The organism is Planifilum fulgidum (genome assembly GCF_900113175.1).
Classification (GTDB): domain Bacteria; phylum Bacillota; class Bacilli; order Thermoactinomycetales; family DSM-44946; genus Planifilum; species Planifilum fulgidum.
The window spans coordinates 1-51917 of sequence record NZ_FOOK01000002.1 but is presented as its reverse complement, the minus strand read 5'-3'; the positions used below and the strand labels follow the sequence as shown (position 1 = coordinate 51917).

At 57.8% G+C, this 51917-nt stretch carries 54 protein-coding genes, 4 tRNA genes, 2 pseudogenes and 1 CRISPR repeat array; of the genes and pseudogenes, 44 read left to right on the top strand and 16 right to left on the bottom strand.

Going from position 1 to position 51917, the window contains the following annotated elements:
- A CRISPR array of direct repeats spans positions 1–904; the repeat unit is 30 nt; unit sequence GTTTGTAGGTTACCTATAAGGGATTGAAAC.
- A 504-nt stretch (positions 905–1408) separates the two neighbouring features.
- Positions 1409–2181: pseudogene (locus tag BM063_RS17895) on the top strand (transposase); the annotation flags it as partial.
- Positions 2182–3370: 1189 nt separating this feature from the next.
- On the opposite strand, the gene thiM reads toward BM063_RS17895, so the two are convergent.
- Positions 3371–4180 carry a hydroxyethylthiazole kinase gene (thiM, locus tag BM063_RS01215; protein WP_245751958.1) on the bottom strand — a complete coding sequence of 270 codons (810 nt, stop codon included), beginning with the start codon at positions 4178–4180 and terminating at the stop codon, positions 3371–3373.
- Positions 4181–4458: 278 nt separating this feature from the next.
- Here thiM and BM063_RS01210 point away from each other — a divergent pair, with 278 nt between their 5' ends.
- From BM063_RS01210 to BM063_RS17495, 3 genes are read left to right on the top strand one after another with little or no spacing between them, the layout of a single operon-like run.
- Positions 4459–5007, top strand: a complete 549-nt coding sequence (locus BM063_RS01210) for a shikimate kinase (protein ID WP_092035499.1) — start codon at positions 4459–4461, stop codon at positions 5005–5007.
- Positions 5008–5026: 19 nt separating this feature from the next.
- Positions 5027–5218: a YqzE family protein gene (locus BM063_RS01205; RefSeq protein ID WP_177198915.1), complete on the top strand. Its 192-nt coding sequence runs from the start codon at positions 5027–5029 to the stop codon at positions 5216–5218.
- Positions 5219–5365, top strand: a complete 147-nt coding sequence (locus BM063_RS17495; RefSeq protein ID WP_177198914.1) for a hypothetical protein — start codon at positions 5219–5221, stop codon at positions 5363–5365. It abuts the gene before it with no gap.
- 484 nt (positions 5366–5849) lie between these two features.
- Here the strand turns inward: BM063_RS17495 and BM063_RS17150 are convergent, their stop codons facing one another.
- Positions 5850–6338, bottom strand: a complete 489-nt coding sequence (locus tag BM063_RS17150) for a hypothetical protein (protein ID WP_143085193.1) — start codon at positions 6336–6338, stop codon at positions 5850–5852.
- A 15-nt stretch (positions 6339–6353) separates the two neighbouring features.
- Between BM063_RS17150 and BM063_RS17145 the strand changes: the two genes are divergently transcribed.
- From BM063_RS17145 to BM063_RS01160, 10 genes are all read left to right on the top strand, one after another.
- Complete coding sequence (locus BM063_RS17145; RefSeq protein WP_143085192.1) at positions 6354–6689, top strand: hypothetical protein; 336 nt, start codon at positions 6354–6356, stop codon at positions 6687–6689.
- A gap of 252 nt (positions 6690–6941) precedes the next feature.
- Positions 6942–8036, top strand: a complete 1095-nt coding sequence (gene ispG / locus BM063_RS01195; RefSeq protein WP_092035496.1) for a flavodoxin-dependent (E)-4-hydroxy-3-methylbut-2-enyl-diphosphate synthase — start codon at positions 6942–6944, stop codon at positions 8034–8036.
- Positions 8037–8151: 115 nt separating this feature from the next.
- The gene (locus BM063_RS01190; protein WP_092035495.1) at positions 8152–8379 is read left to right on the top strand and encodes a DUF378 domain-containing protein; all 228 of its coding nucleotides are present in this window, start codon (positions 8152–8154) and stop codon (positions 8377–8379) included.
- A 173-nt stretch (positions 8380–8552) separates the two neighbouring features.
- The gene (locus BM063_RS01185) at positions 8553–9260 is read left to right on the top strand and encodes a gamma-glutamyl-gamma-aminobutyrate hydrolase family protein (RefSeq protein ID WP_092035494.1); all 708 of its coding nucleotides are present in this window, start codon (positions 8553–8555) and stop codon (positions 9258–9260) included.
- 92 nt (positions 9261–9352) lie between these two features.
- Positions 9353–10351, top strand: a complete 999-nt coding sequence (locus BM063_RS01180) for a VanW family protein (protein WP_245751957.1) — start codon at positions 9353–9355, stop codon at positions 10349–10351.
- Positions 10352–10566: 215 nt separating this feature from the next.
- Positions 10567–11568, top strand: coding sequence for a 3D domain-containing protein (locus tag BM063_RS01175; RefSeq protein WP_092035493.1), 1002 nt, complete (start codon positions 10567–10569; stop codon positions 11566–11568).
- A gap of 128 nt (positions 11569–11696) precedes the next feature.
- Positions 11697–13154 (top strand): SEC-C domain-containing protein, encoded by a 1458-nt coding sequence (locus tag BM063_RS17140; RefSeq protein WP_143085191.1) that lies wholly within the window; start codon positions 11697–11699, stop codon positions 13152–13154.
- Between the two features lie 119 nt (positions 13155–13273).
- On the top strand, positions 13274–13795 hold the full coding sequence (locus BM063_RS17490; protein ID WP_177198913.1) for an AAA family ATPase: 522 nt from the start codon (positions 13274–13276) through the stop codon (positions 13793–13795).
- A gap of 47 nt (positions 13796–13842) precedes the next feature.
- A complete protein-coding gene (locus BM063_RS17485; RefSeq protein WP_177198912.1) occupies positions 13843–13998 on the top strand; it encodes a hypothetical protein in 156 nt (51 codons plus the stop codon).
- A gap of 288 nt (positions 13999–14286) precedes the next feature.
- Entirely contained in the window at positions 14287–17307 is a 3021-nt protein-coding gene (locus BM063_RS01160; RefSeq protein WP_092035491.1) for a WIAG-tail domain, read from the top strand.
- Between the two features lie 68 nt (positions 17308–17375).
- On the opposite strand, the gene BM063_RS01155 is transcribed toward BM063_RS01160, so the two are convergent.
- A complete protein-coding gene (locus BM063_RS01155; protein WP_092035490.1) occupies positions 17376–17732 on the bottom strand; it encodes a hypothetical protein in 357 nt (118 codons plus the stop codon).
- A gap of 155 nt (positions 17733–17887) precedes the next feature.
- On the opposite strand from BM063_RS01155, the gene BM063_RS01150 reads away from it, so the two are divergent.
- Positions 17888–18730: a PHP domain-containing protein gene (locus BM063_RS01150; RefSeq protein WP_342713721.1), complete on the top strand. Its 843-nt coding sequence runs from the start codon at positions 17888–17890 to the stop codon at positions 18728–18730.
- On the opposite strand, the gene BM063_RS01145 is transcribed toward BM063_RS01150, so the two are convergent.
- A complete protein-coding gene (locus BM063_RS01145; protein ID WP_092035489.1) occupies positions 18704–19168 on the bottom strand; it encodes a GNAT family N-acetyltransferase in 465 nt (154 codons plus the stop codon). The two genes, BM063_RS01150 and BM063_RS01145, sit on opposite strands and share 27 nt — an antisense overlap.
- Before the next feature lie 52 nt (positions 19169–19220).
- Positions 19221–19724, bottom strand: a pseudogene (locus tag BM063_RS01140) (YjcG family protein); the annotation flags it as partial.
- A 218-nt stretch (positions 19725–19942) separates the two neighbouring features.
- Between BM063_RS01140 and BM063_RS01135 the strand changes: the two are divergent.
- The 7 genes from BM063_RS01135 (at position 19943) to BM063_RS01105 (ending at position 22535) form a co-directional block, all read left to right on the top strand.
- Positions 19943–20488, top strand: coding sequence for a phosphatidylglycerophosphatase A family protein (locus BM063_RS01135; protein WP_092035488.1), 546 nt, complete (start codon positions 19943–19945; stop codon positions 20486–20488).
- A gap of 146 nt (positions 20489–20634) precedes the next feature.
- Positions 20635–20832 (top strand): hypothetical protein, encoded by a 198-nt coding sequence (locus tag BM063_RS01130; protein ID WP_092035639.1) that lies wholly within the window; start codon positions 20635–20637, stop codon positions 20830–20832.
- A 67-nt stretch (positions 20833–20899) separates the two neighbouring features.
- Positions 20900–20975 (top strand) — tRNA-Met (locus BM063_RS01125).
- Between the two features lie 37 nt (positions 20976–21012).
- A tRNA-Asp gene (locus BM063_RS01120) sits at positions 21013–21089 on the top strand.
- A gap of 6 nt (positions 21090–21095) precedes the next feature.
- Positions 21096–21171: transfer RNA gene (locus BM063_RS01115), tRNA-Ile, on the top strand.
- Positions 21172–21185: 14 nt separating this feature from the next.
- Positions 21186–21260: transfer RNA gene (locus BM063_RS01110), tRNA-Val, on the top strand.
- 147 nt (positions 21261–21407) lie between these two features.
- On the top strand, positions 21408–22535 hold the full coding sequence (locus tag BM063_RS01105; RefSeq protein ID WP_092035487.1) for a peptidoglycan DD-metalloendopeptidase family protein: 1128 nt from the start codon (positions 21408–21410) through the stop codon (positions 22533–22535).
- A gap of 1 nt (position 22536) precedes the next feature.
- On the opposite strand, the gene dinB is transcribed toward BM063_RS01105, so the two are convergent.
- Both dinB and BM063_RS01095 read right to left on the bottom strand, forming a co-directional pair.
- Positions 22537–23754 carry a DNA polymerase IV gene (dinB, locus tag BM063_RS01100; protein WP_092035486.1) on the bottom strand — a complete coding sequence of 406 codons (1218 nt, stop codon included), beginning with the start codon at positions 23752–23754 and terminating at the stop codon, positions 22537–22539.
- 174 nt (positions 23755–23928) lie between these two features.
- A complete protein-coding gene (locus BM063_RS01095; RefSeq protein WP_092035638.1) occupies positions 23929–24351 on the bottom strand; it encodes a DUF1885 family protein in 423 nt (140 codons plus the stop codon).
- Positions 24352–24571: 220 nt separating this feature from the next.
- On the opposite strand from BM063_RS01095, the gene BM063_RS01090 reads away from it, so the two are divergent.
- From BM063_RS01090 to BM063_RS01080, 3 genes are all read left to right on the top strand, one after another.
- Positions 24572–25033: a hypothetical protein gene (locus tag BM063_RS01090; protein WP_092035485.1), complete on the top strand. Its 462-nt coding sequence runs from the start codon at positions 24572–24574 to the stop codon at positions 25031–25033.
- Between the two features lie 128 nt (positions 25034–25161).
- On the top strand, positions 25162–25464 hold the full coding sequence (locus BM063_RS01085) for a DUF3055 domain-containing protein (protein ID WP_092035484.1): 303 nt from the start codon (positions 25162–25164) through the stop codon (positions 25462–25464).
- Positions 25465–25688: 224 nt separating this feature from the next.
- Positions 25689–25811 carry a GapA-binding peptide SR1P gene (locus BM063_RS01080; RefSeq protein WP_092035483.1) on the top strand — a complete coding sequence of 41 codons (123 nt, stop codon included), beginning with the start codon at positions 25689–25691 and terminating at the stop codon, positions 25809–25811.
- A gap of 101 nt (positions 25812–25912) precedes the next feature.
- On the opposite strand, the gene BM063_RS01075 is transcribed toward BM063_RS01080, so the two are convergent.
- Positions 25913–27373, bottom strand: coding sequence for an aminotransferase class I/II-fold pyridoxal phosphate-dependent enzyme (locus BM063_RS01075; RefSeq protein ID WP_092035482.1), 1461 nt, complete (start codon positions 27371–27373; stop codon positions 25913–25915).
- Positions 27374–27749: 376 nt separating this feature from the next.
- On the opposite strand from BM063_RS01075, the gene BM063_RS01070 reads away from it, so the two are divergent.
- On the top strand, positions 27750–29513 hold the full coding sequence (locus BM063_RS01070; RefSeq protein ID WP_092035481.1) for a 2-oxoacid:acceptor oxidoreductase subunit alpha: 1764 nt from the start codon (positions 27750–27752) through the stop codon (positions 29511–29513).
- On the top strand, positions 29513–30376 hold the full coding sequence (locus BM063_RS01065) for a 2-oxoacid:ferredoxin oxidoreductase subunit beta (RefSeq protein WP_092035480.1): 864 nt from the start codon (positions 29513–29515) through the stop codon (positions 30374–30376). Before BM063_RS01070 ends, BM063_RS01065 begins: the two co-directional genes overlap by 1 nt.
- Before the next feature lie 514 nt (positions 30377–30890).
- On the opposite strand, the gene BM063_RS01060 is transcribed toward BM063_RS01065, so the two are convergent.
- The 4 genes from BM063_RS01060 to BM063_RS01040 all read right to left on the bottom strand — a co-directional run bounded on the left by BM063_RS01060 (position 30891) and on the right by BM063_RS01040 (position 35436).
- On the bottom strand, positions 30891–32177 hold the full coding sequence (locus BM063_RS01060; RefSeq protein ID WP_092035479.1) for a GntP family permease: 1287 nt from the start codon (positions 32175–32177) through the stop codon (positions 30891–30893).
- Between the two features lie 36 nt (positions 32178–32213).
- Positions 32214–32990 carry a 3-hydroxybutyrate dehydrogenase gene (locus BM063_RS01055; RefSeq protein WP_092035478.1) on the bottom strand — a complete coding sequence of 259 codons (777 nt, stop codon included), beginning with the start codon at positions 32988–32990 and terminating at the stop codon, positions 32214–32216.
- Between the two features lie 351 nt (positions 32991–33341).
- The gene (locus tag BM063_RS01045; RefSeq protein WP_092035476.1) at positions 33342–34709 is read right to left on the bottom strand and encodes a sigma-54 interaction domain-containing protein; all 1368 of its coding nucleotides are present in this window, start codon (positions 34707–34709) and stop codon (positions 33342–33344) included.
- Between the two features lie 31 nt (positions 34710–34740).
- Complete coding sequence (locus BM063_RS01040; RefSeq protein ID WP_092035475.1) at positions 34741–35436, bottom strand: MerR family transcriptional regulator; 696 nt, start codon at positions 35434–35436, stop codon at positions 34741–34743.
- Between the two features lie 174 nt (positions 35437–35610).
- Here BM063_RS01040 and uvrA point away from each other — a divergent pair, with 174 nt between their 5' ends.
- Entirely contained in the window at positions 35611–38073 is a 2463-nt protein-coding gene (gene uvrA, locus BM063_RS01035) for an excinuclease ABC subunit UvrA (protein ID WP_281246668.1), read from the top strand.
- Between the two features lie 28 nt (positions 38074–38101).
- Positions 38102–38932, top strand: a complete 831-nt coding sequence (locus BM063_RS01030; RefSeq protein ID WP_092035473.1) for a PhzF family phenazine biosynthesis protein — start codon at positions 38102–38104, stop codon at positions 38930–38932.
- Between the two features lie 249 nt (positions 38933–39181).
- Here the strand turns inward: BM063_RS01030 and BM063_RS01025 are convergent, their stop codons facing one another.
- A complete protein-coding gene (locus BM063_RS01025) occupies positions 39182–39826 on the bottom strand; it encodes a YktB family protein (RefSeq protein WP_092035472.1) in 645 nt (214 codons plus the stop codon).
- A gap of 348 nt (positions 39827–40174) precedes the next feature.
- Here BM063_RS01025 and BM063_RS01015 point away from each other — a divergent pair, with 348 nt between their 5' ends.
- From BM063_RS01015 to BM063_RS00985, 7 genes are all read left to right on the top strand, one after another.
- Positions 40175–40366 carry a hypothetical protein gene (locus tag BM063_RS01015; RefSeq protein ID WP_092035470.1) on the top strand — a complete coding sequence of 64 codons (192 nt, stop codon included), beginning with the start codon at positions 40175–40177 and terminating at the stop codon, positions 40364–40366.
- A 131-nt stretch (positions 40367–40497) separates the two neighbouring features.
- Entirely contained in the window at positions 40498–41997 is a 1500-nt protein-coding gene (locus BM063_RS01010) for a leucyl aminopeptidase (RefSeq protein WP_177198911.1), read from the top strand.
- 93 nt (positions 41998–42090) lie between these two features.
- On the top strand, positions 42091–42849 hold the full coding sequence (locus BM063_RS01005; RefSeq protein ID WP_092035468.1) for a fumarylacetoacetate hydrolase family protein: 759 nt from the start codon (positions 42091–42093) through the stop codon (positions 42847–42849).
- Positions 42846–43619, top strand: a complete 774-nt coding sequence (locus BM063_RS01000; protein WP_092035467.1) for an endonuclease III domain-containing protein — start codon at positions 42846–42848, stop codon at positions 43617–43619. Before BM063_RS01005 ends, BM063_RS01000 begins: the two co-directional genes overlap by 4 nt.
- Positions 43620–43750: 131 nt before the next feature.
- On the top strand, positions 43751–44593 hold the full coding sequence (locus tag BM063_RS00995; RefSeq protein ID WP_092035466.1) for a deoxyribonuclease IV: 843 nt from the start codon (positions 43751–43753) through the stop codon (positions 44591–44593).
- 15 nt (positions 44594–44608) lie between these two features.
- On the top strand, positions 44609–44905 hold the full coding sequence (locus BM063_RS00990) for a YlaH-like family protein (protein WP_092035465.1): 297 nt from the start codon (positions 44609–44611) through the stop codon (positions 44903–44905).
- A 3-nt stretch (positions 44906–44908) separates the two neighbouring features.
- Positions 44909–45193, top strand: a complete 285-nt coding sequence (locus tag BM063_RS00985) for a hypothetical protein (protein ID WP_092035464.1) — start codon at positions 44909–44911, stop codon at positions 45191–45193.
- Here the strand turns inward: BM063_RS00985 and BM063_RS00980 are convergent.
- Positions 45171–45347, bottom strand: a complete 177-nt coding sequence (locus tag BM063_RS00980) for a DUF2197 domain-containing protein (protein ID WP_143085189.1) — start codon at positions 45345–45347, stop codon at positions 45171–45173. The genes BM063_RS00985 and BM063_RS00980 overlap by 23 nt on opposite strands.
- Before the next feature lie 178 nt (positions 45348–45525).
- Here BM063_RS00980 and BM063_RS00975 point away from each other — a divergent pair, with 178 nt between their 5' ends.
- Entirely contained in the window at positions 45526–45978 is a 453-nt protein-coding gene (locus BM063_RS00975; protein ID WP_092035462.1) for a pyridoxamine 5'-phosphate oxidase family protein, read from the top strand.
- A gap of 37 nt (positions 45979–46015) precedes the next feature.
- On the opposite strand, the gene BM063_RS00970 is transcribed toward BM063_RS00975, so the two are convergent.
- Positions 46016–46600, bottom strand: a complete 585-nt coding sequence (locus BM063_RS00970) for a YhcN/YlaJ family sporulation lipoprotein (RefSeq protein ID WP_092035461.1) — start codon at positions 46598–46600, stop codon at positions 46016–46018.
- 153 nt (positions 46601–46753) lie between these two features.
- Between BM063_RS00970 and BM063_RS00965 the strand changes: the two genes are divergently transcribed.
- From BM063_RS00965 to BM063_RS00935, 7 genes are all read left to right on the top strand, one after another.
- Positions 46754–47389, top strand: coding sequence for an MBL fold metallo-hydrolase (locus BM063_RS00965; RefSeq protein WP_245751956.1), 636 nt, complete (start codon positions 46754–46756; stop codon positions 47387–47389).
- A 40-nt stretch (positions 47390–47429) separates the two neighbouring features.
- Complete coding sequence (locus BM063_RS00960; RefSeq protein WP_092035460.1) at positions 47430–48164, top strand: prolipoprotein diacylglyceryl transferase family protein; 735 nt, start codon at positions 47430–47432, stop codon at positions 48162–48164.
- Positions 48151–48762, top strand: a complete 612-nt coding sequence (locus BM063_RS00955) for a TlpA family protein disulfide reductase (RefSeq protein ID WP_092035459.1) — start codon at positions 48151–48153, stop codon at positions 48760–48762. Before BM063_RS00960 ends, BM063_RS00955 begins: the two co-directional genes overlap by 14 nt.
- Before the next feature lie 34 nt (positions 48763–48796).
- Positions 48797–49513 (top strand): cytochrome c biogenesis CcdA family protein, encoded by a 717-nt coding sequence (locus BM063_RS00950; protein ID WP_092035458.1) that lies wholly within the window; start codon positions 48797–48799, stop codon positions 49511–49513.
- A gap of 76 nt (positions 49514–49589) precedes the next feature.
- Positions 49590–49856 carry a metal-sensitive transcriptional regulator gene (locus BM063_RS00945; protein WP_092035636.1) on the top strand — a complete coding sequence of 89 codons (267 nt, stop codon included), beginning with the start codon at positions 49590–49592 and terminating at the stop codon, positions 49854–49856.
- Positions 49857–49888: 32 nt separating this feature from the next.
- Positions 49889–50410 (top strand): thiol-disulfide oxidoreductase ResA, encoded by a 522-nt coding sequence (resA, locus tag BM063_RS00940; protein ID WP_092035635.1) that lies wholly within the window; start codon positions 49889–49891, stop codon positions 50408–50410.
- A 31-nt stretch (positions 50411–50441) separates the two neighbouring features.
- Positions 50442–51575, top strand: coding sequence for a class I SAM-dependent methyltransferase (locus tag BM063_RS00935; protein WP_092035457.1), 1134 nt, complete (start codon positions 50442–50444; stop codon positions 51573–51575).
- A 99-nt stretch (positions 51576–51674) separates the two neighbouring features.
- Here the strand turns inward: BM063_RS00935 and BM063_RS00930 are convergent.
- Positions 51675–51917, bottom strand: a 243-nt coding sequence (locus BM063_RS00930; protein ID WP_177198910.1) for a transposase, incomplete at its 5' end; no start/stop codon positions are given.

Sequence of the window (51917 nt, the reverse complement as noted above, 5' to 3'; positions counted from 1 at the left end):
GTTTGTAGGTTACCTATAAGGGATTGAAACACTTGAAGCGGCAGGAGGTTGAGACTCCGACGGAAAAGTTTGTAGGTTACCTATAAGGGATTGAAACCTACCCCGATGACCAACCACCACTCTGTGATGTCGATGTTTGTAGGTTACCTATAAGGGATTGAAACACGGGTTGGTGACGCTCGGAATCGCAGGGTTTTTCATCGTTTGTAGGTTACCTATAAGGGATTGAAACTCCAATTTTTCTCACCGTTGCCTGCCCGCGTTCAACCGTTTGTAGGTTACCTATAAGGGATTGAAACGTTTTCCCACCGGAAAGGCGAATCGGCATATTCTTGGTTTGTAGGTTACCTATAAGGGATTGAAACGCGGATTCCTCACGGCAGGTGAGGAATGTCAATTGAGTTTGTAGGTTACCTATAAGGGATTGAAACGTTTTCCCACCGGAAAGGCGAATCGGCATATTCTTGGTTTGTAGGTTACCTATAAGGGATTGAAACGCGGATTCCTCACGGCAGGTGAGGAATGTCAATTGAGTTTGTAGGTTACCTATAAGGGATTGAAACTACAGTGCGATAAACAGAGGGATGGTCCACACAAAAAGTTTGTAGGTTACCTATAAGGGATTGAAACTCAAAAGGGCCTTTTCCGCTTGACTCTCCGCTTTTATCCAAAGTTTGTAGGTTACCTATGAGGGATTGAAACTAAATTCGCTGCTCATGGTTCCCGACCACTACTCCGTCGGTTTGTAGGTTACCTATGAGGGATTGAAACAAGGGAAGCATCGACCCCGCAAGTTCCGAATACATCGGTTTGTAGGTTACCTATAAGGGATTGAAACGATATCGGATTCGCCGGGATGTTCTTTCCAGCTCATGTTTGTAGGTTACCTATGAGGGATTGAAACAGCGACCAACCAAGGTTGGCCTCGGTCGTGACCATTGGTTTTGAAACACGGCAGAATTATGGGCGCTCCTGGATGGTGCCTGCTGTGTTTGTACCTGTGAGGAATGGATTTTCCGAACACCGGGAGCTTCGGCAAAAACCCCGGGGGTGTTCGGAAACGCGCAAACCCGCGTCACACAAGGGAAAACGCCACTTTGGTCCTTCTTAAACAAACGAGGAATTTCCTAAATAATGGAAAATTTGATGAGGTGTTCGGAAAATGGAGTAGAAAGCCAAGTGTATCAATGCCTTCGGCGTCCGCTGTCACAATAAAAACACCTCAATAAAGAGGATTGAAACGCGGCGCCACGACCAGCACCTTCCCCACCTCGAAACGTCACAATAAAAACACCTCAATAAAGAGGATTGAAACTTCACCGTATTTGTTAATTACAAGCTATTTCAAAAACATGATCTGCCAATGTAAAATGGAAGTATGAGTACGAGACATGAGCTGACAGACGAACAATGGGCTGTGATTGAACCTCTTCTTCCCAAACCCAAACCGGGACCCGGACGTCCGCCCGCAGATCCGCGAAAAACCTTGAACGGAATTCTCTACGTCTTGAAAACCGGTTGTACTTGGGCGGATATGCCCCGGCAATATGGTTCTCCCACCACCTGTTGGCGGCGATTGAAACAATGGTCGGAAGACGGGACGTGGGAGCGGATTTGGCGTGCGCTGTTAAGTCGAATGGATGCGGAAGAGAAAATCGAATGGGCTCAAGCTTTTCTGGATGGTCGATTTGTTCCTGCCAAAAAAGGGGAGACGGGATTGGAAAAACCAAGGTGGGCAAGGGAACCAAGGTCATGATGGTAGTCGATGGAAACGGGGTGCCGATCGGTCTGTATCTGGACAGCGCCCAACATCATGAAATCCGGTTGGCGGAAGCCACCCTGAAAACGGTTCGGGTCCCGCAAAGGCGGGGGCGTCCCCGAACACGGCCCAAGGAATTGGTGGCTGACAAAGCTTATGACAGCCGTTCTTTTCGAATTTGGTTGCGCCGACGGGGGATCAAGCCCACCATTGCCACCATTCATCGAAAAAGCCGCAAACCCCGTCGTGGCCGACCCATCCGTGTGGGAGAGGGATACCGCCGGCGTTGGATCATTGAACGCTGCTTCGGGTGGATGACCAATTACCGTCGGTTGGTAGTTCGATATGACCGATATTTGCATATTTATAGAGCTTTTTGCCTGATTGCATTCATTATTTGGTGTGTGAACCGAATTTTGAAATAGCTTCTAAGCTTGTGACTGGTGGTCACAATAAAAACACCTCAATAAAGAGGATTGAAACGCTGGTGACGAAACCAATTTTCTTATGCCCCAAGGCGTCACAATAAAAACACCTCAATAAAGAGGATTGAAACCATCACCGTGAGCGAGAAGCGAGTTCATACAGCAGAATGTCACAATAAAAACACCTCAATAAAGAGGATTGAAACACCTTAATCGAGACCAGGAACCTTCGTCCATCTTCCGTCACAATAAAAACATCTCAATAAAGAGGATTGAAACGATTTGCGGCTCCATAATATCCATCCCGGCAATTCTCAGTCACAATAAAGAGGATTGGAACGATTGCTTCCCAAAAGGATTTTTTAGCTTCATCCCACAGTCACAATAAGAACACCCCATCAATGAAGATTGAAACTTTTGGAAGTTTGATCGTTACGGTTGAGTTCCCAAAAGGTCACAATAAGAATTCCATTCGCTCATCGGCTCAGGGAAAGCGCCCCAATAAATAGATTGAAAACGCCCCGATTTCGCTCCGCAACCTACCCTTTATTACATTATCAAAACCTCAATCACGCCCACTTCGTTAAAAAATTTTCTGCTCAGACTGACGCCAAAAGCAGCGCCGGTTTAAAAAGGGCGGGATCCATCCCGCCCTTTGATTTGGCATGTTTTAGGCTATTCTCGGCGTCCCCACAGGAACTGACATCAAAAAAACGTGAAGCATAATGCTTCGCCCACGTTCAATCATTTGTTGAACGCGGCGGTTCGTCCTTGTGGCTATCCGCTTTTTGTGTGGCGGCCAACTACCATCGGTTTTTTTCGCAAACAGACTTTAGTACAATAGATCGTTCTGATGGGCGGGGGAAAGGCGGCGTCGGCAGGCGATGTGATTCGGCGGATGGGGATAAGACCAGTATTTGGAAGGGGCGATCCTGCTGGCTCGAAGGTCAGGAACGTTTGCGGTTTACGCGGCGATCTGCCCGCCTGCCGAAGGACAGGGCGCGTTCTTCCAATCTTTTTGGAGTGTCTCGCAAACAATTCCTTTGCGCCGGAGGATGTTTCCCGCCCGGTCATGCCGGTGAAGAAAAAGCGATGAAAAAGGTTGCAAGAAGGGGGCAAGCCGCGGATGCTCTTTGCGCAACAAAAACGATGCGGCATCCCCTTCATCTTAAGGGGACGCGCTGTTTCACACGGATTTTTCAAGGAGCTTCACTTTGCCGGCTTGCTCGAGGGTTTCGCCGTTCATGCGGGACATCTCATCAAAAAAGCGGATGCGGAATGTGCCGATGCCTTCCCCCTCCGACAGGGAAGCTTTCGCCTTTTCCCCGGCGATTCCCACCGCCGCCAGGGAGAGGATCGCGGAGCGGAAGGGATCGATTCCCGCGCCCAAGCAGCATCCGACCACCGCGGTGAGCATGCAACCGGTGCCTGTGACCCGGGTCAACAGGGGAGTGCCGTTCTCCACATAAGCTTCCTGTTTCCCGTCGGTTACGTAATCGACGGGGCCGCTGACGGCAATCACCGTTTGAAGTTCCTTTGCAAGGTTCCGGATGGAGGGGAGGAGGGAATCCAGATCATCCAGGTTTGCGTCGACGCCCCGGCCGCTGCGCCGACCGCACAGGGTTCCGATTTCCGAAGAATTGCCCCGGATGACGCTGAATTTCACCCGTTTCAGCAGCCGGTCCACAGCCTCCAGGCGCAGGCGGGTGGCTCCGGCGCCCACCGGATCCAGCACCACCGGAACGCCGTGTTTGTTGGCCGATTCACCGGCCCGGGCCATCGCATCCAACTGATCTTGCCGGAGGGTTCCGATGTTGATGACGACCGCGTCGCTCGCGGCGGCCATTTCCGCCGCTTCCTCCGGCGCATCGGCCATCACCGGGCTTGCTCCGCAGGCCAGGGTGATGTTGGCGCAGTCGTTCACGGTGACCACGTTGGTGAGCTGATGAATGAGGGGATGGGTTTCGGCGATCCGGTCCCACAGTTTCCAATCCAAGGCGAGGGCCTCCTTTTCCCGTAAATTTCTTGGCTGACTTCCTGGCGAAGACAGCCCCATGGCGTTATCACCTTAGCACAGGCCGAATTCGCCCGTCAAAGGGAGATTTAAGGCCTGCTGAACGGCCATCAAGCCGGGAGACTTCTTCTTTGGGGAATCCCTGCGGCATGGAGGAGGCTGGAGACGTGCGCTCGCCAGTTCGGACCCCTCTTTTCCTTTTCCGGTTTTGTGTTATAATCCACACAACCCGTTGAATGACGTCATTGGAGGGGAAGGGGATGCGGCAAGAAAAGAAGCCTCTCATCCTGATCGGCTTTATGGGAACGGGCAAGACGACGACGGGAAAGGCTCTGGCCCGCCGCCTCGGACTTTCCCTGGTGGACACGGATCGGGAAATCGAGAGGAAGACGGGAAAACGGATTTCCGAATTGTTCCGGGAGGTCGGGGAAGAGGGATTTCGCGATCTGGAAAGCCGGGTTCTCAAACAGGTGTTGGCTGAAACGCCGGGGGTGGTGACCACGGGCGGGGGGATTGTGCTCCGGCCCGAGAATGTTCGGTTGATGAAGGAGACCGGATGGGTGGTCGCCCTGTACGCGAGTGAGGATGAGATCGTCCGGCGCTTGGCCGCCACTTCGGATCGGCCCCTGCTTGAGGGAGATGTCAGGCAGCGCGTTGCTCGCCTGCTCAGGGAACGAAGGGGTCTGTACGATTTTGCCCACTTCCGGGTGGACACCACCGGGCTGACGGTGGCGGAAGTGGTGGATCAAATCTGCCGACGGCTTCCCGAAGATAGGGGGTTTAAACTGGACCGGTCCCGCCCATCCTAGGTGTATAGGGGGTGGTCATGTGTCGTTCAAGGATTGGATCACCTATCTCCTGGAGAGGTTGGTCTGGTTTATGGAGACCCCCCGGGAGGAAAGAAAAAAAATGCGGAACATCCGGAAGGAGCCCTGGGCGACACGCTGGTTCGGCATGATTCCCCTTTCCATGAAAATGGCCGTCGAAAAGCAAAAATCCCGATTGAGGAGCCGATCCTAGATGGAACAGGACCGTTCGAATCACTACAAGCTGGTGGATTTGCGGGACCGTCCGGAAGTGATCCGGCAAATCACCGAAGCCGAGCAAAAATTGAATCGGATGATCGGCGAAGATGTCGCTCTGATCGCTTACGTTCGCAAGAAATGAGACGGTTTGCCGACGGCGAAAGGACGGAAACGAAGCGAAGTGTGCCGTTTACGGTACGGATCCAAAGCGGAACGCCCATTGCCGTGCCGGCCGCCGCCGGGCGGAAGAATCCGGAGAAGGATCCCCATGGCGGGTCTGTCAGCGCGGACCGATGCGACCCTTTGCGATTTCCCGCAAAAATGGATCAGGATACGGGCGGAAGGATCTGGTGGGAAGCGTGCTTTCCATCGGGTCTTTTTCTTTGTATATTTAAAAGGGAAGTTCACCGGAGGAATTTGCAGGCAGCTCAAGAAAAATCAGAGAAACCCATGGAGGTTGTATGCTGAAAGTTACCAGGGACCTGATGGACCTTTGCCGACAGCGTCGGCCTGACGGTCCTCGGGTGGAGGTGTATTTGTCGTTCATCGAGGATTATGGCGGCGAGGAAGACGCAGAAGCTCTCCTGGATCTTTACTTGATGTATCCGGATGCTTTTCGGCTGTTGTCAACCCTTCGAAAGATCGGCGGCGAAGAGTCGGCGGAGCGGCTTTTTGCCCGGTGCGTTGAAAATCATCGGGTAAAAGAGGGGTTTGTCGGGGATGTTTTCACCACTCTCGCGCACATGGGTTATCAGCCCGTAGAAGAAGTCCTTTATCACCGTTTGCGACATGAACAGTGTTTGGACAGGGATGAATGCGTGGCATTGCTCCACTTTTCCTGCGCCGGTCATGAGGCGGTGATTCGCGAAAAAATCCTTAAATATAAAAATCAACACCTTTTTCCGGAGTTTCATCCCCTTCTCGCCAGCAAAATCCCGGATCCGGATCTGCCGGATTTGATTTATCATTGGGGAACCCACCGGGCTTCGACGGATTGCAACGGCGGCCTTGTGTTGGGTTTGGCTCTTTATGGCGGGTCGGAAAGAGACCGCTTCAAACAAATCCTTTGGGATCCCCGCTGGGAGGCAAATGGAGTCAGTACCGGAACCATCCATTGGACATTCACCGGGATGCAATACCTGGGCATCACGTTCCGGGAGCTGTTTCAGGAGATCAAAGCTTCTGCCGAAGAGGGGACGGACGAAGAAGAAATGGGATATCGTCTGTTTGTGCTCGGGGATTTGCTGGAACACCGCATCCACGCATCCGCTGAATTGCCGCTGCGTTTTGTCCGCATGCGGGAGAGTTGCGAACAGATTTATGATGACCTGGAGAACTTTATCGAATGGTTGATTTGCAATGAGAAAGAGGGGTATTCCGACTTTTACCGCGCGAAAGATCTTCTGCGCATGAAATTGGAGCAGGAATTGCGAAAGGAATTTGTGCTGAGGGGGTTTGTCGGTTAGGGGTTCGTCACGGCTTTTCGCAGGCTGCTTGATGAGGAGTCAAAAGGCGCCGGGGTCTTTCTTTGCGCCGTTAAGGGGTTCAATCGGCGGACCGGGAAACAGTTCCGGGGCCAAAGCTTTTTCGGCGAAAATTGTGTTATACTTGGGTGAACAGGCCACGGATCGGCGGTTTTTCTTCGGCCAGGCAACCTCCGGTCCGAATGCTATAATATGTTTAACCGACTTTCCCATTAAAAGGGGCGATTGATTGGCATGTTTCATCGCAGGGAAACACGGCCGGTAAAGGTGGGAAACATTCAGATCGGCGGCAACGATCAGGTGGTCATACAGAGCATGACCACCACCAAAACCCATGATGTGAAGGCCACGGTGGAGCAGATCCGCCGGCTTGAGGAGGCGGGTTGTCAGATCGTTCGGGTGGCGGTTCCGGACATGCGCGCCGCCGAAGCCATCCCGCTCATCAAGAAGGAAGTGTCGGTGCCGCTGGTGGCGGACATTCACTTTGACTACCGCCTGGCTCTCAAGGCGATCGAGGGCGGGATCGATAAGATCCGCATCAACCCGGGAAACATCGGGCGCCGGGACAAGGTGGAAGCGGTGGTGAAGGCGGCCAAGGAGAGGGGCATTCCCATCCGCATCGGCGTAAACGCGGGGTCCTTGGAAAAGCGGATCCTGGAAAAATACGGATATCCGACGGCGGACGGGATGGTGGAAAGCGCCCTGTATCACATCGGCATCCTTGAGGATCTCGACTTCAGGGATATCGTGGTTTCGCTTAAAGCCTCCGACGTCCGGCTGGCCATTGAGGCTTATCAGAAGGCGGCCGCCGCGTTTCGGTATCCCCTCCATCTGGGCATCACCGAATCCGGCACCCTTTTCTCCGGAACGGTGAAAAGCGCGGCCGGCCTCGGAGCGCTGCTTGCCCAGGGGATCGGCTCCACCATCCGCATTTCCCTGAGCGCCGATCCGGTGGAGGAAGTGAAGGTCGCCAGGGAACTTTTGAAAGCCTTCGGCTTGGCGTCCAACGCCGCCACCTTGATCTCCTGTCCGACCTGCGGACGCATCGAAATCGATCTGATCAGCATCGCCAACGAAATCGAAGAATACCTGGCCAACATCAAGGCGCCGATCAAGGTTTCGGTGCTCGGGTGCGCCGTCAACGGCCCCGGCGAGGCGAAGGAGGCGGATATCGGAATCGCCGGCGCCCGGGGAGAGGGCCTGCTGTTCAGGCACGGCAAGATCATCCGGAAAATTCCCGAGGAGAAAATGGTCGAGGAACTGAAGAAGGAGATCGACAAGCTGGCGGAAGAATACCGCCTCAAGCAGTCCGTCGGGCAGAAAGCCTGATAGTTTTTCGGGAGCGGGGCCTCCGGCGCCGCTCCTTTTCTTTTGCCCCGGTTGCGTATAAACCGCCTCCGGCCTTGGCATACTATGGGCGAACCACCAAAAAGGGGGTCGCAAGATGCGTCGGTTGGCTCTGTTACTGGTGATTATCGGGGCACTCAATTGGCTGCTGGTGGGATTGTTTCAATGGGATCTGGTTTCGGCCATCTTCGGGGGAGACGCGACGCGTGAATCCTCGATAATCAGCCGAATCATCTACGCTTTGGTGGGATTGGCCGGCATTTACGCGATCAAGTTTTTGTTTGAGGATCGCGTGCCTGCCGGCGAAGCCGGCGGCGGCGAGTGAGCCGCCCCGAACTTGCGAAGGCTGAACAAAAGAACCGTTTCCGCGGGAGACGGTTCTTTTTTATGGCGGCGGCGGGAAATCGGAAGGGCAAAGGCGTATCGATATAAGGGAGAAACCCATCGCGGAACGGCCGAACGCGCTTTCGGCCGGTTTCGCCTCGGAGGAGGGAGAGCATGCGCAGGCCTGTCATCGGAGTGACCGCTTCCCGGGATGAACGGGGAACGCTGTCGGTGGGCCGGGAATATCTGGAGTCCGTCCTGAGGGCAGGGGGGCTTCCGCTGATTGTCCCTTATGTGGAGGGGGACGAGCCGATTCGGGAGATCGCGGAGCGGATCGACGGGTTGCTGCTGACCGGGGGCGGGGACATCGATCCCGCCTGGTTCGGCGAGGAACCGATTCCCGGACTCGGTTGGGTCGATCCGGGAAGAGATCATCTGGAGATCTTCCTCATCCGGCGGATGCTGGAGGAGAGAAAGCCGATCCTGGCCATCTGCAGGGGGTGCCAGATTCTGAACGTGGCCGCCGGAGGAGACATGTTCCAGGATTTGTACCGGCAGCGGGAAGATCTGCTTCAGCATCAGCAGAAGGCCCCCCGTTCCCACCTTTCCCATTCGGTGGAAGTGGCGGAGGGTTCGCTGCTGCACCGAATCGCGGGGAGCACGGCCATCAAGGTGAACAGTTTCCATCACCAGGCCGTTCGAAAGCCGGCACCGGGGTTCATCGCCTGTGCCAAGGCGAAGGACGGGGTGATTGAAGGGGTGGAAAGCGTCCGCCATCCCTTCGTTTTGGGAGTGCAGTGGCATCCGGAACACCTGGTGGAGACCGATGCCGTCTCCCGCCGTCTGTTTGAGGCCTTTGTCCAGGCGGCTGCATCGGCCTGACGGTTTGAAAGCGGGATTACATGGGATTACATATCTTCCCCATGATACCCCCCTTCCCTTTGGAGCACACTACGACCTGAAGGGGGGTGTGCGTGATCCGAGTGCTCGCATCCTTTTTCTGTATTTTGTCTTTGCTCGGCTGTCATCCGGTTCAACAGGAACAGCCGGCGGAGCGCCTTCTGCCCATTTCCCACCACCGGGAAGTGGACCGTCCCATCCCCTTCATCCTGCGGGCGGATGGGAAAGAGTGGGTACTGGATCTTCGTCGGATAGGGTTTGACGGAATCGATCCCACCACATTGGATCGCGATGCCTTCGATCGATGGCTTCAGCCCATCGAGCGGGAACTTTACCGTCCTCCCCGCTCCGCCCACTTCCGCAACCGGGTTCTTATACCCCATCAGATCGGAAGAAAAGTGGACCGGCAGGCGATTGAAGGCTGGTTGGACGTGATTCACGACTACACCGGGCGACCCTTGGAGGTTCCCTTCATTCCGCTGAAACCGTCCATCACCACGTCCGATCTCAAGGGGATCCGCCAGAGGCTGTTGGGGACCTACTCCACCCGCTTCAATCCCGGAAACGTCAATCGGACCCATAACATCTTGCTGTCCACGAAGGCGATCGATCATGTGGTGGTTGGCGTCGGAGAGGTGTTCTCCTTCAACAAGACCGTCGGCCCGCGCACGCGGAAGCGCGGATACAGGCCGGCGCCGGTGATCGTCAGGGGAGAATACAGTGAAGGAATCGGAGGCGGGATTTGTCAGACCTCATCCACTTTATTCAACAGCGTTGATCAGGCCGGGCTCCGCATCATTCAAAGGGTGAGCCACAGCCGGGAGGTCACTTATGTGCCGCCCGGGAGAGATGCCACGGTTTCCTGGGGCGGACCCGACTTTCAATTCCAGAACCAATTGAATCGGCCGATTTTGCTGGTGGCCTCCGCTCGCAACGGGTGGTTGACCGTTTCCGTGTACAGTTCCGCCGACGTTCAGCACCGGAAGAGACCGGTTCCGAAACCGCCCAGGGAAGAGCCGGACACGCAGCGGGCCCGGCCCCTGGAACCCAACGCCAGGCCGGGTCATCCGTAGCGGCAAAGGCCTCCTGTTTGTGCCCCTCTTGATCTGGGGCACTTTCAATTTTTGAGGAAAAACTTTTCAGCGGGAGAAGGGGAAACCCATTTCGTCAAATCGTCGTTTAAAGGTTGAGGATGCGCATTTGGAAATATGGATGAGGCGCATCCCATTTGCTATAATATAAGGCGCTATTCGAACTAATCTGTGGTTTGTGCAAAAGGAGGCCTTGGATGAGGAAAATCGCTTTGATCGCGCTGGGGGTCATCGTTCTTCTCCTCTCCGGCACCTTGGCCGTCTATGCAATGCGAAAAGAGGTGACCGTCTCCTTCACCGATAAAGAAAAACCGGTCAAGCTGCAGGTTCTGGGGGGCACGCTGGCCGAGGCCCTGGAGGGGCACGGTTATAACGTGGATCAGCTGAAAAAGCAGTATGTGCCCAGCGTTCCCTGGGACCAGCCTCTCAGCGACGATTCGGTGATTCAGCTGACCTGCAATTGTTCCGTCGCCCTGGAAGTGGGGGGCAAACGCCTCGGCACCTACAAGACCAAGCAACTTACCGTCGGAGATTTCCTTAAGGAGCGGAAAGTGGAGCTGAACCCCTGGGATGAAGTGAACACCCCCCTGGATGAGCGGATCAAAAACGACATGCTCATCGTCGTGGACCGGGTGGAAAAGCGGATCAAGAAAGAAGTGGAGACGGTTCCCTACAAGACCGTGAAAAAGAAGGATCCCCAGCTGGCAAGCGGGGAAGAGAAGGTAGAGAAGGAAGGCAAGAAAGGAAAACGGATTTACGAAGTGATCGTTACCTATAAAAACGGGAAATCGATTCACACCGACAAGAAAATGATCGAAGAAATCGATCCCGTCGATCGGGTCGTCAAAGTGGGAACGGGAGAGAACGTGACCACCGCCGCGGATGCACCCGCGAGAGCGGCGGCGGGAAGCATCGCCGGCTATGAATATGTCCGGACGATGATGGCGGAAACCACGGGGTATACCCACACGGGCAATCGGACGGCGACCGGAACATGGCCGAAGAGGGGCACGCTGGCCGTCGATCCCCGGGTGATTCCTCTCGGGACGAAAATCTACATTCCGGGATACGGCGTGGGAGTGGCGGAAGACACCGGGGGCGCCGTGAAGGGAAATGTGATCGACCTTTTCTTCGAGACCCGCAGCGAAGCCATTCGATGGGGGCGCCGCCACGTGACCGTATACATTCTGAAGGATTGATGGAGTGGGAAAGCACTCCGATTTTTTCTTTTTCTTTTCTTTTTGGAAAGGACAGGTTGGTCTTTGTTTCCGCGGGGGTTCGTTGTATACTGAAAAGTGGAGGAGTTTTCCTGTGAGGTGTGGATTCCATGGTCGGGCGCAACGATCCCTGTCCCTGCGGAAGCGGACTTAAATACAAAAAGTGCTGTGAACGGGTGGTCGCTTTCCGGTCCGCCGAACGCGCCCGGGAATCGAGGGAATCGGAAGTGAAATTGGCCCTGTTGTCGGAGCTGAATCAGTGGTTTGACCGGCAGATGACGAAAAAAGCGGTCTCCGAATGGGTCGATCACTTCAAGACGGCAATGGGGCTTCCCCTCCATCAGCCCATTCCTTCCAATTACATTCACATTTTTCGCTTTTGGCTTCTCTTTGATGCGCCTTGCATGGACGGAAGGCGCCCCGCCGACCGCTGGAGGGAAGTGGTTACGCCCCTTCCGGATCGGGAGAAATGGGTTGAGGAATTGTGCCGAATACACCTGGGCTGTTACGAGGTGGTGGAGGTCGGAGGGGACGAGGCCCGCGTCAGACCGCTTCCTTGGGGAGAAGAGGTTCCCGTCCGCGTGACTGAACCGATCGAAAAAGGGGCAATCGTCATCGCCCGCCTCTCTCGGTTGGGAAACCGGTATGAATGGTTTGGCCCTTATACTACTTTTTTCCACGAGATGAGAGGGGAGATACTCTTGTATCTGAAGCAGTTCGCGGACAAAGAGAAAGAACTCGATCGGGATTTCTGGGTTCGGGAAGGGCTCGGCGTTCTGGGATGGTCGATTCGACGCGCCAAAGACCGTGAGGAAATTTCCAAGATCATTGAATCGGTGGAAGAGGTGGCGCCGGCGGCGGAGAATCTGATTCCGGTCTCCCTGCCGGAACTGCCCGAAGGAGAGCGGAATTGTCCGGAAGCGGTGAACCATCAGCTGCAGCTGTTTTTTGAGGATGTGGTGTCTCCGCTGCAGCGGCGGACCCAGGAGTTGTACGGGCGGACGCTCCGCTTTTTCCGCGATTACGTAGCCACCCATTTCGGGAAAGCCTTTCATTGGCGGGTTTTGGACGAGGATGTCCTGGAGCACTTATGCGGCGTCTGGTATGTGGATCATGCCGGGGGAACCCCGGTCGGTTCAAAGATTTTTCTGAACACGCTGAAGCAACTGTTCCGCTGGCTGAATGAACAGGGAATGGCTTCGGTGTATTCCGCTTACCGGCCGGTCTACATCAAGCTGATCCGGTCGTTGCCCTTGGCGCTGGAAGCGAAGCGCTGGATCAAGGAACACGGGGTCCTGCAGGAGGAGACCAAAGCTCCGACCTTGACGGGCACTTTCATGATGACCCTTTCGGCGTCGGGTCCCCTTCTGGCAGTGGGTGGCAAGTGGTTGCCCATCAACCTTCGGGGATACCCCCCCAATTGGACGGACAACCGGTTCTGGGTGAGGGGGGTGGTGGCGGTGCGGCAGTGGGACAGCTTCTTCACGAAAGTGGAGGGTGTCTACCCCGTGACGAAGGATTGGAATGCCGCCCCCGAAACCAAGGTGTCCGTGGAGAATCATCCCTGAGCAGGCGGCCTGAATGGAGGAGGCCGCTTTATTTTTTGGTTAAAAACCGCCGGAACGACAAAAATACCTGGAGAGGCGAAAAACCACGCCCAATCCATGTGGGTACGGGAGTGAGAAGGGTGTCCGTCACCCTCCGTCTGCCTTCCCGCAGTCTGGTTTTGCTGTGCGGGGCTCCGGGATCCGGAAAATCCACGTTTGCCGAGCGGCATTTTGCCCGGTCGCAGATCGTCTCCTCGGACCGGTGCAGGGAGATGGTTTGCGACGATCAGGAAAATATGGCCGTTCATCGCGAAACCTTTTCCCTTTTGCGGCACATCGTCCGGTTGCGCCTTTCCCTGGGGCGTCTTACCGTAATTGATTCGACGGCCCTGGATAGGAAATATCGGACCGCGTACCTTTCCCTCGCCCGTCGGTACCGCTTTCATCCGGCGGCGATCGTGTTTGACGTTCCCTACGAGCTATGTCTTAGGCAGAATGAATGCCGCAGTCGCCGGATCCCTCCCGAGGTGATTCGGAACTACCACGCCCTGCTGCAGAAGACGAAGCGCTCGATCGGGAATGAAGGGTTTGAGAGGGTGTTCATCCTGGGTCCGGAACAGATCCGGTCCGCCCGAATTGCCATCGGGGATAAAGATGAATGAAGAGGGGACATTAAAAAGGAGGAATCCACGGAAAGGGGAGTATGCCATTGATCCGTCTCTTGCGCAAGTTCACGGGCCGCAGGCGGGAGGAGAAAATCAAGGAATTGGTCAACGAAGTGAGCCGGGAGTTGGGAATGGAAGAAAAACGGGACCTGCGGGATGCCGGCCGGGAAAAAGGGGAGGAGAGGGATTCCTCTGAATGAATACCGGGAAAAAGGAAATCGTCCGCCCCCCATCGAAGGGTCGGCGGCGCGGAACCCCTTCTATTGATGGAAGGAGGTTCCTTTATCCCAATCTCTTGGGGGAGGCGGCGTTTTTCCCGGAAGCCCCTGCCGCGGGGAGCCGGGGAGGAAAGAGCGGTTTGGGCACTCCAGATGGAGTGCTTTTTTTGTGGACAGGGGACGCATGCCTATTTTCGCGTGTCCGCGGTTTCCGCGATCGTCCAAGGCGAATATATCTGTGGTTAGAATCGGGATGAAAGGAAGGATAACGTGAAAAAGCGAAAAAGCGCAAGGCATTCGAGACGGAATCTCTTCCCGGACGAGCGGATTCTGGACATGTTGGACCGGATCACGGATGAGGAACAAAACGAGCTGTTTCGTCGGAACAAACCGACAACGAAGCGAAATACGGATTCCATCGAACGGTCATCCGCATGGCTCAGGCCGTCGGATGAAGCGAAAGTTTCCGGAGCGGAGGAATCCGGGGAACAAAAGTCTTCCTCCCGCGAACCCGGAAAGGCGGACCCGACGCCCTCCGATCGCCGCCTGACCGTATACACGGATCACTTGGCGGACAACGCCGTGACCAATGAAAAGCTGGCCAATCGGTCCGTCGACGGTTCCAAGATTCAGTACGGGAGCATCCAAAAAGACCATTTGGCCGACTTTTCCGTCGACGCTTCCAAATTGGCGGAAGGAGCGGTCACCGACGCCAAAATCGCCCCCGGATCGATCAAGGAGCATCATCTTTCACCGGAATCGGTCAGTGGGGATCACATCCGGCGGGAGACCATCCAGGCGAAACATCTGAAGGAAAACAGCATACCGGGCGATCGCCTGACCGATCGTTCGATCCATGGAACCAAACTGAAAGAGGGCAGCATTCAGTCGCATCATTTGGCGATCGGCCACGTTCAGGGCAAACACCTGGAGGATGAAACCATCACGGCGCAAAAGATCAAAAGCGGTTCCATCCTTTCGCGCCACTTGACCAGCAACAGCGTGGACGACACCAAACTGGCCGATGAATCGGTCTCCTCCTCCAAGCTGCAGAAGGGAGCCGTCACCTCCGAGAAATTGTCCCCCGAGTCCGTAAAATCGCTCCATCTCACCACCGCCGCCGTCAGGAAGGAGCATTTGGCGGACCGGGTCATCGAAAGCCGACACCTGAATGATGGCGCGGTCACCTCCGAAAAAATCGCCGCCGATTCGGTCGGACAGGATCATCTGCAAAAGCAGTCGGTGTCCGGCGAACATCTCGTTCCCCAAAGCGTTCAAGAGAAGCATTTGGCCGACCGTTCGGTTACCCGTTCGAAGATTGCCGAGCGCGCCATTAGCTCCGGTGCGATCGACGATGGAGCCATCCAGGGCCGACATGTGGACGACGGCGCCATCGGGGAACACCATCTGGAAGAGCGATCCGTCGGCAGTCGGCATATCAAGGAGGGGGCCGTCCGGGGCGAACATTTGGCAGACAATGCGATTTCCGGCACCAAGCTGACCGATCGGTCCATCACCACATCGAAGATCGCCCCCGAATCGGTATCCACCGACAAGTTGGTCGACTACTGCGTCACAACCATCAAGCTCGGAGAAGGCGCCGTCACCTCCGGAAAGCTGGCCCATGCGAGCGTGAAGGATTATCATCTGGCGGACGGCGCGGTCAGCGCCGACAAGCTGGCCCCCGGGAGCGTGACGGGGCACCATTTGGCGGATTCGGCCGTCACCGGTGAAAAGCTGGCTTTCAACAGCGTAATGAGTCATCATTTGACCGATGAGGCCGTCACCTCCGATAAACTGGCCGGGGGAAGCGTAACAGCGCATCACTTGGCGGAGGGTGCGGTGAGTTCCGAAAAGCTCGTACCGGAGAGCGTCATGGAGAATCACCTGGCGGAGGGCGCGGTCAGCTCCGGGAAACTGGCGCCGGAGAGCGTCATGGAGCATCACCTGGCGGAGGGCGCGGTGAGCTCCGGGAAGCTGGCGCCGGAGAGCGTCATGGAGCATCACCTGGCGGAGGGTGCGGTCGGCTCCGGGAAGCTGGCCGCCGGGAGCGTGACGGAGCATCACCTGGCGGAGGGCGCGGTCGGCTCCGGGAAGCTGGCCGCCGGGAGCGTGACGGAGCATCACCTGGCGGAGGGTGCGGTCGGCTCCGGGAAGCTGGCTCCCGAAAGCGTGATGAGGCACCACTTGGCGGAACGGGCGGTCAGCTCGGCGAAATTGGCCCCCGAGAGTGTGATGAGGCATCACCTGGTGGACGGCGCGGTCAGCTCCGGGAAGTTGGCGCCGGAAAGCGTGATGGAACACCATTTGACGGACGGGGCCGTCACGTCCGGGAAAATTTCCGCCGAAAGCGTGACGGAGCATCACTTGGCGGACGGCGCGGTCGGCTCAGGGAAGCTGGCTGCCGGGAGCGTGACGGAGCGGCACTTGGCGGACGGCGCGGTCAGTTCGGAGAAGCTGGCGGCGGAGAGCGTGACGGAACAGCACTTGGCGGAGGGTGCGGTCGGCTCCGGGAAGCTGGCTCCCGAAAGCGTGATGAGGCACCACTTGGCGGAACGGGCGGTCAGCTCGGCGAAATTGGCCCCCGAGAGCGTGATGAGGCATCATCTGGCGGACGGCGCGGTCAGCTCCGGGAAGCTGGCGCCGGAAAGCGTGATGGAACACCATTTGGCGGAGGGGGCGGTCTCGTCCCGGCACATTGTTCAGGGAGCGATCGCTTCCGAGCATCTTTCTCCGCGGTGCGTCACCGGTGAAGCTCTGGCGGACCAGGCGGTGACCGGCGAAAAGATCGCGGACGGTTCCATCGGTCCGGAAAAGTTGAATTTCCCGGTTTTTTTCCCGCCGGTGATGCAGTGCGGAAACGCGCCCTTTTCGATCAGTGAGTCCGAACGGGAAACCGAAGTGGAGGTGCCGCTGGATTTCCCCTTTGCCCATGAGGGTTACGTGGTGGTGGCGATGACCGACCGATCCGGCTGCTGGGCGCTTCTCCGGGAAAGAAAAACGGAATCCTTCACCCTGGCCATACAACACGACGGAACCATCGAATCGCGGGTGGAGGGCACGGTTTTCTGGATCGGAATGGGGCGCCCCGATCCGGCCGCTGAGGAGCTGTCCCCCGGGGAAGCCGAACCGGCTTCAGCGACGGAGGAGGAGGAACGGGAACAGGTACCGGACGCGTTTCTGCTCAACGGAGATGCAAGGGAGATCTCCGAAGGCGCCTCTTCGGAAGAAGTCGTTTCCACGATTCAGTCGATCGCCCCGTCCGGCGATTCTGGGGAAGAGGAGGACTGACCGGCGGACAAAAGAAACCCTTTTTCCGCAAAGGCGGAAAAAGGGTTTTGTCTTGGAACGGAATGGGTTCAGCGGTAGGACGGAGTGCGCAGATAAGAGGCGATTTCGGCGATTTTTTCATTGGCGGCGGTCAATACGGAGGAGGGAATGGGCTGGTTCCGCAAGTGCCCCTTCATGCTCTTATTGCAGCGGATGGAAGGCGGACCCAATCGGAGCAGGGTTTCGTCGGAGGAACCAAGATCCGGATGGGGGGAATCGGTGGGGATGCGCAGACGGTAAACCGTTCCGGAGGCGACATCTTCGATCTGGATGTCATAAACGGGCGGATGCTGTCTCCGGCGAACAAACCCTTGAGACGTCAGCGTCTGATCGATCACCCGGCGGGGACAGACGATACCCGTGATGCGCTTGGCCAGTAACCGCATGTCGCTCCTCCTTCAGGCGATTGGTTTCCCTACCTTTTTCCCTTCCTGGACAAGGTTCAATCCCGTTTTTCACGAATTGCGGCAAATATGGAGACGACTATTTCAATTTATGCGTCCTTGGTTTACGATATGATCAGTGGAGAGGAGGGATTGCTGTGAACCGAGCCGATCTTCACACACACACCACGGCCTCCGACGGGCAATATTCGCCGGAGGAGCTGGTGCGCGCGGCCCGGGAAGCCGGGTTGGCCGCCGTCGCCGTGACGGATCACGACACGGTGGCCGGGGTGGAGCGAGCGATGAAGGCGGGGGCGAAATGGGGGGTCGATGTCATTCCCGGAGTGGAAATCAGCACCCTCGCGGAAGGAAAGGAAATCCACGTTTTGGGCTATTTTCCGGGGGAAATCGGCCGGGATTTCGCCGAGAAGCTTCGCTCGCTCCGGGAAGTCCGCCTAAAGCGGAATGAAATGATGGTGAACAAGTTGAGGGAGCTGGGGATTCCGATCACGATGGAGGAAGTGTTGGCCAAAAAGCGGGAACAGGCGCCGGAGGCGAACGTGGGTCGGCCCCACATCGCGGAAGTGCTGGTCGACAAAGGGATCGTGTCATCGATCGATGAAGCCTTCAAGCGCTTCCTGGGAAAAGGGGGAGCGGCCTACTGCACGCCGCGTCGCATCTCCCCCATCGAGGCCATCCGGTGGATCTCCGAGGCGGGGGGCGTTCCCGTTCTGGCCCACCCGGGAATTTATGGGGACGACGAACTGGTTGAGTCGCTCATCCGAAACGGTCTCGCGGGGCTGGAGGCTTATCACCCGGATCATGACCCGGAAGCGGAACGGCGTTATGAGGCCTTGGCCGAAAAACACCGGTTGATCGTTACCGGGGGGTCCGATTTTCACGGAGAACGCCACGGCATTCCCTATCACGGCCCTCTCGGAAGCCGCACCGTTGAAAGGGACCGGGTGGAAGCTTTACTTGCCCTGAAGCGGAGAGGTTGACTTTCCCGAAAGCCGCTTGGACATTTTCCGGTGAGGGATGCCCGCATCCATAAAGGGAGCGCCCTGAACCCGATATCCCAATTTTTCGTAAAAGGGAACCGCATGGTCTTGGGAGTGAAGGACGATTTCCGAAACCCCCGATTCGGCGGCGTGGCGTTCGACCGTTTCCATCAGCGCGCGGCCGATTCCTCGCCCGCGGTAACGGGGGAGGACGGCCACCCTTTCCACTTTGGCCACCTTTGGAGCGATGAGGCGAAAGCGGGCGGTGCCCACCGCGGCGTCCGAAACATAAGCTAGAAAATGGGTGGCGGTTTCATCCCACTCATCCTGCTCCAGCGATTCGGGAACCTGCTGTTCCCTGACGAATACGTCCCGTCGCAGGGCGAGGGCGGCGTTTTTTTCCTCTTCCTTTTTCGCCGTGATGACCCGGATCTCCATGTTGCCCGTCCTCCCCGCATGGTCTTTCCCCGAGGGAAGGATCAGTTTTTCCCCTGAGCAGGAAGCTTTGATAGACGGTCCAGGACTCGTTTTCCAGTTGATACAGCAGGTGAAAGCGATCGACGAGGCTCGTCAGATCGAATTTCTTCAACCGCAGGCTGCCGTAGATGTCGTGCAGCTCATCGTCGGACAGCTCCTGTCCGATGGTAAGGTGCGGGGTGTAGTCGAACCGGCTTTTGTGGTAGATGGGGTCCGAATTGATTTTTTCGTGGAGTCTGGTCACCGGTTCGTTGTCGGTCAACGCCAAGTAAATCACGTTGGTGATGGGATGGAAGGTGCTGACCTTGTGGAAATGAATGGTGAAAGGAGCGGTTTCTGCGGCGACCCTTTCCAGATGTTCCACGACTTCAGGCAATTTTTCCTCTTCCAGTTCAAAGGCTTCCTTCAGGGTGATGTGCGGTTGGATCAGCGTGTAGCGGGGATCATACCGTTTCCGGAACGAGTTGGCCACATCTTGCACCTTTTTTTGCGGAAAAATGGCGATTCCGTATTTCATGGGATTCCTCCTTTATGTGAAAGGATTATGCCGAAAAAAATTGTCGGGGACAAAGGCGCCGGGGCCCCTCAGCCGTTTCTGGCTTTCAGGGCAGTCTTCGACAGAAAAAAGGCAATCATTTTTATTATACCTCGGCAATTCGGCGGGATAAAGATCCGGATGGATTGAAACATATCCGATCCGAATTGTGGTATCATGGAGGGAAAGGAGTGAATGGGATGGAAAAAAGACGCGTTCACAGCCGGGAAGTGAAGGAGGCCGCCTTGAGGCGGCTGAGAGAACGGGGAGTGACGATCGAGGAGATTGCCGAGATCGTTTACCGGATGCAGGCTCCCTATTGCGAGACTTTGACGCTGGATCATTGCATCGAGAGCGTGCTGGCGGTCCTGGAGAAAAGGGAGATCCAGCATGCGATTCTCGTCGGGATCGAATTGGATCAATTGGCGGAAAAAAAGGCATTGTCCGAACCCCTTCAATCGCTCGTCGAAGGGGATGAGGGACTGTTTGGCTGCGATGAAACCCTGGCCCTGGGTTCGGTTTTCGGTTACGGCAGCATTGCCGTCACCACCTTCGGCCATCTGGACAAACACAAGATCGGGGTCATCGGTAGGTTGGACACCAAGAAGAACGGGAAAGTCCACACGTTTTTGGACGACTTGGTGGCCAGCATCGCCGCTTCGGCTTCCAGCCGCTTGGCCCACCGGCTGAGGGATGAGGAGGAGCAGCTGGAGGCGGAGGAGTTGAGGGACAGAAGCGCTGGCTGATCGGACCCAAGACCGCCGGGGCGGGAAAAACGGAGCGAATGCGTTTCATTAAAGCGCAAGGGACCGGGCGGCATGAAACCGGCATCGGGTAGACACACTATTTTGTGGAGAAAGCGGATTTCGTTCATCCCGAAGGAGTGGAGACCATGAGCTGCTGGATTTACTGGGCCAAATTGTACGATTCCCGCTTTCAAGCCCGATGTCTGGCCGCGCGGATGACGGAGGACTGGTGGGTTTACGGATACGACAGTCCGGCGGAGGTGGAGGTTTTCCGCTCCAAGGGCGGGCGCTACGGGGTCCGTTACATCTGGCGCAAGGATGAAAAAGGAAGCAAAAAAAATTAAAAAAACCCCTTGCATTATTCGTTCACATGGTGTATATTTATAGCTGTCCTTCACTTGAAGTCTTCGGCGCGGGGTGGAGCAGTCGGTAGCTCGTCGGGCTCATAACCCGAAGGTCGCAGGTTCAAGTCCTGCCCCCGCAACCAAATGCATGGGAGAAGCGGGCGATCAGCCCGTTCCCGCGGAGCTGTGGTGTAGAGGCCTAACATGCCTGCCTGTCACGCAGGAGATCGCGGGTTCGAATCCCGTCAGCTCCGCCAGGATGTGGGCCTATAGCTCAGTTGGTAGAGCGGTCGGCTCATAACCGATTGGTCACAGGTTCGAGTCCTGTTGGGCCCACCATGATCCACCGTTTTGGGCAGTTAGCTCAGAGGGAGAGCGCTTCCTTGACACGGAAGAGGCCATAGGTTCGAGTCCTATACTGCCCACCATCAAAAAGCACCTCGCTTGCGAGGTGCTTTTGCTTTTTTTCTTTTCGCGCGCCTTTCCGCATTCCGTTTTCTGGAAAGGAGATTTCTGGTCGGCGCATCCGGACTGTGTTAAAATGAGAGGGATAAAACTCGGGTAAGGAGATCCCCATGGGCAAACCTAGTTTACTCGTCGCGGTGGCGATTCTCGTTGTTTTTTTGTGGCTGTTTGTTCCGTTTAATCTCTTGAATCAGCACCTGCCGTGGCATCGCGAACCGGTGAAGCCGCAAGAGCAGACGGCTTCCCCTCCTCCCCGCCCGGAGAAGCCGGAAAAGGAGGAAAGGCTGTCCGCCAAGGTGGAGGTTCCCTTCCGGAAGGAAGAGGGAATTGTCACCTTCCGGCTGTCCGACCTGAAGGAGAAGCTGCGAATCGATTACGAGTATGATGCCCGGGAAGGGGTTCTCACGATTCGCCAGGGCAAGGTCCAACTGACCATGTTGAGGGAAGCGCCCGTGCTGAGCCGTAACGGCGTTTATCTTCCCGTGGAGGCATATCCCATTATCCGCAAGGGAGAGATACGGATCCCCGCCGTCGTGGTGGAGGAAGGGTTGGGAAGGCAGGTGGAAATCCGCGAAGACCGCGCCCTCATCGAACAAAACGCCTCGGTTCCGGCCATGGCGGAAACCGGGCGGCGGGAAATCCCCAAGGGGGACGCCCGCGCTTTGATCGATTACCTGTCTTTTCTGGACACTCCGATTCAGGGCGCCCGGGTGAGCACGAAGGATTCCCACCTTCCCGGCGCTCCCCGCCCCTACCGGAACGGAGTTCATGAGGGGCTGGATTATTTCAGCTGGACCAGCGGGATTTCCATCGATTCCCGGACGCCGGTGCTTGCGGTGGCGGACGGGGTGGTTGTCCGCGCCGACCACGACTATCAGGAGATGTCGGAGGCGGAGCGGAACCGCTATCTTTCGATCGGCGTTCAAAACGAGGGACAGACGCCGCAATACATCCTCGACAAGATGCGGGGACGGTCCGTATGGATCCAGCACGAAAAGGGGGTTCTCTCCCGGTATTGCCACCTGAGCAGCATTCAGGGCGACATCACCGTCGGAAAAAGGGTGAAAAAGGGAGAAGTCATCGGTTATGTGGGGAACTCGGGCACCAGCGACGGGGTGAAACGCAGCAATGCGGGGATGCACCTCCACCTGGACCTGCTCATTTACGGCGAGTGGCTTTGGGAGGGCTTCACCCCCGCGGAGCGCCGCCACATTCTCCAAAGCGTCCTGGACCGGTAGATCAGATGCGGTGTCCTCCGATTTTGCCGGCCCGGTCGACGAAGACGCTGGCTCCGGTGAGGGAGCGGGCCCAGAAGATGCTGGTCGTTCCGAACCGGTTGCGGATGGCGTCGATGGCCTCCGCCAACCGCTGCTCTCTTTCCCGCTTTCCGAACAGGTCCATTTGCATCATCCGGTCGGAGGACAGGTTGCTCAAGGTGATTCCGATCAGGCGGACGGGCCGGTGATCCCAGTGGCGCCGGAGGAGGATCACCGCCGCTTCAAACATCTTCCGGCCGATGTTCGTGGGTTCGGAAAGGGTGAGGGAGCGGTGGACGGAACCAAAATCGAAGCTCCGGAGGGTGAGGGAGACCGTCCGGCCCGTATAGCCGGCTTTGCGGGCCCGGGAGGCCACTTCCTCCGCCAGTTCGCGCAGGACGGTCCGAAGGTCGCTCTCCCGCGTGTAATCCCGCGGCAGGGTGAATTGATGACCGATGGACCGGTTTTTATCCAGGCTGCGGGGATCGACCGGACTGGGATCGATGCCCCGGGCCGAGCAGTGCAGAACCCGGCCGATGATGCCGAAGCGCTGCTCGAGCCTGGCGGGATCCGCCTGGGCCAGATCTCCGATGGTGCGGATGCCCATTCGCTGCAGGTGTCGGGAGATTCGCGGACCGACGCCGAACAGCCGGACGACCGGAAGGGGCCACAGCCGCTCGGGGACGTCTTGTTCCGTCAGGACGGTGAGCCCGTCCGGCTTTTTCATTTCTGCGGCCATTTTGGCCAACAGTTTGTTGGGGCCCACCCCGATGGAACAGCGAATTCCCGTCTCCCGCAGGATTCGTTCCTTGATGCGGCGAGCCGCCTGGATTCCGTCTCCGAACAGCTTTTCGCATCCGGTGAGTTCCACAAAGGCTTCATCGACGGAAAACGGCTCCACAAGCGGGGAAAACTGGTGCAGAATGTCCACGATCTGCGATGACACGCGAAGATAGGTGGCCATGCGGGGAGGAACCAGCTCGGCCGGGGGGCAAAGCCGCTTCGCCTCGAATACGGGCATTCCGGTTTCCACTCCGTAGGCCTTTGCTTCGTAGGAAGCGGCCAGCACGATGCCGTGCCTCCGGGAAGGGTCGCCGCACACGATGACCGGACGGTTTCGCAAGGAAGGATTGAAGGCCTGCTCCACACTGGCGTAAAAGGCGTTCATATCCGCCAACAGAACGGTTCGCCTTCGCGCCATGCCCCGCACACCTCCGAACAAGTGTTCCTATTATAGGATACCCGCTTTTGGCACCGATGAGAAGAGGAAGATTTTGCAGGTGGAGGCGCGGGTTTGGGTGACCGAACAGTCTGAAAAAAAAGAAGCGACGGGCGACGGCCCGTCGGCGGGGAAGCGGCGGAAGGGTTTTTCGGGTCATTTTCGGGGGTAAAAATACATAATCCGGCCGTTAAACAGGCGAAGCTCCCCCTGGAACGCCTTGGCGAGGTAGCGGCAAAATTCATTGGCCTTTGACTTGTCCCCGTGGGTGGCGCCGGGAGGAAGGAGGATCTGGATGGTGTGGTGGCCTCCTTTTTCGGCGGCTTCCTGCTTGACGCCGATGATCAGGCCGCGGTACATCTTGGGATCTTTCCCCTTGAGGATCAGCCAGCTGTTTCCGTTTTCCGTCCGCTCCTCCATCGTATAGGGAAAGGCGGCCTCCTCGTAAGACCAGCCCAGCTGGCGTCCGGTGCGGGAAGCCATGTCCACGTACCGCTCCAATCGCTCCTTGACGTCCTCCAGGGAGACCTCCGTCTGCGTCGAATTTTCCACCAACCGAATCCATGCGCGGTTGTCCATGTTTTCCACCTCTGGTTTGTTGAAAAGTCCCGTGATGTTTCGGGCCCGAAGCCCCATTTCATCTTAACACTTGGATGGATTCCTTTACAATCGGGACGGGTATGGAATGTAAGAGGGGCCATCAGGGGACGGTTTCAATCATAAGAATGTTGGGAAAATGCGTTGTTTGAACGCCCGGCAAGTGGTACACTGATAAAACATCCGGAGGAGTCGATGGGGGATGGATCCGATGCGCAAGGCGGACCTCATGGATGAAATCCGATCGAAGATCGGTGTCATGGCGGACAAGCTGGACGGGGACATTGAGGCATTGTACCGCTACGTGATCGAAACCCTGTATGAGCACGTCCCCGCGTATCGCTACGTCGGCATCTACCTCACCCGGGGACATGAGTTTGTCCGTTTTCATTATGCCGGTTACAGTTCACACCCTCCCGTCATCCGCTTTGGACAGGGATTGCACAGTTTGACGGCAGCCCGAGGCAGACTGGTCCGGGAACGGGTCGGCCGGAGGACGGAGGTGTTGGTGCCCTTCTACAAGGGGCATCATCTGATCGGGGAATTGGTCGTCATCGGGGAGCCGGAGGACGACATCGACGGGGAAGATCTCGCTTTGTTCCGCGAAATCGCCTCCCTGCTGGAGGCGAAGGTGAAGGAATGCAACTCTTCACAAAATGATTGAGTGTTTGGACGTACGAAAAATGGGGTAAAGGAATGAGACGTGTATTTCCTTGGATGAGCCGATAAAACCAAACAGGAAAGCGAGGGTGATTCGGGGAGAAGAAAACTCAAGCAGAAGGGGGATCGAACATGAGCCACTACGAGCGCCTGTACGATGAGTCCGAAAAGGTGAAGGTCCGTTTCGTGGGCTTTGTGTCCGACCACGGGCGTTACGATTTCGGGATCATCTATACCAAGATGTTTTTCGGAAAACCCCTGGTGGTTTGCATGCAGACCGGGCGGTCGTCGCTCCTTTCCCAGGAAGACGCGGAAAATCTGGAGTATCTCCAGCGGGTGTACAATCTGCGGACCCGCGAGGAGGCGGAGGAACTGTCCGTTTTCTTCCGCACCAATCTTCCGGCGCTTACGATGGAATCCGAATCGGAAATATGAGGGAGCCGGGTGAATCGCTTCCCCCGCCGGATCGGACGGGCGCGGTGTCCGGAAGGGGACTGTGCCAGCGGCTGGGTGAATCGATTCACCCTTTTTTTGCTTTTTACAGGAGATATGGTCTCAATTGACCCCATATTGACCTATATGGTATAACTTATTATACTATAAGTGTCATATCAATTGAAGCGCTTTCAATCAAAGCTCGGGAGAGGAGACGAAGTGCGATGGAAGTGATCGTCTGCCAAAGCTGTGATGAGATCATCGATTACCTGGATGCGGAAAAGACCGGAGTTTTGTACGGAAAGTGCCCGGGATGCAAGGAAGAGGCTTCGCGGGAGAAGCGGTGAAGCTTGTATCCTTCAAGGAGACAAAACGGCCATTTTCGAATAAAAAAACCCGGTCCGCAGGGGACGCGGGTCGAACCCCAAAAGGGGTTTTTTTATTTGTTCTATTCGTCGATGACGCGGATCATCCGGATCTCCGGGTCCTCCGGTCCCTGGACCGGGAGTCCCACCCGCATGTGTTCCCGGATATAGTTGATGTTGGTCTGGGTGATTCGCTCTCCCGGGAGAAGAACCGGAATGCCGGGGGGATAGATCATGATGAATTCGGCGATGATTCTTCCGGCGGATTCGTCGAAGGGAACCGTGGTGGTTTTCGCGTAAAAGGCTTCCCGCGGGGAAAGGACCAGTTCGGGGATGTCCGGCAAACGGATGTGGATCCGGTTCTTTCGGTCCTCCGTGTAATACTCCCTGGAAAGCTCCGTGAGCGCTTGGACCAGCGTATCGATCGTCTCCGGGGTGTCCCCCGGGGTGATGATGCAGAGAATGTTGTAGAGATCGCTCAATTCCACTTCGATGTTCCAGCGGCTCCTGAGCCACTTTTCCGCGTCGTATCCGGTGATTCCCAGCCCTTTCAGGTGAATGGTCAATTTGGTTTCATCCAGGTCGTAGACGGCGTCGCTCCCCAAAATTTCCCTTCCGACACAAGTGAGGCCGGGAATGGCATTGATCCGTTCCCGGGCCCAAGCGGCAAGAGAGAGGGTCCGGTCCAGCATTTCCCTCCCCCGCGTGGCCAATTGTCGTCGGGCGGCATCGAGGGATGCCAAAAGGAGATACGACGTGGAAGTGGTGGTCAGCATGCTGATGATCGACTGCACGCGCCGGGGGTTGACCCGCTGAGACCGTACATTGAGGATGGAGCTTTGCGTGAGCGATCCTCCCAGCTTGTGCATGCTGGTGGCCGCCATGTCCGCTCCGGCCTGCATGGCGGACAGGGGCAGCCGTTCGTGAAAGTGGGTGTGGACCCCGTGGGCTTCATCCACCAGGACGGGAATGTTCCACCGGTGGACCGTGCGGACGATTTCCGCCAGATTTCCGGCGATTCCGTAGTAAGTCGGATTGATGAGAAGGACCGCTTTGGCATCCGGATGATTCCGCAGGGCCCGTTCCACGTCCTGAACGGTGACGCCGTGGGCGATTCCCAGCTGCTCGTCCATCACCGGATGAACAAACACGGGATGTCCCCCGGCCAAAATGATGGCGGACAATACGGACTTGTGCGCGTTTCGCGGCACGATGATTTTGTCGCCGGGTTCACAGACGGAAAGAACCATCGTCATGATCGCTCCGCTGGTGCCCTGGACGGAAAAGAAGGTGTGATCCGCCCCGAAGGCCTCCGCCGCGAGCTTTTGCGCCTCCTGGATGGGGCCGTGGGGATGATGCAAATCGTCCAGCGGAGCGATGTTGATCAGATCGATGGACAGCGCGCGCTCTCCCATGAAGTCGCGAAACTCCGGATCCATCCCCTGTCCCTTTTTGTGACCGGGAATGTGGAATTGAAGGGGGTTTCTTGCCGCGTGTTCCTTCAGCCGCGTAAACAGTGGTGTGCGTTGTTGCCGGTTGTTCAAGGGTGTTTCCGCCTGCCTTTCCAGAATTAACGACAATAAGTATAGCAGATGCCCGGGGAGATCAAAAGGGGATATTTGGCTCGGCAGGCGACGGTAAAATCCACCTCTTGCGCGGAATCTCGGGTCATCATCCGGCCGGAATTTCGAATGTTTTTGCAGGGATGTTTCGGGGAAAGAAACATGATGTAACACCTCTTTGGCATTGATTGAGACAGTTTCCCCGGTTCGGGAAAAATGAGTCGGGTTCCTTTCCGTCCCGGTTGAAAAAAATGCGTTATTTCGATAAGCTTAGCTTGACAGGGAGCGGCTGAAACCGCTGTCCGCCGAAAAGCGGAGGTCTGTTATATATCAAAGTGGGAGGAAGGTGAAACAGACCATGACAGAATTGACCTGGAAAGTGGGCGGCGCCCAGGGGGAGGGAATCGACAGCACCGGCGAGATTTTCGCCATGGCGCTGAACAGGCGGGGACATTACGTCTTTGCGTATCGTCACTTCATGTCCCTGATCAAAGGAGGACACACCAACTACAAGGTTCGCGTCTCTCCCCGGAAGACGGGATATCATGGAGACGGATTGGACATTTTGATCGCTTTCGATCAGCGGACAGTGGATGAAAACGGCTGGGAGCTGAACGAAGGGGCGGCTCTCATTTACGACTCGAGCCGGATTCGGTCCCTCAAGGTCCCGGAGGGCAAAGACATCCGCCTCTGTCCGGTTCCGGTGACGGAGATGGCCAAGGAAGTGGGCAGCCCGATCATGAAAAACATGATCGCTTGCGGCGTGTCCGCCGGTCTGGTCGGTCTTTCGCCGGACGCCTTCGATTCGTTGATCGAGGATCGCTTCGGCAAGAAAGGGGAGCAGGTGGTCGCCAAGAACAAGGAGGCCGTGAAAAAGGGGTATGACTATGCCCTCGCCCATTTCGGCCAGCTGAAGAAGCTGCCGGATCCGGAACCCGAAGAAGACGGGGGAGGCCATCTGTTCCTTTCCGGGAACGAGGCCGTCGCCTTGGGAGCGCTGGCTGCCGGATGCCGTTTTCTGGCCGCTTACCCGATCACGCCCGCGACGGAGATCATGTATGCGGCGCTGGCCCATTTCCCCCGGTTCGGCGGAAAAGTGATTCAGGCGGAGGATGAGATTGCCGCCTGCATCATGGCGATCGGCGCCAACTATGCGGGGGTGCGGGCGATGACTTCCACTTCCGGCCCGGGCATTTCCCTCATGCAGGAGGCGATCGGCCTGGCCGGCATCACCGAGACCCCGCTGGTGGTGGTGGATGTGATGCGGGGCGGTCCGGGAACCGGTTTGCCGACCAAGACGGAGCAGTCGGACCTGAATGAATTGTTGTACGGTTCCCACGGGGAGATTCCGCGGATCGTTCTCACCCCCACCTCCGTGGAGGAGTGTTTCCGTTACACCGCCGAAGCCTTCAATCTGGCGGAGAAGTATCAATGCCCCGTGATTATTGCCACCGACATGTTCCTGGGCATGTCCAAACAATCGGTGCCCGTGAAAGCGATTGATTTCTCGTCGATTCGCATCGATCGCGGCGAGTTGATTTCCGACGAGGAGCTGGCCCAGTTGGCCCCGGGGGCGTATCGCCGCTACACCGTGACCGAGTCGGGGATTTCCAAGCGCTCGATTCCGGGCCAGAAAAACGGACGCTTCGTGGCGCTGAGCAACGAGCACGATGATGGTGCCATCGAGGAAATCGAGGATCCCCGGACCCGGGTGGAGCAGATGCGTAAACGCTTGCGCAAGCTGAAGGGCTTTGACGCCGATGCCATCGGCTACAGCTACGACGGCCCGGAAAAAACCGAGTGGACGCTGGTCGGTTTCGGATCCACCGCCGCCCAGATCCGGGAAGCCGTGGAAATCCTGCGCAGCCGGGGAATCCGAACCGGTCACCTGCAGCTCCGGGTGCTCAATCCCTTCCCGGATGCGTCGGTCAGGCGGATTCTTGAGGGAGCGGAGCGCATCCTGGTGGTGGAGAACAACGCCACCGGCCAGCTTGCCGAACGGATCCGCGCCCGGGTCGGTTTTCACGACAAAATCGTCAGCTGCCTGAAATTTAGCGGAGATCCCTTCACGGTGAAGGAGATCCTCGGACATGTCCATCAGGAGGAAGGGGTGACGGCGTGATGGCGACCATCAAAGATTTCCGCACGAATAACCGGCCCACTTGGTGCCCCGGATGCGGCGACTATGCGGTGTTGTCCTCCCTGCAGAAGGCATGCGCCGACCTGGGGCTGGCGCCGGAGGAAGTGGTTCTGGTTTCGGGGATCGGATGTTCGGGGAAAATCGCCCAACACTTCGGTTCCTACGGTTTCCACAGCCTCCACGGGCGGGCCTTGCCCACGGCGACGGGGGTGAAACTGGCCAACCAGGATCTCACGGTGATCGCCGCCGGGGGAGACGGCGACGGTTACGGGATCGGGATGGGCCACTTTGTCCACGCGGTGCGGCGGAACATCGACCTGACCTATATCGTGATGGACAACCACATCTACGGTTTGACCACCGGACAGCTTTCCCCGACCAGCGAGCGCGGGTTCAAATCGAAGACTTCGCCCAAAGGTTCCGCGGAGGAACCGGTCAAGGCGGTGGAAACCGCCATCGTCAACGGCGCCAGCTTTGTGGCTCAGGCCTTTTCCGGTGATGTCAAACAGATGACGCGCCTTTTCGAGGAAGCGATCCGCCATCGCGGTTTCGCCCTGGTCAACTGCTTCAGCCCGTGCGTCACCTTCAACAAGGTGAACACCTACGATTGGTTCAAGGAAAAGCTGGTCAACGTGGATGAACGGGAGGATTACGATCCCACCGACCGCGAAGGAGCCCTCCGGCTCTTGCATGAAACGGGAGGAGTGGTCACCGGAGTCCTGTACAAGCAGGAACGCCCCGTTTTCCACGAGGAGATGATCGGGGCCAGCGAAGTGGCTACGGTCAAGGTGGATCTTCAGCTGAAGGAGGAAGACACACAGGCCCTGCTGCAGAGCTATCGCTGATCAAAAGCACCCATCATTTCCCGCCTTCGGGCGGGTTTCTTTTTTTGTCCGGCAGGGCCTGTTATATAATATATCCATATTATATTATTGTTATAATACAACGTCAAACAAAAGGGGCGAATGGTCGGAAAATTTCCGTGACCGGATGTTTCCGGCTCCGGAAGTATCCCAACCAATTCTCATCCGGATACCGGAAAGGATAGCGGCGATGCCGGCAACCGTAAGATGAAACTGACAACTGCAAGGGAGGGGCGGGACAAGTGGTGATTGCAGGGCTGGGATTGGGCGTGAATCAGATCTTCGCAGGCACGCTGACGTCCATATTCATGGAAAACGGCAGCAATGACGACGATTGAGGCGCGAGCCCGCAAAATGCGGGTTTTTCTTTTTGGGCCATTTTTGGACCGGATGCCGGAGGTCCGATTGACCGCGGTATTCTGCCCTTTGAAAAGACAAACCCGGCATTTTCATGCCGGATTTGCCTGTATGCATGACGTAAGGTCCGCATGCGGGATCAATAAATGCCGAAGGTTGCCAGGAGGATAGCCATGGCGACGGAGAGAAGGGGGATGAGAAGCGATACCACAAAGATGTCCAGATAACTGTCCCTGTGGGTCATGCCGGTGATGGTCAGGAGCGTCAGCACCGCCCCGTTGTGAGGGAGGGTGTCCAAGCCGCCGGACGCTAGGGAGGCGATCCGGTGGAAAGCCTCCGGCGAAAGGCCGGTGGAGAGGGCGAGTTCATAATACTTCTGTCCCAGGGCCTCCAGGGCGATCCCCATGCCGCCGGAGGCGGATCCGGTCGCCCCTGCCAGCAAATTGACGGCGATCGCTTCGGAAATCAAGGGGTTCCCCTTCATGTTGATCAGCAGGCTGGTTAAGGTTTCGAAGCCGGGAACCGCTTTGACGACGGTTCCAAAGCCCACCGCCGCGCTGGTGTTGATGATGGCCGTGACGGAGCCGACGGCTCCCTCATTGATGGCCTGGACGAAGGATTTCACTTTTCGGAAATTGAGAATCAGGATGAGCAAAATTCCCGACAACAGGGCGACGATGATGTCCCAGCGAAGCAGGTTCAAAGTGATCAGGACGGTGATCAAAGGCAGCAGGGACAGCAGGGGGTTCGGGAGTTTATGTTCCTGCTCCGCAACCACCTTTTGCCGGTCCGGTTCCGTAAAATGCTCTCCTCGGGCCAACAGAACCTTTTCCCGCCGGCGAAGATACAGATAGCCTCCCACTCCCATGATCAGACTGGCCACGATTCCGATGACCGGGGCGGCCGTCGGCGTGGTGTGGAAATACTGCATCGGGATCAGGTTCTGAATCTGAGGAGTTCCGGGCATGGCCGTCATGGTGAAGGTGAAGGCCCCCAGGGCCACCGTGCCGGGGATCAGCCGCCGGGGGAGGTTGGCCTCCCGGAAGAGGCTTACGGCCAGGGGATACACGGCGAACACGACCACGAACAGACTGACTCCACCGTAGGTTAAGACGGCGGATGCAAGGAACACCCCTAGGATGGCCCGCTTCTTTCCGATCAATCTGGACAGGGAAACGGCCACCGATTGGGCCATTCCCGTATCTTCCATCAACTTTCCGAAGACGGCGCCGAGCATGAAGACCGGGAACCATTGTCGGGCGAAGCCGACGAAGCCGCCCATGTACGTATCCTTGTAGGCGTCCAGCAGGTCGAGGCCGCCGGTCAGGGCGACGACCCCCGCCGAAACCGGAGCGATCCAGATGATGGACCATCCCCGGTAAGCCAATACCATCAATACCGCCAGTCCAAGCAGGATGCCGAGCATCGGATCTCCCCTTTCTCTGTCATGTGGTGGGCCCGCTTATTGGGCCGTGTATCCCGCGTCCAGGACGACCGCCTGCCCCGTGACCCCCTTGGCCTTGTCGCTGGCCAAAAACAGGGCGTAGTCGGCGACTTCCCGGACCGACAGCAGCCGTTTTTGGGGAATCAGGGGATACAGCACTTCGTCCAGCACCTTTTCCACCGGGATGTTCCGGGTCCTGGCCAGGTCTTCAAATTGGCCGCGGACCAGGGGCGTGTCCACATAACCCGGGCACAGGGCGTTGACGGTGATCCCCGAATCCGCCGCTTCCAGCGCCGCCACCTTGGTCAACCCGATGACTCCGTGCTTGGCGCTGTTGTAGGCCGCCTTTCCCGCGAAGCCGATCAAACCGTTGATGGACGCGATATTGATGATGCGCCCGTACCTTTGCTTCTTCATGATGGGAAACACGTGCTTGATGGCCATGAAGGGGGCCACCAGCATCACTTTGAGAAGGTACTCGAATCGTTCGGTGGGGAACTCTTCGATCCTCGCCACATGCTGCAGGCCGGCGTTGTTGATCAATATGTCTACGGTGCCGTAGGTGTCCACCGTCGCAGCGATGGCTCGCTTCAATTCCTCCTCGACGGTGACGTCGCATTTCACCCCGAGGCAGTCATGGCCCTGACGCTTCAGTTCCGCCGTCTTTTCCGTCAGCTTCCCTTCATCGATATCCGTAAACACCACCTTGGCCCCGTGTCTCAGGAAGTGACGGCCGATCTCATGACCGATGCCGCTGGCCGCCCCCGTGATCAACAGCACCTTGTCTTCGACCATCGCGCGATTCCCCCTTTTTCTTTTTTCAGTCTTCAATCATCGATCGTGCAAAAGATGTGCCAACCGGGAGGGAAGGAAGATCCGCCGCGAGGGGGGCCGAAATAGGAGGATGTCCCGCCACAAAAAAACCTTTCCGGAATGCCGGAAAGGTCAGGATGCCGAAATGAGCGGGAAGCGATTATTGTTTCGAATCCACAGGAGGAGGTCGCCGGGCGAAAAAATGGTCTCCCGCCTCCCGATCAGTTGTCTCACTTTTCCGTATTTCCGGAAAGGTTGGGTTCCGAAGGAGGTGCATCCCTTCGTTTTGGCGCATTTCCGGTTTTCCGGAGGGTTTCCGGAAATCCGGAACGATTACAGGCCGTGTTTTTTCAGTTTTTCGTAAAGGGTCGATTTCCCGATTCCCAGAATTTTGGCCGCTTTCAATTTATCGCCCTTGGCCTTGTGCAGGGCCAATTCGATGGCTTGCCTTTCGGTCCGTTCCAAAATTTCCTTTAAATTGCCGTGCTCCTCCAGACGGACCGGCTCGATCAGCAAATGTTCCGGAAGATCCTCCAAAGTGATGATTTCACGGTTTGTCAAGTGCACGGCGGCTTCCACCACATTTTCCAGCTCGCGGACGTTGCCGGGCCAGCGGTACTCCTGAAACCGCTCCATCACCGAATCCTCTACGTCGACGACCCGCTTCCCCGTCCGCTCGCTGATTTTGTGCAGGAAAAACATCGTCAGCGCCCGGATGTCTTCCTTCCTTTCGCGCAGGGGAGGGATGTGAAGCCGGATTACGTGTATCCGGTAAAACAGATCTTCCCGGAATCGCTTTTCCCGTACCAGTTCCTCCAGGGGTTGGTTGGTGGCCGCGATCACCCGGACATCCACTTTTCGAGGCTTCACCGCCCCGACGGGCTGGATTTCGCCGTCCTGAAGGACGCGCAAAATCTTCACCTGGGCGGACAGGGGCATGTCCCCGATTTCGTCCAAAAAGATCGTGCCGCCGTCGGCGATCTGGAATTTGCCTATCTTGCCTTCCTTGCGGGCACCGGTGAAAGCGCCGGGCTCATAGCCGAACAATTCCGACTCCATCAAATGTTCGGGGATGGCGGCGCAGTTGACGGTGACAAAGGGTTTTCCGCTTCTTTCGCTGAGTTGATGGATGCTGTGGGCAAACAGCTCTTTTCCGGTGCCGCTTTCTCCGGTAATCAGGACGGAGGCATTACCGGCGGCGATCCGCTTCACCTTGTTTTTCAATTCGATCATTTGCGGGGATATGGCGATGATGTCGTGGAGGGAGTAGATGGCGCCATGGGATTTTTTTTGCCGTTTCCGGTATTGTTCCACTTCCAGCAGGAGGGATTTGATGTGGCTGTTCATCTTCATCCATTCCTGGGTGTCGCGGTAGAGGACGATTCCGATGGCACCGATCACTTTCCCTTCGGACCACACGGGGATGCGGTTGGCGATCATGTAGTTTCCCCGGATGTACTGCAGGTCGGCGATTTCCTCCTTGCCGGTCTGAACGACGATGTGCATCCTCGTGTTTTCAATCACGTCGGTGACATGTTTCCCGACGGCTTCCTCCCTCTTTACCCCCAGAAATCGGCAATAGCTTTCATTCAAATAGATGATGTATCCCCGGTCGTCGACGATCACCAGACAATAATGGGCATTTTCGAATACCGCCCGGATAAACTGCTCCTGATGGGGCGAATGTTCCAGTACGATCATGTCCACCCCCTGGGCGAAGGAATTTTGCCTGTCACCAGTTCGATATCAAACAGCACAACCGGTACAAATAGTGCACTCCCAGCATTTGACAGCGGTTGATGTCGTTCAGTCTGACCAGGGAATCCCGGGCCACTTTCCGGACATTTTCCAGGTGGTTGTGTCCCAGTTCCTTCATCACTTGCCGGATCACATGGATGGGATAATCGGCGTTGCGCAGGATGCGGATCATCAGGATCTGTCGGATGTGGGAGGGGTACAACCGGCGGTAGCCGTTTTCCGGATCCCTCGGCAACGAGAGCAGCCCTTCCCTTTCCCAGTGCCGGATGGAGGAGCTGGGCACGCCCGTCTCCCGGGACGCCTCTCCGATGGTCATCCATTTTCTTTTTCTGTTCCATTCCAGTTTGTCCAGCTCATCGGTTTCCAGCAGGCGGATGGTTTTTTCCGTCAAAACCTTTTCCCGATGAAGCAGCGCCTGCTGCTCGTTCACCAACCAGAGGGCTTCATCAACCTCCTGCTTCTGCAGCTTTCGCACCACTTCCCGGGTGATGGGAATGCCGAAGCCCGGGATCATGGCCCGGATGCATTCAAAATAGGCCACATGTTCTTCCGTGTACACCCGGTAACCGTTTGCCGCCCGCGGGACGGGGGGAACCAGTCCCAGGCTTTCGTAGTTCCTCAGGGTGCTGGTGCTGATGTTCAACCTTCTGGCGATATCGATCGGTCTCATGTCGGTCCTTTTCCCCTCTGAACAACATTATAGATGAACATTCAACCACGCTAGAAAGGTTATGCATTGAGAACTCCCGTCATTTCGGGGCAAAATTCCTTAAAGTTTAGTACTTGCACGAATGTAATAGAATGGATGTGCGAAGTCAAGCCATGAGGGAGGAATCATATCGAGGTGCGCGGTGCCCGGGAGCACAACTTGAAGAATGTGTCTCTGAACATTCCCAAGAATCAGTTGGTGGTGGTCACCGGCCCCTCGGGTTCCGGGAAATCCACCCTGGTCATGGATACGCTTCTCAGGGAATGCCAGCGGTTGTATCTGGAATCCCGGGGGATGATCACGGCGGAATCCATCAGCAAGCCGAAGGTGGACGCCATCCGCGGGCTTTCGCCGGCGATCAGCGTCGGACGGCAGGCGGCGAACCGGAATCCCCGGTCCACGGTGGGAACCGTGACGGACATCTACACGTTGGTCCGCATCCTGTTCGCCAAGGCGGGAACGCGCCCCTGCCCGTCCTGCGGGACGGCGATCGTTCCCACTCCGGAAGGAGATGCTTTGGAGGCGGAGGAGCCCGGAAGGATTTCGTGTCCCCGATGCGGTCAGCCCGTGGAGAAATGGACGATGGCCCATTTCTCCTTCAACAAGCCCGAGGGGGCGTGTCCCGCCTGCAGCGGGTTGGGTCAAATCGTCACCCTGGATGAAGCGGCCGTTTTGGACGAAAACCGGAGCCTGCGGGACGGGGGAGTGCTGATTTGGCAGCACGATTTCGTCATCGATTATCAAACGGCCATCCTGAAGGCGGCGGCCGCGCATTACGGGCTTGCGTTCGATGAACATGCCCCGATCAAGGAGTACGGCCGGGCCCAGCGGGACCTGCTCCTGTACGGTGTGGAAAGCGAAGAATTCAAGCGGCATTTCCCGGAGGTGAAACCGCCGAAGACGGTGAGAAAGGGAAAATTTGAGGGGGTCATCACGGGCATCTGGAGGAGGTACCGGGAAAAGGGCGGGGAATCTTCCGAAGCCGCATTGTTTGAGTCCAAAACCTGTCCCGATTGCCGGGGAACCCGTTTGAAAAAGGAGAGTCGGCTCGTCACGGTGGGCGGGTTATCGATCGATGAAGTCGCTTCGCGCTCGGTCGCTGACGCCCGGAATTGGGCCCGTGCCGTGCTGGAGCAGCTGACTCAACAACAGCGACGTCTGACGGAATCGATCTTGCAGGAAATCATTGTGCGCATGGGGCGACTGGTGGAGGTGGGCCTCGGTTATCTGTCGCTGGACCGACCGGCGGGGACCCTCTCCGGCGGGGAGATGCAGCGGCTGCGGCTGGCTTCCGTTCTCGGCTCGGGATTGACCGGTGTGGTGTATGTGCTGGACGAGCCGACCGTGGGTCTTCACCCCCGGGATACGCGGGGGCTCATCCGGGTGTTGAAGCGGCTGAAGGAAACGGGAAACACGCTTTTGGTGATCGAGCACAATGAAGAGGTGATCGAGGCGGCGGATCACGTCATCGACATGGGGCCGGGTGCCGGGAGCTTGGGGGGCGAGGTGGTCGGTCAGGGACGATTGGCCGATTTGATTCGCAATCCGAAATCGGTGACCGGAGCCCATTTCAGGGAGGCGGGCCGGCCCGCGAAACGGGAACGAAGGAAGGGAAACGGCCGCCTGCTGACGATCCGGGAGGCGTTTCTTCGAAATTTGAAGGGGATCACGGTATCGTTTCCCCTCGGCTGCCTGATCTCCGTGACCGGTGTGTCGGGATCGGGGAAATCGACGCTTCTGTTTGACGTGCTGGCCGCTTCTTGGCAAAAGGGGAGTCCCGTCGGGTGCAGGGAGATCTCCGGATGGAAGGGGGTCGGGCAGCTGATCACCGTGGACCAATCCCCTCTGACGCGCATGAAACGATCCAACGTGGCCACTTATACCGACGTCTACACCCATCTGAGAAAATGGTACACCGGTTTGCCGGAAGCCAGGCGCGCCGGTTTGACCGCCAAGCATTTCTCCTTCAATTCTCCCGGAGGGCGGTGTGAAAAGTGTCAGGGACTCGGCGTCGTTCCGGTGTACATGCATTTCCTTGCCGAGGTGGAAGTGCACTGTCCGGCCTGCCGCGGCAGGCGGTTTCAGGAGGAGGTGCTTCGCGTCGAATACAAGGGGTACTCCATTTCCGATGTGTTGGACATGACCGTTGAGGAAAGCCTGTCCGTCTTCGATGACCACGGCGTCATCACGGAAACGGCCGAATTGCTGAGGGAAGTGGGCCTGGGCTACCTGAAGTGGGGACAATCCGTCAACACCCTGTCGGGGGGCGAATCCCAGCGGATCAAATTGGCGAAGGAGTTGAGCAGGAAAGCCCGAAGCCATGCCCTGTACCTGCTGGATGAACCGACGACGGGATTGCACCCGGGTGACGTCCGGCGGTTGCACGTTCTCCTGAACAAACTGGTTGATGCGGGCCATACCGTGATTTTGGTTGAACATCACCTGGATCTGATCAGCGGTTCCGATTGGGTGATCGACCTCGGGCCGGAAGGAGGAGAGGCGGGAGGAAACCTGGTGGCGGAGGGAACACCGGAGGAGGTGGCACGGGTCGAGGCTTCCTACACCGGACAATTTCTGAAAGAGAAACTGGGAATTTGAGACTTTTCGGCAAGGGGAGGGATCGGAAGTGGAGGAGGTCTATCTGGCCAGGGTGTTTCACCGGGAATCGATGCCGGGGAATCTGACGGGGGTGGTGGTTTGTCCGTCGCCCCCCCGTCCCCGGGACTGTCAGTTTGTCGCCCGCCGGTTGGGATTGCCGGATACGTGTTTTGTCTGGAAAAGCGCCTCGGGAAATTGGATGCACCGGACCTTCTCTCCCTACGAGGAACTGACCTTCTGCACCCAGACCCTCTTGGCCGGGGCCGCTTGCCTGCAGGCGGGAAAGGATTGCCCCTTTGAGACGGCGATCGGTCCCGTCACGGTGCATCGGGACGAGGGACAATACTGGATCCGGCAGGATGTGGACAAGGCCCGTCGGCTAAAGGATCGGTCCGTGCTCCACCGGCTGGGTCTGGAGGAACAACTTTTGGGCGGGGAACCGGCCGTCACCGGCGTCGGCAGGCAAAGGCTGTACATCCCCCTTCGTTCCCCGGGCATTCTGTATCGGTTGACCTTTTCGTCCGAAATCATCCTGCGGGAGTGCCGGAGGCACGGCTGGACGGGTCTTTGCTTTTTTGCCGTGATGGATGAGGGGCACGTCGCTCTCCGCGTCTTTACCACTTCCCTCAAGGGCGGTGAAGATGCGGCGACCGGAGGAGCGGCCCTCGGTTTGATCGGTTACCATCGGTTTCAGTCCCTCGGATTGTCGGAGAGGGTGCGGGTGGAGCAAGGACCGGCGGGATCGGAAAAAAGGGGATGTATCCGGCTCAGATGGAGTTCTTCGTCCCCATCGGTATGGCTGGGGAGTCCGGTCGACGTGTTGATGCGGGGAACCCTGGTTGTCAGGCAAGGTGGATGAGGACTGCAGGCGCCTTGGAGCGGACGGCGGATTCCGCTTGTAAACGGCACTCACGGAAGCATTGATGGGGAGCATACGGCTCCCGACGACAGAAACCCGCCGTTGGAGCGGGTTTCTCAGTTTATTGACGATGCCGGAACGGAACGGTTTTCCGCCCAGCAACCCCTGCTGCATTGGAGAAGAGGCGGAAAATCGCGTCCCTCCCTCAGCATGGAGTCAGCTTCATCGGTTTCTTTCCTCGTTTTCGATTTATCCTTGGGTAACCCGCACGCTCGCGGCGAGCCGGTAGAGGGGAAGGAGCTTGTCGATGGTCTCTTCAATGGTGCTTACGAGGCGATCCGGATCCCCCACCACCGGGTCGTTGCGGTCCAGGTGGATGCCGCACAGAAACTCCGCCTTTTTCACGGTTTCCAGCCGGTCCAGCCGCTGCCGCACCTGGTCGAGGGACAAATCTCCCTTCCGGACCGCTTCCGGTTTCGTGTGATCCTCCGACAGCAGGAAATGGTCGGGAATCGACGGCCAGATTTCATTCAGCCGTTCTTTCAGGTTGCGGGCGAAGGCTCCCTTGTCCGGGGATTCGTAAATCAGGGCGAACACGACGAACAAATGGGTTTGCCACAGCCCCGTCTGGAAATGGGGGTGAGCCTTGTATCCCCGTTTGTTGGTCGCCCAGGCCACCCAGGTGTCATCCGGAGGATGGACGGTCCGCCGGGCGTGTTTGGCCACGTGGGCGTAGACCGGTTCCCCGAGCCGGGAGGAGAGGAAGGGAACCACGGCTTCCCCGATCGCTTCCAACTTCGGACGGATGCGCGCTTTCAGGGCTTCCATCCGGGAGTCGAGGCCGGGGATCGCAAAGACTTCGAAATCTTCCTTGGTGAAACCGGTCGGTTTCATGGTTTTTCACCTGCCAAGCGCTTTTCTTCATTCTAGCATAAAGGAGAACAGAACGGAAAAACATGGATGGTGCGCAATGGGGGAAGGGGCCGTTACCTTCTCTGAGAGCGGAACGTATGGTGAAAGAAAGAGTCCCCGTTCCTCCGCCATTTTGTCGGATCCGAAAAAGGAGGATGCCGGCTTTTTCCGCCGTTGCGGGCGGTTTGGTTTCCTTATAGGGTGTGCGGGGGTTTATTTTGACCGCCAAGGGGGCATCCTGTATCCAGAATCGCCGATGGAAAATGATGGGGATGAAGGCGCATCCGATCCGATGAGGCATCCATTCGCAAAAAGGGGGGCAGCGGAACTGTGGAAGATGTGATTAAAGCTTACAAGTGCCGGGAACCGGAGAAACGGATCCCCGTTCTCCGACTGGAACTGGATTACGAGCTGGCCCTTCTTTACGAAGCTTTGATCGAAAACAACACTCACCGAATCGATCAGTGCAAGGCACGCCTGGAGGAACTTCGCCGGGAAATGTTGATGCTGGAAGCTCTGTAGGCGGGGGTCGCTTTCAGAAAATCCGGCCTTCCGAAAAGGATTGGGAAACATCGTGTCGAAGGTTGAAGTGTATCTCGCAAGAGGTACACTTTTTCTGTTGCAATCCATCAAGGGAGAAGGAGGCCGGGACTGTGGAGTGGAAAGTGACCCAGGAACCGTTGCCCCAATTGGCCGTTGACGGGATTGTCGTCCTGCACACCGAAGAAGGAAAGGCCGTTCGCGAAGATGTAAGGGCAGTGGATGAGATGCTGGATTTCCGGATTTCCCGGTTGATTGCCGATGGAGAAATCACCGGAAAAAACGGGGAGATCACCCTGTTGCACACCTGGGACAAAATTCCCGCCAAACGGGTTTTTGTCGTGGGAATGGGAAAAGAAAAGGAGCTGGATGCGGACCGCCTGCGCAACGGGTTTGCTGCCGTCGCCCGGAGGGCGGTGGAACGGGGGTTGAAGCATCTGGGAATCGCGTTGCCCGAGTCCCTCGCGGAAGGAAAAAATGTTTCCGACCTCGTTCAGGCGGCGGTGGAGGGTGTGGAGCTCGGGGCGTATACCTACGGGGGGTACAGGGGAGAAAAGAAGGAATCTTCCCTCGCCACCGTTTTTCTCTCCCTTTCCGGCTTGTCCGCCTCCGGAGCGAATGCCGGCCTGGAGCGGGGGAAGGTGTTCGCCCGCGCCACCAATTTGGCCCGCACCTGGGTCAACGAGCCGGCGAACCGCCTCACTCCCGCAGCCTTGGCGGATCAGGCCGCGGAGGTGGCGAAACGGCACGGTCTGAAGGTGGATATCCTGGATGAAAACCGGATCGAAGCGATGAACATGGGCGGGCTGTTGGCCGTCTCCCGGGGAAGCGACAATCCTCCCCGGATGATCGTCCTCTCCTATTACGGCGCGCCGGAGAACAAAGAGGTGCTGGGACTGGTGGGTAAAGGCATCACCTTTGACAGCGGAGGCATCCAGGTGAAGCCTGCCAAGTCCATGAACAGGATGAAGGAGGACATGGCCGGCGCCGCCGCGGTGATCGCCGCGATGGAGGGAATCGGTTCCCTCAAGCCCCACGGCAATGTGATCGCGGTGGTCCCGACCTGTGAGAACTTGGTGGATGGAAGGGGATTTCGCCCGGGGGACGTGATCCGGTCCTTCAGCGGGAAAACCATTGAAATCGAGCACACCGACGCCGAGGGAAGGCTGATCCTGGCCGACGCCCTCGCCTACGCCCGCCGGCTGGGCGCGACCCGTTTGGTGGATGTGGCCACCCTCACGGGAGCGATTGTGGTGGCTCTGGGCAGGGAAGTGACGGGCCTGATGACCAATGACGCTTCCTGGGGCGAGGAAGTGAAGATGGCCGCCCGCTTGGCCGGAGAGAGGGTGTGGGAGCTTCCCCTGGTCCAGGAGTACGAGGAATGGCTGCGCAGTTCGGTGGCTGATCTGAGAAACCACGGCGGAATTTCCGAAGCCGGAGCGATCCAGGGAGCGCTGTTCCTCAAACAGTTTGTCGGGGAGACGCCCTGGGTTCACCTGGATATCGCGGGAACCGTTCATTCCAGAAAAGCCCGGGGCATACACGGCGAAGGAGGCACGGGAGTTGGGGTCCGCACGCTGATCCAGCTGGCCATCCAATTCGCCGGCCATTGAGGCTCCGGCCGGTCCGGGAGAGACCGGTGAAGCGGCCTCTCCCAGGCATTCCGGCTGTTAGACCTTGCAAGTCATCGGAAAAGGGGATGAACGATGAAAATTGTCCGATACGAGCATCGAGGAACCGTCGGTTACGGCGTGTGGCGCGAGGGGAGGATCCATCCGGTGGAGGGGGAGCTGTTCGGCGCTTTTTCCGAAACGGGGGAGTCCCTGCCGGCGGGAGAGGTTCGCCTGCTCGCCCCTCTGGTTCCCAACAAGCTGATCGCCATCGGGCTCAACTACCGGGAACACGCCAGGGAGCAGGGAAAACCCCTGCCGGAGGAACCGTTGATGTTCATGGTGTCCCCCACCGCCGTCGTCGGCCCCGGCGAGGCGATCCGCCTGCCCAATCTGGAGGATCGAATCGATCATGAGGCGGAATTGGCGGTCGTGATCGGCAAGCGGGGAAAAAACATTCCGCGGGAAAGGGCCGAAGAGTACATCTTCGGCTACACCTGTGCCAACGATGTTTCCAACCGGGTTTTGCAGACCCGCGACGGCCAAAACACCCGAGCCAAGTCCTTCGATACCTTCAAGCCCCTGGGGCCGGCGATCGAGACGGAGCTCGACCCGTCGGATTTGCCGGTTCGCTGCCGGGTGAACGGGGAGATCCGGCAGGACGGCCGCACGTCGGATCTGATTCATCCCGTTCCCGTGCTGGTGGAGTTTATTTCCTCCGTCTTTCCCCTGGAACCCGGCGATGTGATCCTGACCGGAACGCCGAGCGGCGTGGGGCCTCTTACGCCGGGGGATGAAGTGGAAATCACCATTGAGGGCATCGGGACCCTTTCAAACCGGGTGGTCGCGCCTTGAACCGGCGTCCCTGCGGGAAGAGCCAATCCCCTTCGGATTCGGTGCATTGTGCGGTCGATGGCTCCCGGAATGAGGGGGAGGCCGGCGGCGCAAAAAGACGGGGAGAGCCGTCGCCAAAGCGCAGCTGGGGCCTGCTTCGGGAGGAACTTTTCCGCTGGAGGCCGGAGCTGACGGCGGACCAATGGTGGGAAGGGGAAAATCGCTTTTTTCGGTGCCTGGGAAGCGTGTTGGTCCAGCGGACCACCTGGCAAAACGCCAGACGGGCGATCGGGAGATTGAGGGAGCGCGGCTTGACCGACCCGAATGCCGTCCTTCAGGCGTCGGATGAGGAATTGGCCGCGGCCGTCCGGCCGGCGGGTTTTTACCGGAGCAAAGTGCCGGCGATCCGGGAGGTGTGCCGCCTCTTCCTCCGGGTTCGGGACGGTGCGGAAAACGCCTCCGACCTCCGCGGCCGGCTGCTTCAAATCCGAGGGATCGGGCCGGAGACCGCGGACACGATCCTGCTTTACGTGTTTGACCGCCCGGCGTTTGTCGGGGATGCGTATGCGGAGCGAATCGCTTCCCGCTGGTTCGGAGAGGCCTTGACGAGAGAGAAGATCCGCGAAGAGGTGCTTCGGGAGATTCAGGATCCCGTTCAGCTCCAGTTGCTGCACGCGCACTTGGTGGAACTGGGAAAAGAGTTCTGCCGGAAGAGGGCCCCCCGATGCCCGGAATGCCCGCTTAGGGTCACCTGTCATTTGGGAAGCGGCGGGGTCGGATTCCTTCCTTGACAAGCGACGGGACGGCCGGGGGGAACAGCGGCTTCCTGTTGCGGCAGAGCCGGGGAAAATGGTATCATGGAAAAGGTCTTGGGCGCCCGCCGGGAATGCAGGCGCCCTCTTCTTTCAGGAGGCGATTTTCCATGAAGATCGGTTGTCACATCAGCGTGTCCAAGGGGTTTTTGAAGGCCTCTCAGCGGGCCAAGGAGCTGGGGGCCGAAGCCTTTCAAGTGTTTACCAAAAATCCCCGGGGTCTGAGGCCTAAAAAACTGGACCTGGAGGATGCGGAAAAAGGGGTCCGCTATTGCCGCGAAAACGGGCTGGTTCTGGTGGCCCACACACCGTACATCACCAATTTGTCCACTCCCAAGGAAGACCTGCGCGAGGTGACCATCCGTTCCATCAAGGAAGATTTGCGGATCGCGGAGGCGTACGGGGCGGTCGGAGCCGTGGTCCATTGCGGGAAACACGTCGGAAAGGGCGTGGAATACGGAACCCGCCGCATGATCGAAACCCTCAACCTGATCCTGGAAGGGTATGAGGGAGGGACCAAGCTCCTTTTGGAAAACACGGCGGGGCAGGGCTCGGAGTTGGGCCTGACCATCGCCGATCTGGTGGCGATTCGGGAAGCGACCGATTATCCCGAAAAAATCGGTTTTTGCTTCGACACCTGCCACGGATTCGCCGCCGGCGCCTGGTCGGAGGAAAGTTTCGACGAATTGGTCCGCACCATGGAGGAGACGGGATATCTGGAGCATCTGACGGCGATTCATTTCAACGACAGCAAAGCCCCCTTCAACAGCCGGAAGGACCGGCATGCCAAAATCGGTCAAGGGGAGATCGGCTCGGCGGCACTGGCCCGTTTTTTGACCTGCGAGGCCTTTGCGGGGTTGCCGGTGATCCTGGAGACCCCTGTGGAGGATGAAGCGGAATATGCGGAGGAGATTCGCCTTCTCCATACCCTGAAGGAAAACGGGACAGCCTGATCGGAGGGAACCTGGATGGAAATCATCGACCAAGCTCTGGAACGGCCGGTTGTCGCCTACTTTGTCATTCTCATCCTGACGGGGATCGTTTACAAAGTCGCCTTTGCCCGTCCCCTCCCTCCCTTGAAGGCGCTGGTGGTGTATGTGTTCCTTGCGCTGGGGTGTTTCCTGCTTCTCCTCTTCCACATGCTGCAATTTCCGATCGTTCCCATCCTGGTCATCAGCGTGGTTCTGATCGGCGTGGCCCGCATCCGCATGGCCATGACGGAGAGGAAATCCCGGTCGGAAGAGCAAAAGGGGAAGAAGGTGTAGGGCATGAAGCTGACGGATGCGCTGTTCAACTGGTTGCAGATCCGCATCGTGGGAGATGCGCGGCCGAGGGATCGCTCGGCCCGGGATACCGTGCAGTTCTTCGAGCAGATCTTGAGGGAAGACCATCAGGTGAAGGAACTGCGACTGGAGTCGGATGATTCGGTCTACCGGGTTCATTACCTGCAGGGGGAGGAATGGAAATCCCGCGTGTTTGACCGGGATTCGGCCGAGCAGCTTCTGAGGGACATCGAAGCGGAACCCCGGTTCAACCTTCCGGATGACGCTTGAGGGATTGTAGCTTTTTGCGCTTTCGGACCCGTTCCGCAATCCGCTCGTGACATTCGGGACAGAGGATGATCCGGTGCGGGTGTTTGCGGAGCTTTTTGATCTGCATTTTGTCAGGGGTAAAATATCGATCGCACAGGATGCAACAAATTTTCATCGACCTTTGTCGCTCGCTTTCTTCGGGCATTTGAAACATTTTCGCCGTTTTTTTGGATAACCTTAGTATACTAGGGATGGGGAAATCCCGTCAAAAAACGGGAAGGGTGCGCCGCATCGGGCCGACGGCCCGTTTTTTTGCGCGCCCTCCATCCGCGGACAAACGGGGAGGATTTGCGATGGCTGAAGTGATTGCGGACGTTTTGACAGAGCAACTTCATGAAAAACTGCAGAGGGAACAATTTGTCCTGCTTTCCACCGTCGATGCGGAAACCGGCGGGCCGTGGGTGAGCGCCGTCTCCTGGGTGCATGCCCCGGAACCGGGGCGGATTCGCCTCGCCGTGGGACATCGTTCCCGGATCGTGACCAATGTGGAAGCCAATCCGCGGGTCGTGCTGACCGTGGTCGGCCCCGATTCCACCTATGCCGTATATGGAAGGGCACAGGTGACGGAAAAGCCGATGGAAGGGGTGGTGATCAAGCTGGCCCGGATCGACGTGTCGGTGGAGGCGGTCCGCAATGCCATGTTTTACGGGGCCCGGATCGTGCAGGAACCGGTTTATGAAAAGACGTACGACGAGGAGGCGGCGGCCAAGCTGGATCGCCAGGTTTTGAACGCGCTGAGGAAGTGATGTTTGCATGAAAAAAGGCCGGCGCATCGCCGGCCTTTTAGTGGGACGCCTTCCCGGCGGGGGAGGGGTTGGGCGTTTGGTTGAGCCGTTCCTGATCCAGCCGGGTGGGGGGCTGTTCCTGCCGGGGGACTTCCTTGGAGGGTTGGGGCATGATTCGGGCGGCAATCTCCGCCAACTCTTCGGCAATGCCGGCGGCAGGGCGGCCGGCGCGCATATCGTCGGCCAATTCCCGAAGCCGCTGCACCAGATCCACATCGGCTGTCACCAGAGCATTCTTGCCCTGGGGATCTTCATGAAGGGCCTGGGCCACGCTGTACTTGAGGGTTCCCACCCGCCCGCGATCCAAGGTGGGATCCACGTCGATGCCGACGATGGTGTATCGCCCGGCCACGACCGCGGTGGCGCTTTTCACCTGGGGAAAGCTTGTGGCAATGCGGACCATCCGTTCGGCGACGGCTTGATTCCGATCGGTGCGGCGGCTTTCGGGAGCGGTTTGGTCCACCCGAATCTTTTGGGTTGTATTCGGGGAAGGAGCCGACTCATTGGCCGGAGGTTTGTTGGCCGGTTGGCATCCCAGAAGCCACACGGCAGCGAGGAAAATCAGGGTCAGGGCACGCATCATGACCTTTCTTCCTTTCCGAATTCTTAGGTTCGTTCCTAGTGTAACCGCTTTGGATCAATCCATGTATTGATGCGCCCGAAGGGCTCTTTTGATCCGGTGACATCTTCCGTGTAGAATAAAAAAAGATCGGCAAGACCGAAAGGTGGTGTGGGCGTGCGCGTTGAATCGCTTGCTTTGGGGCCGTTGATGGCCAATTGTTACCTGCTTTACGACGAACATTCCCGTCGCGGCGTGGTGGTCGATCCCGGGGCGGAACCGGATCGGGTGCTGACGAGGATCGGTGAGTTGGGGCTACAGGTGGAGGCCGTTCTGCTGACCCATGCCCACTTTGACCACATCGGCGCCGTCGAGCCGGTGAGGGAAAAGACCGGCGCCCCCGTTTACGTTCATCGCCTTGAAGAGGATTGGCTGACGGATCCCCTGAAAAACGGCTCCGGATTGTGGCCGGGGTTGGAACCCGTCCGCTGCCGGGAGGCGGATCATTATCTGGAAGGCGGCGAGTCCCTGGTCTTTTTTGGACACACCTTTCGGGTGCTGCACACCCCGGGACATTCTCCGGGCAGCGTCACCTACGCTCTGGACGGGCTGGTGGTGAGCGGCGATGTGCTGTTCGCCGGTTCGATCGGCCGGACCGATCTTCCCGGCGGGGATTTTGACACCCTGATGCGCTCCATCCACGATCATCTGATGGTGTTGCCCGAGGAAACCCGGGTCTGCCCGGGCCACGGACCGGAAACCACCGTCGGCCGGGAACAGGAGACCAATCCGTTTCTTCACGGGTTCAGATAACCCGCCAAGGGGAGGGTCCCACTGGGAGGAGGGAGATGACTTGATCGAAGCGGAGCCCGTCCGGTTGGGCCCTTTTCTTCTTCCCGTCACCACGTTGGCACTGGCCCTTCTGGTCTGGCTTTCGGCCAGAGCGGCGGATCGCCTTCTTCCGGAAGACAAGGCCCGCTGGTCGGAACGGTTTTTGGGAGCGTTCCTGATGTATTTCATTTTGTACGAAATCAGCCCCCTGTTTACGGATCCCCTTTCGACCCTTCGGCATCCGTCCGCCATTCTGTATCTGAGCGGTTCGCCCAAGGGCGCGATGATCGCGGGCGGGATCACGGCGGTGTATCTTACCCTCTCTTTTCGGCGCCTTCAAATCCCCCTTTCCCGGGGGCTGGATGCGGCGGCTCTCGTCGCCCTTTTCACCGGCATCGGTTATTCGATCATTTTTCAAAATTGGGGAAAGCCAACCGATCTGCCCTGGGGTATAATCATAGGGGAGGGGGTAAGGGTTCATCCGATTCACCTATACCGCCTCCTGCTCCTTTCCGCCATTCTGTTTTGGTGGTGGCGTGGTCGAAGCCGTTTGCGTCCCGGGGAAACCTTCGCATGGGTGTCCCTGGCGGGAGGGATCGGTCTTCTGATCATATCCTATTTTGATTGGGAACCGCTCACGGTATGGCTGAACCTTTCCTGGAGCCAGTGGGCGTTTGTTGTCATTGCCGTCGCCGGCTGGTTGGCCAGCTGGTTTTTTGCAAGACCTGAAAGGGGAAATCAATATGAATCTGCGTAACGGATTGATCATGCTGGTGATCATCCTCGCGGTGGCCGGGGCCGTCTGGATGGGCGGAAGCAAAGGGGAAACGAGCGACGAGGCGCCGGTGAAAGGGCCCGAGGAATCGACGGCGAAGTCTGAGGAGGCCCCTTCGTCGCCCCCTCAGGATTCCAGCGCCGTGGAAAAGCCGCAACAAGGCTTTCGCGCCCCCAATTTCAAACTGAGGACCCTGGACGGGAAGACGGTGGAGCTGACGAAAAACGGAGGCAAGCCTTCCTTTATCAATCTCTGGGCTTCCTGGTGCCCTCCCTGCAAGATGGAGATGCCCCACATCCAGGAGGCTTACGAAAAATACGGGGACCGGGTCAATTTTCTCATGGTCAATTTGACGGGGACGGATGATCTGGACAAGATGAAGGAATACCTCTCCTCCGAAGGATTCACCTTCCCGGTGCTGCTGGATGAAAAGGGAGAGGTGGCCGATCGCTACGGCGTGATGTCCATTCCCATGACCTACGCGGTGAACGAAGAGGGAGTGATTATTCACAAGCAGATGGGCGCGATGTCAAGGGAGCAGATTTTTGATCTCATGGAGCAACTGGTGAAGACCAAGTGAGGCAGGAAGACCCTGTCGGGGGGAGGGATGAATCGTGGCGGAAGTGACGTGGTGGCTCGCCTTCGGGGCCGGGGTGCTCTCCTTTGTCTCCCCGTGCTGTCTCCCTTTGTATCCCTCGTACATTTCCTACATAACCGGGGTGTCCGTCAGCCAGCTGACGGATCGATCGCAGCCCCTTCAGATTCGCCGGGCGACGATGATTCACACGCTCTTTTTCATCTTGGGTTTTTCCGTCATTTTCTACGCCTTGGGCTTTTCGGTCAGCTGGCTGGGACGCCTCTTTCAGGAATATCAAGACATGATCCGCATGCTGGGGGGCGTCCTGATCTTCGTGATGGGACTGTTTTTGCTGGGGGTGTTCCAGCCTTCCTTCATGATGCGGGACGTGCGGATCGGAGCCCTTCAGAAACGCCGCCTGGGTTATGTCGGATCCATTCTGGTCGGGATGGGGTTTGCGGCCGGATGGACGCCCTGCGTGGGGCCGATCCTCGCTTCCGTCCTGGCCCTGTCCCTGACCGATCCCGCGTCGGGGTTGGGATATATCACCGCTTATACCCTGGGCTTTGCCATTCCCTTTTTCGTCATGGCCTTTTTCCTGGGGAGAACCCGGTGGATCCTCAAATATTCCAACCGGTTGATGAAGGTGGGGGGCGCGCTGATGGTCCTTTTCGGCATCCTGCTCTATTTCGACCAGATGACGGCGATCATCGCTTGGCTGACCCAATGGACCGGAGGTTTTACCGGGTTTTGAAGGGATCCCAAGCGTGACGGGAGCCGGGCAAGCGGAGAAATTCTCGGCATTTTTGTCCCGAAAGGAGGAAGGCGGATTGGAATACGGCGATGACGTCCTGAAGCGCCTGCGCCGGATCGAGGGACAGGTCCGGGGGGTGCTGCGGATGATGGACGAGGGAAAAAACTGCAAAGACGTCGTGATGCAGATGACCGCCATCCGCTCGGCAATCGACCGGGCCATTGCCGTCATCGTGTGCAACAATTTGGAACGCTGTCTCCGGGAGGAACTGGAGAAGGGCGAATCGGGAGACACGAAAAAAATGGTCCTCGAAGCCGTCGAGCTGATGGTGAAGAGCCGTTGAACGGCCGGGGAAGCAACGGAACGGGTGAAATCATGGATCGGCGAACGCGCTTTTGGATCAGAAGGTTGCTCATGGTTGTCATGTTGGTTTTGATCGGCTTTGCCCTTTACCAGACCGGCGAGTCGGAAGCGGTAGAGGTCGGCCGGACGGCCCCGGATTTCGAACTGACCACCCTGGACGGCAAAACGGTCAGGTTAAGCGATTTCCGGGGAAAAGGGGTGCTGATCAACTTCTGGGCCTCCTGGTGCAAACCCTGCCGGGACGAAATGCCGGCCATCCAGCGGGTGTACGAACGCCACCGGGACAAGGGTCTGGAGGTGTTGGCGGTCAACATCGCCGAGACGGAGGTGACCGTGGACGGTTTCGTCCGCCATCTGGACCTCACCTTTCCCATTCTGCTGGATCCGGACCGGGACGTGACCCGGCTGTACGGAATCGGCCCCATTCCTTCTTCGATCTTTGTTTCGCCGGAGGGCAAGGTGGTCCGGAAGGTGTCGGGGCAGATGCAGGAGGGTCAGATCGAGTCGATGGTCCTGGAGATTTTGGCGAAATAGGGGCGTCAACCGTGGGGGGTGTCTTAGGAAGGTGTCGGCAGAGCTGGTTCGGGTGATTTCCGGTGAAATCGCTTCGTCTCCGCGCCGGGCCATCCCTTTTCGCCGGTATATGGAACTTTGTCTGTACCATCCCCGGTGGGGGTATTACCGGCGGGAAGGAACCAAGATCGGCAGGGAAGGGGATTATTATACCAGTTCCCATGTGGGCGATCTTTTCGGCCGCGTGATGAGCGATGTCATCGAAGAGATGCGCCGTTTTTTTTTGCCGCGTCGTCGATGGATGCTGGTGGAAGTGGGAGCGGGGGACGGGCGGCTGATGGAGCAGATGATCAGGGGGCTTTGGGAGAAGGGGATCGGCAGGGAGGAGCTGGTGTGTTGCCTGGTGGAGACGAGTCCCTATCACCGCCGTTTGCAGGAAAGTCGCCTGCAGAGCGCTCCCTATCCCCTCCGCTGGGCGGACCGGATTTCCGACCTCCCCGGCGGGATGCCAGCGGTGGTTGTCAGCAATGAGTTGCTGGACGCGTTTCCCGTACACCGGATCCGGATGAGGGAGGGACGCCTGCGGGAGATCTACGTCACGAGGCGCGACGGCAGGTTTTTCGAGGTGGACGGCCCCCTGTCGACCGATGCCCTGCGGGATTATGTTCGCCGCTTCGGCCTGCGGCTGGAGGAAGGGCAGCAGGCCGAAGTGAATCTGGATGCCCGGGATTGGATTGCGGAAGTGGGGAATTGGCTGGATGAGGGATTTGTCATCACCGTCGATTACGGCGGCGACACGGAAGAGGTGTCCGGTCCCGCCCGCCCCCAGGGAACCCTGCGCTGTTTTTCCAGACATCGGGTGCACGGGGACCCCTACCGGGCCCCCGGCGAGGAGGATCTCACCAGCGACGTCAACTTTGAAGCGCTCCGGGCATGGGGCGAGGAGGCGGGATTGAAGCCTCTCCTCTGCACCACCCAGGGGGATTGGCTGGTCCGTTCCGGCATACTGAATTACCTTCAAGATCACCAAAATCCCGATCCCTTCAGCGAAGTGGCGCGGCGGAACCGGGCCGTCCGGCAATTGATCCTGCCCGGCGGAATGGGGGACATCTTCAAGGTGCTCATCCAGTGGAAGGGGGAAGGGCGGCCCACATTGAGGGGGATGAACGAAAAGGAGGCCGGATGAAGATCCGGCCTCCCGAGATTGATGACAAACCCCCTGGCTCTTTTCGCAAGAAAAGCGCCAGGGGTTGCATGTTTATGGGAAATAAACAGATAAAGGAAATTAGATTTGGTAAATTAGGCGGATCACAAAGCCTTTTCCTCTCTTCGAGAGGAGCAAGGCCATTTTTTTGATGTTTTGAGCCACGGCAATAAGGAGGCATTGCTCTCTGACTTTGGCAAGCCCCCTGTAGCGTGCATAACGAAGCCCATGAAGTTCTTTGGCGTCAGCGAAGCTGCGCTCAATGGTCTGACTCCGTCGTTTATACAGTTGTTTGCCCCTTTCACTTAAACGGTTTTGACGTGC

Coding starts and splice junctions, on each gene's coding strand:
- BM063_RS00995 (WP_092035466.1), top strand. CDS start 43,751: ATGAAGATCGGTTGTCACATCAGCGTGTCCAAGGGGTTTTTGAAGGCC.
- BM063_RS00990 (WP_092035465.1), top strand. CDS start 44,609: ATGGAAATCATCGACCAAGCTCTGGAACGGCCGGTTGTCGCCTACTTT.
- BM063_RS01145 (WP_092035489.1), bottom strand. CDS start 19,168: ATGGAGATCCGGGTCATCACGGCGAAAAAGGAAGAGGAAAAAAACGCC.
- BM063_RS00955 (WP_092035459.1), top strand. CDS start 48,151: ATGAATCTGCGTAACGGATTGATCATGCTGGTGATCATCCTCGCGGTG.
- resA (WP_092035635.1), top strand. CDS start 49,889: ATGGATCGGCGAACGCGCTTTTGGATCAGAAGGTTGCTCATGGTTGTC.
- BM063_RS01040 (WP_092035475.1), bottom strand. CDS start 35,436: ATGAGACCGATCGATATCGCCAGAAGGTTGAACATCAGCACCAGCACC.
- BM063_RS01155 (WP_092035490.1), bottom strand. CDS start 17,732: ATGCGGTTACTGGCCAAGCGCATCACGGGTATCGTCTGTCCCCGCCGG.
- BM063_RS01070 (WP_092035481.1), top strand. CDS start 27,750: ATGACAGAATTGACCTGGAAAGTGGGCGGCGCCCAGGGGGAGGGAATC.
- BM063_RS01185 (WP_092035494.1), top strand. CDS start 8,553: ATGCGCAGGCCTGTCATCGGAGTGACCGCTTCCCGGGATGAACGGGGA.
- BM063_RS01025 (WP_092035472.1), bottom strand. CDS start 39,826: ATGAAACCGACCGGTTTCACCAAGGAAGATTTCGAAGTCTTTGCGATC.
- BM063_RS17145 (WP_143085192.1), top strand. CDS start 6,354: ATGCAATACCTGGGCATCACGTTCCGGGAGCTGTTTCAGGAGATCAAA.
- BM063_RS01090 (WP_092035485.1), top strand. CDS start 24,572: ATGGATCCGATGCGCAAGGCGGACCTCATGGATGAAATCCGATCGAAG.
- BM063_RS01210 (WP_092035499.1), top strand. CDS start 4,459: ATGCGGCAAGAAAAGAAGCCTCTCATCCTGATCGGCTTTATGGGAACG.
- BM063_RS17150 (WP_143085193.1), bottom strand. CDS start 6,338: ATGGATGGTTCCGGTACTGACTCCATTTGCCTCCCAGCGGGGATCCCA.
- dinB (WP_092035486.1), bottom strand. CDS start 23,754: ATGGCGCGAAGGCGAACCGTTCTGTTGGCGGATATGAACGCCTTTTAC.
- BM063_RS01065 (WP_092035480.1), top strand. CDS start 29,513: ATGGCGACCATCAAAGATTTCCGCACGAATAACCGGCCCACTTGGTGC.
- BM063_RS01045 (WP_092035476.1), bottom strand. CDS start 34,709: ATGATCGTACTGGAACATTCGCCCCATCAGGAGCAGTTTATCCGGGCG.
- BM063_RS01135 (WP_092035488.1), top strand. CDS start 19,943: ATGGAAAAAAGACGCGTTCACAGCCGGGAAGTGAAGGAGGCCGCCTTG.
- BM063_RS01060 (WP_092035479.1), bottom strand. CDS start 32,177: ATGCTCGGCATCCTGCTTGGACTGGCGGTATTGATGGTATTGGCTTAC.
- BM063_RS01190 (WP_092035495.1), top strand. CDS start 8,152: ATGCGTCGGTTGGCTCTGTTACTGGTGATTATCGGGGCACTCAATTGG.
- BM063_RS01130 (WP_092035639.1), top strand. CDS start 20,635: ATGAGCTGCTGGATTTACTGGGCCAAATTGTACGATTCCCGCTTTCAA.
- BM063_RS00980 (WP_143085189.1), bottom strand. CDS start 45,347: ATGAAAATTTGTTGCATCCTGTGCGATCGATATTTTACCCCTGACAAA.
- BM063_RS00975 (WP_092035462.1), top strand. CDS start 45,526: ATGGCTGAAGTGATTGCGGACGTTTTGACAGAGCAACTTCATGAAAAA.
- ispG (WP_092035496.1), top strand. CDS start 6,942: ATGTTTCATCGCAGGGAAACACGGCCGGTAAAGGTGGGAAACATTCAG.
- BM063_RS01080 (WP_092035483.1), top strand. CDS start 25,689: ATGGAAGTGATCGTCTGCCAAAGCTGTGATGAGATCATCGATTACCTG.
- BM063_RS01055 (WP_092035478.1), bottom strand. CDS start 32,990: ATGGTCGAAGACAAGGTGCTGTTGATCACGGGGGCGGCCAGCGGCATC.
- BM063_RS17140 (WP_143085191.1), top strand. CDS start 11,697: ATGGTCGGGCGCAACGATCCCTGTCCCTGCGGAAGCGGACTTAAATAC.
- BM063_RS01005 (WP_092035468.1), top strand. CDS start 42,091: ATGAAAATTGTCCGATACGAGCATCGAGGAACCGTCGGTTACGGCGTG.
- BM063_RS00985 (WP_092035464.1), top strand. CDS start 44,909: ATGAAGCTGACGGATGCGCTGTTCAACTGGTTGCAGATCCGCATCGTG.
- BM063_RS01105 (WP_092035487.1), top strand. CDS start 21,408: ATGGGCAAACCTAGTTTACTCGTCGCGGTGGCGATTCTCGTTGTTTTT.
- BM063_RS01085 (WP_092035484.1), top strand. CDS start 25,162: ATGAGCCACTACGAGCGCCTGTACGATGAGTCCGAAAAGGTGAAGGTC.
- BM063_RS00970 (WP_092035461.1), bottom strand. CDS start 46,600: ATGATGCGTGCCCTGACCCTGATTTTCCTCGCTGCCGTGTGGCTTCTG.
- BM063_RS01175 (WP_092035493.1), top strand. CDS start 10,567: ATGAGGAAAATCGCTTTGATCGCGCTGGGGGTCATCGTTCTTCTCCTC.
- BM063_RS17495 (WP_177198914.1), top strand. CDS start 5,219: ATGGAACAGGACCGTTCGAATCACTACAAGCTGGTGGATTTGCGGGAC.
- BM063_RS01095 (WP_092035638.1), bottom strand. CDS start 24,351: ATGGACAACCGCGCATGGATTCGGTTGGTGGAAAATTCGACGCAGACG.